General features: G+C 72.1%; 49 protein-coding genes (2 of these 49 only partly in view). 27 read left to right on the top strand and 22 right to left on the bottom strand.

What is annotated here, in order from left to right:
• On the top strand, positions 1–116 hold the 3' portion of the coding sequence (gene fabF / locus ACH4UK_RS03100) for a beta-ketoacyl-ACP synthase II (RefSeq protein ID WP_398354339.1). The gene continues 1,147 nt to the left of window position 1, outside the view; 116 of the gene's 1,263 nt are visible here — the last part of the coding sequence; its start codon lies off the left edge, out of view; its stop codon occupies positions 114–116.
• A 152-nt stretch (positions 117–268) separates the two neighbouring features.
• Here the strand turns inward: fabF and ACH4UK_RS03105 are convergent, their stop codons facing one another.
• Entirely contained in the window at positions 269–763 is a 495-nt protein-coding gene (locus ACH4UK_RS03105) for a DUF3145 domain-containing protein (RefSeq protein WP_398354340.1), read from the bottom strand.
• A 400-nt stretch (positions 764–1,163) separates the two neighbouring features.
• Here ACH4UK_RS03105 and ACH4UK_RS03110 point away from each other — a divergent pair, with 400 nt between their 5' ends.
• Both ACH4UK_RS03110 and ACH4UK_RS03115 read left to right on the top strand, forming a co-directional pair.
• The gene (locus ACH4UK_RS03110; protein ID WP_398354341.1) at positions 1,164–2,066 is read left to right on the top strand and encodes an SGNH/GDSL hydrolase family protein; all 903 of its coding nucleotides are present in this window, start codon (positions 1,164–1,166) and stop codon (positions 2,064–2,066) included.
• Between the two features lie 11 nt (positions 2,067–2,077).
• Positions 2,078–3,085 (top strand): aldose epimerase family protein, encoded by a 1,008-nt coding sequence (locus ACH4UK_RS03115; protein ID WP_398354342.1) that lies wholly within the window; start codon positions 2,078–2,080, stop codon positions 3,083–3,085.
• 22 nt (positions 3,086–3,107) lie between these two features.
• Here the strand turns inward: ACH4UK_RS03115 and ACH4UK_RS03120 are convergent, their stop codons facing one another.
• The 4 genes from ACH4UK_RS03120 to ACH4UK_RS03135 form a co-directional block, all read right to left on the bottom strand.
• The gene (locus ACH4UK_RS03120; protein WP_398354343.1) at positions 3,108–3,716 is read right to left on the bottom strand and encodes a LysE family transporter; all 609 of its coding nucleotides are present in this window, start codon (positions 3,714–3,716) and stop codon (positions 3,108–3,110) included.
• Positions 3,713–4,522 (bottom strand): EI24 domain-containing protein, encoded by an 810-nt coding sequence (locus tag ACH4UK_RS03125; RefSeq protein WP_398354344.1) that lies wholly within the window; start codon positions 4,520–4,522, stop codon positions 3,713–3,715. Before ACH4UK_RS03125 ends, ACH4UK_RS03120 begins: the two co-directional genes overlap by 4 nt.
• 82 nt (positions 4,523–4,604) lie before the next feature.
• Positions 4,605–5,033: an organic hydroperoxide resistance protein gene (locus ACH4UK_RS03130; RefSeq protein ID WP_073801584.1), complete on the bottom strand. Its 429-nt coding sequence runs from the start codon at positions 5,031–5,033 to the stop codon at positions 4,605–4,607.
• Between the two features lie 100 nt (positions 5,034–5,133).
• Positions 5,134–6,153: an NADP-dependent oxidoreductase gene (locus ACH4UK_RS03135; RefSeq protein ID WP_398354345.1), complete on the bottom strand. Its 1,020-nt coding sequence runs from the start codon at positions 6,151–6,153 to the stop codon at positions 5,134–5,136.
• A gap of 131 nt (positions 6,154–6,284) precedes the next feature.
• Between ACH4UK_RS03135 and ACH4UK_RS03140 the strand changes: the two genes are divergently transcribed.
• Positions 6,285–6,713: a MarR family winged helix-turn-helix transcriptional regulator gene (locus ACH4UK_RS03140; RefSeq protein ID WP_398354346.1), complete on the top strand. Its 429-nt coding sequence runs from the start codon at positions 6,285–6,287 to the stop codon at positions 6,711–6,713.
• Positions 6,714–6,732: 19 nt separating this feature from the next.
• Here ACH4UK_RS03140 and ACH4UK_RS03145 read toward each other — a convergent pair whose 3' ends face one another.
• On the bottom strand, positions 6,733–7,524 hold the full coding sequence (locus ACH4UK_RS03145; RefSeq protein WP_398354347.1) for a hypothetical protein: 792 nt from the start codon (positions 7,522–7,524) through the stop codon (positions 6,733–6,735).
• 147 nt (positions 7,525–7,671) lie between these two features.
• Between ACH4UK_RS03145 and ACH4UK_RS03150 the strand changes: the two genes are divergently transcribed.
• The 3 genes from ACH4UK_RS03150 (at position 7,672) to ACH4UK_RS03160 (ending at position 11,051) form a co-directional block, all read left to right on the top strand.
• Positions 7,672–8,238, top strand: a complete 567-nt coding sequence (locus ACH4UK_RS03150) for a hypothetical protein (RefSeq protein WP_398354348.1) — start codon at positions 7,672–7,674, stop codon at positions 8,236–8,238.
• Positions 8,239–8,380: 142 nt separating this feature from the next.
• Positions 8,381–9,418 carry a rod shape-determining protein gene (locus ACH4UK_RS03155; RefSeq protein WP_398354349.1) on the top strand — a complete coding sequence of 346 codons (1,038 nt, stop codon included), beginning with the start codon at positions 8,381–8,383 and terminating at the stop codon, positions 9,416–9,418.
• 40 nt (positions 9,419–9,458) lie between these two features.
• Positions 9,459–11,051, top strand: a complete 1,593-nt coding sequence (locus ACH4UK_RS03160; protein ID WP_398354350.1) for a GAF domain-containing protein — start codon at positions 9,459–9,461, stop codon at positions 11,049–11,051.
• A gap of 16 nt (positions 11,052–11,067) precedes the next feature.
• Here the strand turns inward: ACH4UK_RS03160 and ACH4UK_RS03165 are convergent, their stop codons facing one another.
• A complete protein-coding gene (locus ACH4UK_RS03165) occupies positions 11,068–11,499 on the bottom strand; it encodes an Lrp/AsnC family transcriptional regulator (protein ID WP_398354351.1) in 432 nt (143 codons plus the stop codon).
• 107 nt (positions 11,500–11,606) lie between these two features.
• Here ACH4UK_RS03165 and ACH4UK_RS03170 point away from each other — a divergent pair, with 107 nt between their 5' ends.
• The gene (locus ACH4UK_RS03170) at positions 11,607–12,830 is read left to right on the top strand and encodes a nitrate/nitrite transporter (protein WP_398354352.1); all 1,224 of its coding nucleotides are present in this window, start codon (positions 11,607–11,609) and stop codon (positions 12,828–12,830) included.
• A gap of 70 nt (positions 12,831–12,900) precedes the next feature.
• Here ACH4UK_RS03170 and ACH4UK_RS03175 read toward each other — a convergent pair whose 3' ends face one another.
• Together ACH4UK_RS03175 and ACH4UK_RS03180 are read right to left on the bottom strand one after the other, a co-directional pair.
• On the bottom strand, positions 12,901–15,066 hold the full coding sequence (locus tag ACH4UK_RS03175; RefSeq protein WP_398354353.1) for a ThuA domain-containing protein: 2,166 nt from the start codon (positions 15,064–15,066) through the stop codon (positions 12,901–12,903).
• Positions 15,063–17,552, bottom strand: coding sequence for a PQQ-dependent sugar dehydrogenase (locus ACH4UK_RS03180; RefSeq protein WP_398354354.1), 2,490 nt, complete (start codon positions 17,550–17,552; stop codon positions 15,063–15,065). The genes ACH4UK_RS03175 and ACH4UK_RS03180 overlap by 4 nt, the downstream gene beginning before the upstream one ends.
• A gap of 316 nt (positions 17,553–17,868) precedes the next feature.
• On the opposite strand from ACH4UK_RS03180, the gene ACH4UK_RS03185 reads away from it, so the two are divergent.
• From ACH4UK_RS03185 to ACH4UK_RS03205, 5 genes are all read left to right on the top strand, one after another.
• Positions 17,869–19,374, top strand: a complete 1,506-nt coding sequence (locus ACH4UK_RS03185) for an acyl-CoA synthetase (RefSeq protein WP_398354355.1) — start codon at positions 17,869–17,871, stop codon at positions 19,372–19,374.
• Positions 19,364–20,893: a carboxyl transferase domain-containing protein gene (locus ACH4UK_RS03190; protein ID WP_398354356.1), complete on the top strand. Its 1,530-nt coding sequence runs from the start codon at positions 19,364–19,366 to the stop codon at positions 20,891–20,893. The genes ACH4UK_RS03185 and ACH4UK_RS03190 overlap by 11 nt, the downstream gene beginning before the upstream one ends.
• A 283-nt stretch (positions 20,894–21,176) precedes the next feature.
• Positions 21,177–21,671: a hypothetical protein gene (locus ACH4UK_RS03195; RefSeq protein WP_398354357.1), complete on the top strand. Its 495-nt coding sequence runs from the start codon at positions 21,177–21,179 to the stop codon at positions 21,669–21,671.
• A gap of 37 nt (positions 21,672–21,708) precedes the next feature.
• Positions 21,709–24,009, top strand: a complete 2,301-nt coding sequence (locus tag ACH4UK_RS03200) for a hypothetical protein (protein WP_398354358.1) — start codon at positions 21,709–21,711, stop codon at positions 24,007–24,009.
• A gap of 63 nt (positions 24,010–24,072) precedes the next feature.
• On the top strand, positions 24,073–24,633 hold the full coding sequence (locus tag ACH4UK_RS03205) for a hypothetical protein (RefSeq protein ID WP_398354359.1): 561 nt from the start codon (positions 24,073–24,075) through the stop codon (positions 24,631–24,633).
• Positions 24,634–24,637: 4 nt separating this feature from the next.
• On the opposite strand, the gene ACH4UK_RS03210 is transcribed toward ACH4UK_RS03205, so the two are convergent.
• Positions 24,638–25,258 carry a TetR/AcrR family transcriptional regulator gene (locus ACH4UK_RS03210; RefSeq protein WP_398354360.1) on the bottom strand — a complete coding sequence of 207 codons (621 nt, stop codon included), beginning with the start codon at positions 25,256–25,258 and terminating at the stop codon, positions 24,638–24,640.
• Positions 25,259–25,358: 100 nt separating this feature from the next.
• On the opposite strand from ACH4UK_RS03210, the gene ACH4UK_RS03215 reads away from it, so the two are divergent.
• Positions 25,359–26,099 carry an SDR family NAD(P)-dependent oxidoreductase gene (locus ACH4UK_RS03215; protein WP_398354361.1) on the top strand — a complete coding sequence of 247 codons (741 nt, stop codon included), beginning with the start codon at positions 25,359–25,361 and terminating at the stop codon, positions 26,097–26,099.
• Between the two features lie 10 nt (positions 26,100–26,109).
• Here the strand turns inward: ACH4UK_RS03215 and ACH4UK_RS03220 are convergent, their stop codons facing one another.
• Positions 26,110–27,387, bottom strand: a complete 1,278-nt coding sequence (locus ACH4UK_RS03220; RefSeq protein WP_398354362.1) for an MFS transporter — start codon at positions 27,385–27,387, stop codon at positions 26,110–26,112.
• Positions 27,388–27,684: 297 nt separating this feature from the next.
• Here ACH4UK_RS03220 and ACH4UK_RS03225 point away from each other — a divergent pair, with 297 nt between their 5' ends.
• The 4 genes from ACH4UK_RS03225 (at position 27,685) to ACH4UK_RS03240 (ending at position 31,124) form a co-directional block, all read left to right on the top strand.
• Entirely contained in the window at positions 27,685–27,978 is a 294-nt protein-coding gene (locus ACH4UK_RS03225; protein ID WP_398354363.1) for a PqqD family protein, read from the top strand.
• A gap of 186 nt (positions 27,979–28,164) precedes the next feature.
• Entirely contained in the window at positions 28,165–28,941 is a 777-nt protein-coding gene (locus ACH4UK_RS03230; protein WP_398354364.1) for an IclR family transcriptional regulator, read from the top strand.
• An 807-nt stretch (positions 28,942–29,748) separates the two neighbouring features.
• The gene (locus ACH4UK_RS03235) at positions 29,749–30,330 is read left to right on the top strand and encodes a transposase (RefSeq protein ID WP_398354365.1); all 582 of its coding nucleotides are present in this window, start codon (positions 29,749–29,751) and stop codon (positions 30,328–30,330) included.
• Positions 30,327–31,124 carry a hypothetical protein gene (locus tag ACH4UK_RS03240; RefSeq protein ID WP_398354366.1) on the top strand — a complete coding sequence of 266 codons (798 nt, stop codon included), beginning with the start codon at positions 30,327–30,329 and terminating at the stop codon, positions 31,122–31,124. The genes ACH4UK_RS03235 and ACH4UK_RS03240 overlap by 4 nt, the downstream gene beginning before the upstream one ends.
• A gap of 49 nt (positions 31,125–31,173) precedes the next feature.
• Here the strand turns inward: ACH4UK_RS03240 and ACH4UK_RS03245 are convergent, their stop codons facing one another.
• From ACH4UK_RS03245 to ACH4UK_RS03280, 8 genes are all read right to left on the bottom strand, one after another.
• Positions 31,174–32,439 (bottom strand): MFS transporter, encoded by a 1,266-nt coding sequence (locus ACH4UK_RS03245; RefSeq protein ID WP_398354367.1) that lies wholly within the window; start codon positions 32,437–32,439, stop codon positions 31,174–31,176.
• Positions 32,436–33,734, bottom strand: a complete 1,299-nt coding sequence (locus ACH4UK_RS03250) for an acetyl-CoA carboxylase biotin carboxylase subunit family protein (RefSeq protein ID WP_398354368.1) — start codon at positions 33,732–33,734, stop codon at positions 32,436–32,438. Before ACH4UK_RS03250 ends, ACH4UK_RS03245 begins: the two co-directional genes overlap by 4 nt.
• Before the next feature lie 138 nt (positions 33,735–33,872).
• Entirely contained in the window at positions 33,873–35,342 is a 1,470-nt protein-coding gene (gene ahcY / locus ACH4UK_RS03255; RefSeq protein ID WP_398354369.1) for an adenosylhomocysteinase, read from the bottom strand.
• Positions 35,343–35,465: 123 nt separating this feature from the next.
• Positions 35,466–36,134, bottom strand: a complete 669-nt coding sequence (locus ACH4UK_RS03260) for an RraA family protein (RefSeq protein WP_398354370.1) — start codon at positions 36,132–36,134, stop codon at positions 35,466–35,468.
• Positions 36,135–36,211: 77 nt separating this feature from the next.
• Entirely contained in the window at positions 36,212–37,435 is a 1,224-nt protein-coding gene (locus ACH4UK_RS03265) for a PLP-dependent aminotransferase family protein (RefSeq protein ID WP_398354371.1), read from the bottom strand.
• Positions 37,425–38,069: a flavin reductase family protein gene (locus ACH4UK_RS03270; RefSeq protein ID WP_398354372.1), complete on the bottom strand. Its 645-nt coding sequence runs from the start codon at positions 38,067–38,069 to the stop codon at positions 37,425–37,427. The genes ACH4UK_RS03265 and ACH4UK_RS03270 overlap by 11 nt, the downstream gene beginning before the upstream one ends.
• Positions 38,070–38,074: 5 nt before the next feature.
• Positions 38,075–39,646 (bottom strand): 4-hydroxyphenylacetate 3-hydroxylase family protein, encoded by a 1,572-nt coding sequence (locus tag ACH4UK_RS03275; protein ID WP_398354373.1) that lies wholly within the window; start codon positions 39,644–39,646, stop codon positions 38,075–38,077.
• Between the two features lie 100 nt (positions 39,647–39,746).
• Positions 39,747–41,312 (bottom strand): FAD/NAD(P)-binding protein, encoded by a 1,566-nt coding sequence (locus tag ACH4UK_RS03280; RefSeq protein WP_398354374.1) that lies wholly within the window; start codon positions 41,310–41,312, stop codon positions 39,747–39,749.
• A gap of 522 nt (positions 41,313–41,834) precedes the next feature.
• On the opposite strand from ACH4UK_RS03280, the gene ACH4UK_RS03285 reads away from it, so the two are divergent.
• The 7 genes from ACH4UK_RS03285 to ACH4UK_RS03315 all read left to right on the top strand — a co-directional run bounded on the left by ACH4UK_RS03285 (position 41,835) and on the right by ACH4UK_RS03315 (position 48,908).
• Positions 41,835–43,310 (top strand): aldehyde dehydrogenase, encoded by a 1,476-nt coding sequence (locus tag ACH4UK_RS03285; protein ID WP_398354375.1) that lies wholly within the window; start codon positions 41,835–41,837, stop codon positions 43,308–43,310.
• A 173-nt stretch (positions 43,311–43,483) separates the two neighbouring features.
• On the top strand, positions 43,484–44,287 hold the full coding sequence (locus ACH4UK_RS03290; protein WP_398354376.1) for a 2-keto-4-pentenoate hydratase: 804 nt from the start codon (positions 43,484–43,486) through the stop codon (positions 44,285–44,287).
• Positions 44,288–44,361: 74 nt separating this feature from the next.
• Positions 44,362–45,162, top strand: coding sequence for a 2-keto-4-pentenoate hydratase (locus tag ACH4UK_RS03295; RefSeq protein ID WP_398354377.1), 801 nt, complete (start codon positions 44,362–44,364; stop codon positions 45,160–45,162).
• Position 45,163: 1 nt separating this feature from the next.
• Positions 45,164–45,400 carry a 2-hydroxymuconate tautomerase gene (locus ACH4UK_RS03300; protein WP_398354378.1) on the top strand — a complete coding sequence of 79 codons (237 nt, stop codon included), beginning with the start codon at positions 45,164–45,166 and terminating at the stop codon, positions 45,398–45,400.
• Between the two features lie 14 nt (positions 45,401–45,414).
• The gene (locus ACH4UK_RS03305) at positions 45,415–46,398 is read left to right on the top strand and encodes a VOC family protein (RefSeq protein ID WP_398354379.1); all 984 of its coding nucleotides are present in this window, start codon (positions 45,415–45,417) and stop codon (positions 46,396–46,398) included.
• A gap of 129 nt (positions 46,399–46,527) precedes the next feature.
• Positions 46,528–47,790: an Nramp family divalent metal transporter gene (locus ACH4UK_RS03310; RefSeq protein ID WP_398354380.1), complete on the top strand. Its 1,263-nt coding sequence runs from the start codon at positions 46,528–46,530 to the stop codon at positions 47,788–47,790.
• A gap of 74 nt (positions 47,791–47,864) precedes the next feature.
• Positions 47,865–48,908: a substrate-binding domain-containing protein gene (locus ACH4UK_RS03315; RefSeq protein ID WP_398354381.1), complete on the top strand. Its 1,044-nt coding sequence runs from the start codon at positions 47,865–47,867 to the stop codon at positions 48,906–48,908.
• Here ACH4UK_RS03315 and ACH4UK_RS03320 read toward each other — a convergent pair.
• From ACH4UK_RS03320 to ACH4UK_RS03330, 3 genes are read right to left on the bottom strand one after another with little or no spacing between them, the layout of a single operon-like run.
• Positions 48,892–49,602 (bottom strand): sulfite exporter TauE/SafE family protein, encoded by a 711-nt coding sequence (locus tag ACH4UK_RS03320; protein ID WP_398354382.1) that lies wholly within the window; start codon positions 49,600–49,602, stop codon positions 48,892–48,894. The two genes, ACH4UK_RS03315 and ACH4UK_RS03320, sit on opposite strands and share 17 nt — an antisense overlap.
• The gene (locus ACH4UK_RS03325) at positions 49,599–51,017 is read right to left on the bottom strand and encodes an amidohydrolase family protein (RefSeq protein ID WP_398354383.1); all 1,419 of its coding nucleotides are present in this window, start codon (positions 51,015–51,017) and stop codon (positions 49,599–49,601) included. Before ACH4UK_RS03325 ends, ACH4UK_RS03320 begins: the two co-directional genes overlap by 4 nt.
• On the bottom strand, positions 51,014–52,465 hold the full coding sequence (locus ACH4UK_RS03330; protein ID WP_398354384.1) for a uracil-xanthine permease family protein: 1,452 nt from the start codon (positions 52,463–52,465) through the stop codon (positions 51,014–51,016). Before ACH4UK_RS03330 ends, ACH4UK_RS03325 begins: the two co-directional genes overlap by 4 nt.
• Positions 52,466–53,053: 588 nt before the next feature.
• Between ACH4UK_RS03330 and ACH4UK_RS03335 the strand changes: the two genes are divergently transcribed.
• Positions 53,054–54,517: a xanthine dehydrogenase small subunit gene (locus ACH4UK_RS03335; RefSeq protein WP_398354385.1), complete on the top strand. Its 1,464-nt coding sequence runs from the start codon at positions 53,054–53,056 to the stop codon at positions 54,515–54,517.
• Positions 54,514–56,402, top strand: partial view of a xanthine dehydrogenase molybdopterin binding subunit gene (gene xdhB / locus ACH4UK_RS03340; RefSeq protein WP_398354386.1) — the 5' portion only. It continues 526 nt past the right edge of the window; 1,889 of the gene's 2,415 nt are visible here — the first part of the coding sequence; the start codon lies at positions 54,514–54,516; its stop codon lies off the right edge, out of view. Before ACH4UK_RS03335 ends, xdhB begins: the two co-directional genes overlap by 4 nt.

Raw genomic sequence — 56,402 nt, forward strand, 5'->3', positions numbered from 1 at the left:
ACGCGGACATCGTGCGGGGGGAGCCGCGGGTGCTGCCCACGGGGCCGATCTCGGCCATCAACAACTCGTTCGGATTCGGCGGGCACAACGTGGTGCTGGCGTTCCGGTCCGTGTGACGCCTCGCACAGTGAAGCCCGCTTCCCGGGGTCCGGGAGGCGGGCTTCGTCGTTCTTTCGGGGCTCTGCCCCGGACCCCGCTCCTCAATCGCCGGAGGGGCTTGGATTGTTCGCCGATCACCGCTGGGTGAGGGGCGCCGGAGGGGCTTGAATTACACCACCTGGTGCAGCCAGCGAACGGGCGCGCCCTCGCCCGCGTGGCGGAAGGACTCCAGCTCGTCGTCCCACGGCTTGCCCAGGAGCGAGGCGATCTCGCTCTCCAGGTCGCTCTCGCCGCGCACCGAGCGGGCCAGCGCGGCCCGCAGCCGGTCCTCGGGGATCAGGATGTCACCGTGCATGCCGGTGACGGCGTGGAAGATGCCGAGTCCGGGGGTGGAGCTGTAGCGCTCGCCCTCGGCGGTGGGGCACGGCTCGGCGGTCACCTCGAAGCGCAGCAGATCCCAGCCGCGCAGGGCGGAGGCGAGCTGCGAGGCGGTGCCGGCGCGGCCCTTCCAGGAGAATTCGGACCGCCAGGTGCCGGGGGCGGCCGGCTGTCTGATCCAGTCCAGCTGGACCCGCACACCGAGGACGCCCGCCACTGCCCACTCGACATGTGGGCACAGCGCGCGCGGTGCGGAGTGAACGTACAGGACTCCACGTGTCGTCACCGGAACCTCCCGTGTGGGACGAGGTACGCCTTCCCCAGCGGCCTCGCGCCCGTACCGCCTCTTTCCGGCCGGTTCCCGAGGTTGTCATCAGTAAACAGCATCGGGAGTTAATCTCCTGAAAAGGGACAGTATGTGACGTGACGTAATGTACCGGAGCCACCCGTGTGTACGCGGGCGGGCGGGACGCCACTGGTTCGACGGGGAAAAGCTATCGTGCGCCGGGGCCGTCCGTGTGACGTACCGTCGGTCTCAGGCCTCTGATTCGCCGGCTTTCACCCGGCAGGGCGCGCAGAGCCCCGACCTGGGGATCATGGGCTTGCCGGGGGGCTGGTCCAGAGGCATAGGCCAGGGGTTGACCGGAGGGGATCCACGAATGCCGGAGCGTGTGACACGCCCACGAATGCGTACCGCTGCCGCCGCGTTGGCGGCGCTCTCCCTCATCGGCGTGGCCGCGTTGGCCGGATGCGGCGGTGGCGGCGCGGAGGGCGGCGTGTCGCGGAACGCGCCGGCCGCCACGCGCGGTGCGTCGCCGTCCCCCTCCCCCACCCCGGACTGGAACCCCCGGCCCGGGTCGGTCGCGGCCGTCGGGGACTCGATCACCCGGGGGTTCGACGCGTGCTCGGTGCTGGCCGACTGTCCCGAGGTGTCGTGGGCGACCGGCACGGACGACGCGGTGCGCAGTCTCGCGGTCCGGCTGCTCGGCCCCTCGAAGGCGGCGGACCGCAGCTGGAACCACGCGGTGTCGGGGGCCCGGATGGTGCAACTGCCGGAGCAGATGGCGCTGGCCGCGAAGGAGCGGCCGGAGCTGGTGACGGTGATGATGGGCGCGAACGACGCGTGCCGGGACTCGGTGCGGCTGATGACGCCGGTGGCGGACTTCCGGGCCTCGTTCGAGGCGTCGATGCGGCAGCTGCGGGCCGGGGCGCCGAAGGCGCAGGTGTACGTCTCCAGCGTGCCGGACCTGAAACGGCTCTGGTCGACGGGGCGGGTGAACGAGCTGGGCAAGACGATCTGGCGGCTCGGGATCTGCAAGTCGATGCTGGCAGACGCGGATGATCTGGGCCCGACGGCGGTGGCCCGGCGGGACGCGGTGCAGGACCGGGTGGTGGCGTACAACGAGGTGCTGCGGGACGTGTGCGCGAAGGACCGGCGCTGCCGGTACGACGGCGGGGCGGTGTTCGACTTCCGCTTCACCGGCACCCAGCTCAGCCAGTGGGACTGGTTCCACCCGAGCCGCGACGGCCAGGCCCGGCTGGCGGAGATCGCCTACCGCAACGTCACGGCGGCCGCCCCTCCCGCGTAGGGTCGGTGACCATGACCACCAGCACGGACACGGCGATCCGCACGGAAGACTTCGGCGCTCTCGCGGACGGGTCGCCCGTCCGCCGGTGGACGCTGGAGCGGGACGGGGTCCGGGTGCGGGTCCTGGACTACGGCGCGATCGTGCAGTCGGTGGAGGCGCCGGGCCGGGACGGATCCCGGGCCCCGGTGGCGCTCGGGCTCCCGGAGGTCGCGGGCTACGAGAAGTTTCCCGCCCCCTACTTCGGCGCGGTGGTCGGGCGGTACGCGAACCGGATCGGGGGCGCGTCGTTCGTCCTGGACGGGCGCACGCACCGGCTCACGCCCAACGAGGGCGGCAACCATCTGCACGGCGGGGCGAGGGGCTTCGACAAGCGGATGTGGGATGCGGTGGCGGTGCCGGGCGGGGTGCGGCTGTCCCTGGTCTCGGCGGACGGGGACGAGGGGTATCCGGGGCGGCTCGACTTCTCGGTGACGTACACCCTGGCGCCGGGCGGGGCGCTGCGGCTCGACTACCGGGCGGTGACCGATGCGCCGACCGTGCTGAACCCGACCAGCCACCTGTACTGGAACCTGGCGGGCGCCGGCAGCGGGAGCGCGCTCGGCCAGCAGCTGCGGATCGCGGCGCGCGAGGTGACTTCGGTGGACGCGGCGTCGGTGCCGACCGGTGAGCGGCTGCCGGTGGCCGGGACCCGGTTCGACTTCCGGGGGATGCGGGCGGTGGGCGCGGGGTACGACCAGAACTTCGTGCTGGAGGAGGGGACGGACGCGGCGGACGCCGTCGCAGCCGAGCTGTACGACGCGGCGTCCGGGCGGCTGCTGACCGTGCGGACGACCGAGCCGGGGCTTCAGCTGTACACGGCCGACCACTTCGACGGGCGGCCGTTCGGCCCGTGCGCGGGGATCGCGCTGGAGACCCAGCACTTCCCGGACTCGCCGAACCGGCCGGAGTTCCCGTCCACGGTGCTTCGGCCGGGCGAGGAGTTCGCCTCGCGCACCGAGTACGCGTTCTCGGCGCGCTGAGGGGATCGCTGCGGGGCTCCGCTCAGCGGGCCAGACCCAGGGTGACGCCCAGACCGACCAGGACCGAGCCGATCGAGCGGTTCAGCGCCTTCTGGCGGCGCAGCATCGCGCCGCGCAGCCGGGAGTGCGAGAAGAACAGCGCGACCAGGGCGAACCAGCCGAGGTGGGCGGCGGACATGAACAGGCCGTAGCCCGCCTGCTGCCACAGGGCGGTGCCGGGCCCGACGACCTGGGTGAAGGTCGCGACGACGAACAGCGTCGTCTTCGGGTTGAGGGCGTTGGTCAGAAAGCCGCTGCGCAGCGCCCCGAACGGGGAGAGCCCCGGCCGGTCCGTCAGGTCGACGTCGAGGTCGGCGCGGGCCAGGAAGGTGCGCACCCCGATGTAGATCAGATAGGCGGCGCCCGCCAGCTTGACCGCGGTGAACAGGGCGGTGGAGGAGGCGATGAGCAGCCCGACGCCGAGCATCGTGTACGTGACGTGGACCAGGACGCCCGCCGCGACGCCGGTGGCCGCGAGGACGCCGGTGGTGCGCCCGTACAGATAGCTGTTGCGGACGACCATCGCGAAGTCGGCGCCCGGCGAGACGACCGCGAGGACGGTGATGGCGGCGACCGCCAGCAGTTCGGTCACGCGGACCACGCACGGGGGGCCGGTGCGTCACCGCTGTCGGCGCCGCCGGGCCCGGGGTCGGGCGCCCCGTCCGGGTCCACCAGGTCGCGGGCGAGCAGCGTGGCCCCGGCGACGGCCCCCGGCATCAGGAACACCGCGACGACCGGGATCAGGAAGGCCAGGGTCAGCGGGACGCCGAAGCCGAGCACCAACATCCGGCGGCCGCGCAGCAGGCCGAGCCGGTCCTTGAGGACCATGCCCCGGCGCTGGAGCGCGACGGCGGTCAGTTCCTCGGCCAGGAAGTAGCCGGAGACGCAGAAGCCGATCGCGGGGATCACGGTCTGGCCGACGACCGGGATGAAACCGCAGGCGAAGAGGATGATCCCGTACAGGGCGACGCGCAGCAGGATGCGCACGGAGTCGCGGGCGGAGATCCACAGTTCCCGCCAGAGCGGCAGTCCGGACTCGGGGACCTCGCCGCCCTCGCTGCGGTCGACCTCCTCGGAGAGCGACTCGTAGAAGGGCTGGCCGACCAGGAGGGTGACGGCGGTGAAGGTGATGACCGCGAGGAACAGGCCGAAGACGAAGACGAACGCGGTCAGACCGGTGCGCAGCAGCCCCTGCCAGGGCGAGGACCAGTCGTCCGCGAACGGGGTCGCCCAGCCGACGAAGTCGTCGGCTCCGTAACCGAGTCCGATCAGCGCACCGGCGTAGACGACGAGGGTGACGAGTCCGGGCAGCAGCCCGAATCCGAACCATCGTCCGTGTTGGGCAACCCAGCGTTGCCCCTTCATCAAGTAGCCGAAACCCGCCCCGAGATCACTCATGGGCGTCAGCGTACTGGCGTGCGGAAAGCGGTGAGGACCGCGCCCCGGTGCCGGGGTGCGGTCCTCATGCTGCGCGCTGCGGTCAGGCGACCGAGAGCTCGACGCTGATGTTGCCGCGGGTGGCGTTCGAGTACGGGCAGACCTGGTGGGCCTTCTCGATGAGCGCCTGTGCGGTGGCGGCGTCGACGTTCGGGATGGAGGCGCTGATCGCGACCTCCAGGCCGAAGCCGCCGGCCTCGGTCTTGCCGATGGAGACCGAGGCGGTCACGGTCGAGCCGGAGATGTCGGCCTTCTCCTGGCGGGCGACGACGCCCAGCGCGCCCTGGAAGCAGGCGCTGTAGCCGGCCGCGAAGAGCTGCTCGGGGTTGGTGCCCGCGCCGCTGCCGCCCATGGCCTTCGGCGGGTTGACGACGACGTCGAGCTGACCGTCGTCGGAGGAGACCCGTCCGTCGCGGCCGTTCTCGGCGGTGGCGACGGCGGTGTAGGCGACGTCGATCTTCTGGATGGTCATGGTGTGAGGATTCCTCCTGTTGGTGCGCCGCGACTCGCGCCCACGATCGCGACGGCCTGTGGATGAGCCTAACGTGTGACCGGGACCGGCCGGGGGCGGGTCAGACCAGGGAAACGATCATCTTCCCGGTGTTCTCACCGCGCAGCAGCCCGACGAACGCGTCATAGCCGTGCTCGATGCCCTCGACGGTCGTCTCCCGGTACTTCAGCTCGCCCGAGGCCAGCCAGCCGGCGACCTCCTGGACGAACTGCGGCTGGAGGGCCTTGTGGTCGCCGACGAGCACGCCCTGGAGCCGCAGCCGCTTGCCGATGATCAGCGCCATGTTGTTCGGGCCGGGGGTCGGCTCGGTCGCGTTGTACTGGGCGATCATGCCGCAGATGGTGGCGCGGCCGTGCACGTTGAGCGAGGAGAGCGCGGCTTCGAGGTGCTCGCCGCCGACGTTGTCGAAGTAGACGTCGATGCCGTCGGGGGCGGCTTCCTTGAGCTGGTCGCGGACCGGCCCGTTCTTGTAGTTGAACGCGGCGTCGAAGCCGTACTCCTCGGTGAGGAGCTTGACCTTCTCGTCGGAGCCCGCGGAGCCGATGACCCGGGAGGCGCCCTTGAGCTTCGCCATCTGGCCGACCTGGCTGCCGACGGCCCCGGCCGCGCCGGAGACGAAGACCGCGTCGCCCTCCTTGAAGGAGGCGACGTCGAAGAGGCCCGCGTAGGCGGTGAGTCCGGTCATGCCGAGCACGCCGAGATAGGCGGAGAGCGGGGCGAGGTCGGGGTCGACCTTGACCGCGAGCTTCGCGGACAGGTCGGCGATCTCGCGCCAGCCGAGGCCGTGCAGGACGTGGTCGCCGACGGCGAACCCCTCGGCGTTCGACGCGATGACCTCGCCGACCGCGCCGCCGTCCATGGGGCGGTCGAGCTTGAACGGCGGGGTGTAGGACTTCACGTCGTTCATCCGGCCGCGCATGTACGGGTCGACCGAGAAGTACTTGTTGCGGACGAGGATGCGGCCTTCGCCCGGAGCGGCGACCTCGGCCTCACGCAGCGCGAAGTCCTCGGCCTCGGGCCAGCCGTGCGGGCGGGCGACCAGGTGCCATTCGCGGCTGGACGTGGGAAGTGCTGCAGACATGGGCTCGGGTTCTCCTCAATGTCCTACGGGAACTGAGCTTCCGCGCCGTGCGGCGCGAAAAGCTTCATGACATGAAACAACCATGCGCCTGAATATTTCATGATGTCAAGTAAATCGGTACGCTGTGACCCATGGCCACTCGCACAGACCCCCTGACCCTCGAGGTCGTCGAGCTCATCGGCACCGTCGTGGCGCGCTACCACGAGGAGTACGACCGGGCCGCCGCCGAGCACTCCCTCACCGGGGCGCAGGCACGGGTGCTCGGGCTGCTCTCGCTGGAGCCCCTGCCGATGCGCAAGATCGCCCTCAGGCTCAAGTGCGAGCCGTCGAACGTGACCGGGATCATCGACCGGCTGGAGACCCGGGAACTGGTCGAGCGCAGGCCCGATCCGGCCGACCGGCGGGTGAAGCTGGCCGCCGCGACAGAGAAGGGCCGACGCACGGCCCGCGAGCTGCGGGACGCGCTGGACTTCGCCCGGGAGCCGCTGGCCGGTCTCTCCGACGCCGAGCGCGCGGTCCTGCGGGACCTGCTGCGCCGGATGCTCGGCGAGGCGGCCTAAGGGCTGTCCGAGCAGCCGGCTAGGTGCACCACCACAGGAAGCGGGTGCAGGTCGGGGACGGGGTCGGGGTGGGCGTCGGCTCGGCCGGGGGCGGCGGGGCGGGCGCGGTCGTCGGGTCCGCCGGATCGCCCGGACCCGGCGGATCGTCCGGCGGGTCGTCGGGAGCGTCGGACGGGCTCGGCCCGTCGGGGGCCGGGGAGGCGGTGGGCTCGTCCGTGGCGGAGGCTTCGGGGCTCGGCGACTCCGCGGGGCTCTCCTCGCGCGCGTCCGCCGGTGAGGCGTCCGTGCCGGGGCCCGTGGTCGCCCCGGCCCGGGAGCCGACCGGGCCGGGGTCGCGGGGTGCGTCGGCGGACGACTCCTGCGGCGCGACCTCGGCCGGGTCGCCCGGCGCATCGCTGACGAAGTCGGCGGCGGTGTCGTCCCGTCCGGGCTCCAGGGCCAGTTCCGCCAGGCTCAGCGCGCCCGCCGCGAGGAGCAGCCCGAGGGCGGCGAGCAGCACGGTCCGGCCGCGTCGGCGATGGCCGCCGCGGGTCCGTCGCCGCGACGCCGGACGCGCGGCGCGGCGCCGGTCGCGCGGGGCGTCGGACGAGGGCTCGCGCCGGGTCTCCCGTCGGCCGTCGGAGCGGCCGCCGCGCGCGCGGCGGCCGTGGGCGGCGGGAGCGGCCGGGGCGGCCGTCCCGTCCGGCGCGTCCGGTTCGGGCCCGGCGGACGCGGGGATGGCGTAGGGGCCCAGCGCCTCGACGGGAGTTCCGCACCCGGCGCAGGCCAGAGCTCCGTTGAGATGCCGTCGGCACGGGTGGCAGTAATCCATGACGCCCGCAGGTTAGGCGTGCACAGAACAACCAGGGAAGCCGCGCAGGTGAGGATCCTGTGAGGAAGGCCCCCCGAACTCCGGTGGGTCCGAGCCCGGCTGCGCGGCCGGCGTCCGATCCGCCCGACACCCGGGAGGATGGGCGGCATGACCGCTCCCGCCCCCTTCGGCCCCCTTCAGTTCCAGCTCGTCCTGCTGCGCCGGATGGCCGATCACCAGCCGGGTCTGGTCGAGGAGGCGCGGCACGAACTGAGCGCCTCCCTGGCCGACCTGCGGGAGGCCAACCGCCGCTGGCAGGCCATGGTGCGCGCTCCCCGGGGGCGGGGATCGCTGCGGCGCTACCGCTCGGTGCTCGGCGAACCGGAGCTGACCCTGTCGCGCCGGGTCGGGGACCTGGAGTGCGAGGCGCTGCTGTGGCCGGTGCCCCTCTGGCCGGACCTGCGGTTCGAGGTGATGACCGGGCCCGGCGGGGCCGTGTGGAACGAGTGGCTGGTCCGGGCTCCCGGTGCGGCCGGGCCCCGGCTGACCACGCCGGACGCGCTGCTCCCGTGGTCGTGCACGGTGGACGAGGCGGCCCGCGCCTTTCCCCCGGCCCGGCCGATGGAGGGCAGCGCCCCGACCCGGTGGGCGCTGGCCGTCACCGACCCGGCGTCCGGCCGGGAGCGCGTCGCGGAGTTCACCTGGGGGCTGTTCCAGCGGCTGCTGCCGCTCTGACGCAGGACGTAACTGAGGAGCCGTCAGCTCCGGCCCCCCTTACGGCGCATCTCAGCGCGCGCGACGGCCCGGGGAGCGCGACCATGCAAGGAGAGCCGGCTGCCGCCGGCGTCCCCCATCCGCGCTCTCGGGAGAACTCGCCGTGACCGTCAGCCTTGAGCAGTTGCAGCGTTGCCATGTCGCCGTCGACCTCGGGGCCGCGAGGACCCGGGTGTACGTCAAGGGGCTCGGGCTCGTCGTCGACGAACCGAGCGTCGCCGCCGTCAACACCCGTACCGGCTCCCTCATCGCCGTCGGCGCGCTCGCCGAGCAGATGACCGGCCGCACCCCCGAGTACATCCGGGTGGCCCGTCCGGTGTCCGGCGGCACCGTCGTCGACATCGAGATGGCCCAGCGGATGCTGCGCCATCTGCTGGGCGACAAGCTCCGCCGCCAGCTGCGGCGCAAGCCCCGGCTGCGCGCCGCCGCCTGCACCCCGCACGACGCCGACCCGCTGGCCCAGCGTGCGACGGTGGAGACCCTGGTCGGGCTCGGCGCCCGCCGGGTCGAGCTGGTGGACACCCTGATCGCGGCGGCCGTGGGCTGCGGGCTGCCGGTCGAGCAGCCCACCGCCACCATGATCATGGTGTGCGGGGCCGCCACCACCCAGATCGCGGTGCTCTCGCTCGGCTCGATCGTGACGGCCGTCCGGATCCCGGTGGGCGGCAACGCGATCGACGAGGCGATCATCCAGCATCTGCGCCAGCACCACGAGCTGCTGCTCCCGAGCCAGTCCGTGCGCCCGCTCCAGCTGGCGCTGCACGGCAACGGCCTCCAGCTCACCGGCCCCGCGCTCACCGAGATCCACGGCCGCGACGTGGCGACCGGGCTGGCCCGCTCGGTGCAGGTCGACACCGCCGCCGTGCGGCAGGCCATCCACACCCCGCTCACCGCGGTGCTGGACGGCGTGGGCAGGGTGCTCCGCGACTGCCCGCCCGATCTGGTGGCCGACCTCGCGGACCGCGGAATCATGATGGTGGGCGGCAGCGCGCTGCTGCCGGGCCTCGACCAGATGCTGCGCGACGCGACGGGGATGCCGGTGCACATCGCGGAGCGCCCCGACGTCTGCTCGGTGCTCGGCCTGGGCGCGATGCTGGACGGCAAGATCCAGCCGATGGTCCTCAACCCGCTGGCGGGGTGAGCCCGTCGGCACGGACCGGGCGGTGCGAGGGACGCGGCCGATGAAGGGGCCCCTGGAGCCAGGCCCGGCCGCCGTCGGACGGCTGCCGATGCTCCTGGAAGCGGTCCTCAGCGTCGGCAGCGACCTGGAGCTGGGCGCCACCCTCCAGCAGATCGTGGACACCGCCACCGCCCTCACCGGGGCCCAGCACGGCGCACTCGGCGTGCTGGAGCCGGACCGGGACCGGATCGGCGAGCTGTACACCGCCGGGATGACGGAGGCGGAGCGCCGGCATCTCGACCTCTTCCCGGACGAGCCGTCCGGCACGCTGGGCGCCCTGATCGAGAATCCCCTCCCGCTCCGCTCCGAGGACCTGGACGCGGCCGCGCGGACCGCCGGACCCGGACCGGGCCGCGCGTCGGTGCGGAGCTTCCTCCGGGCCCCGATCCGGGTGCACACCGAGGTCTTCGGCCACCTCTGGCTCGGCGGGAAGCGGCCGGGGCCGTTCAGCGACACGGACATGGCCCTGCTGCGGGTCCTCGCCGCCCAGGCGGGCATCGCGATCGGCAACGCCCGGCTGTACGAGAGCGCCCGGCAGCGCGAGCGCTGGATCGAGGGGGCGGCAGCCGTCACCACGGCCCTGCTGACCGGCACCGACGCGGCGGACGCGCTGATGACGGTGGCCGAGCGGGCCCGGGTCCTGGCGGGCGCGTCGGCCGGGGTGATCCTCCAGCCGACGGAGGAGGGCGGGATGGAGATCGTCACCGCCTCCACGCTGGACGATCCGGCGGGCATCGTCGGCACGGTGATCGAGCCCGGTTCCGCCGTCCTGGTGCAGTTGCTCGGCGGCGAACCGGTCTTCATCGACGACTCGGCCACCGATCCCCGGATGACCACCGGCGTACGCTCCCGATTCGGGCCGAGCATGATGCTGCCGCTGCAGAGCGGCGGGCGGCTCATCGGGACCCTCGCCCTGCCCCGGCGACGCGGCGAGCCGCCCTACACGGACATGGACCGGCTGCTGGCGACCCAGTTCGCCTCGCAGGCGGCGCTGGCCCTGGTGCTGGCGGACGCGCAGGCCGACCGGGAGCAGCTCGCGGTGTACGAGGACCGCGACCGGATCGCCCGTGACCTGCACGATCTGGTGGTCCAGCGGCTCTTCGCCACCGAGATGATGCTGGAGTCGACCCGTCGGCGGTCCGCGTCGGCCCAGGGGCCCGGGGGCGGCACGGACGCGGAGGCCGGCGATCTGCTGGGCCGGGCCGTGGACGAGCTGGACTCCACCATCCAGGAGGTGCGCACCGCGATCTTCGCCCTCCAGCAGCCTCCGGCCGAGGCCCCGAGCACCTTCCGGGGCCGGGTGCTGCGGGAGACCGGGGGCGCGGCCGCCCTGCTGGGCTTCCCGCCGTCGGTGCAGTTCACCGGGGCGGTGGACGCGCTGGTGGGCGAGGAGACGGGCCGGGAGCTGCTGGCCGCCCTCCGCGGGGCGCTGGCCGCCGCGCACCGCAGGCCCGGGGTCTCGGCCATCGAGGTGGAGGTGGACGCCACGGTCCGGCTGCCGGACGGGCGGAGCGGGGTGCGGTTGGCGGTCGCGGACGACGGGCGCGGCGAGGACGGCCCGGCGACGACGGTGACCTGGCAGGCCCCGATCTGACCGGGGCCCGGCGGGGTCAGTGCTTCGGGGCCGCCCGCAGCGCGATCCGGGTGTTGGAGTGGGCGATGCCCGCCTCCCGTTTCAGCCGGCGCAGCAGGGTGTCCAGGGCCGCCGGGTCGGCGGCGGTGGCCCGGACGAGGTAGTCGTGGCCGCCGGTCACGTGGACCACCTCCGTGATCCCCGGCAGCATCAGCACCGAGCGTTCGAACTCCTCGTTCGTCGTGTCCAGGCGCAGCGACACATCGATGAAGACGACCAGGCCCGAACGGGTGTCGGCGGCCGGGTCGACGATGACGGTGAAGCCCCGGATGACCCCGTCGCGGCGCATCCGGCGGACCCGGTCGCCCGCCGCGTTGGCGCTGAGCCCCACGCGTACGCCCAGATCCCGGTACGAGATCCGGGCGTCCTCCTGAAGAATTCCGAGGATTTCCCTGTCCAGCCGATCCATACCGCGATTGTCCCAGCTCCAGCCGATATCGGCTGAAGGAAGCCGCTGTCCCCCGGTCGGAGCAGTCCGGCGGGCCCCGCGGTGTCCCGCCCCCTTGACTGGCTTCCGTGGACACCTCTGTCAAGCAGTCCCCCGAGCCGCCCGCCGCGGCGGCCGACGCACCGTCCCCGGCCGCGTACCGCAATCTCGTGATGGCGACGGTCGGCTTCGCGCTGACCTTCTGGGCGTGGAACCTGATCGCGCCGATGTCCGGGGACTACCAGGACCGGCTGGGGCTCAGCTCCTTCCAGCAGTCCTTCCTGGTGGCCGTGCCGGTGCTCGTCGGGTCGCTCGGCCGGATCCCGGTGGGGGCGCTGACGGACAAGTACGGCGCAAAGCTGATGTTCCCGCTGGTCTCCGCGCTGACGATCGTGCCGGTACTGCTGCTGATCCCGGCGAAGAACTCCTACGGGGCGATGCTCGCGGTCGGTTTTCTGCTGGGGCTCGGCGGGACGACGTTCGCGATCGGCGTCCCCCTGGTCAACTCGTGGTTCCCGCCCTCCAAACGGGGCTTCGCGCTGGGCGTCTTCGGGATGGGCATGGGCGGGGTGGCCCTGTCGGGCTTCTTCACCCCGCGCATCGCGAAGCACGGCGACAACCTGCCGTTCCTCGTGGTCGCGGGCGCGCTGCTGGTGTTCGCGCTGCTCTCCGCCGTCCTGGTCAGCGACCATCCCGGCCGGAAGATCCCCACGGACAGCTTGGCGCACCGGCTCGGCGAGGCCGGGAAGCTGCGGGTGACCTGGGAGCTGTCGGCGCTGTACGCGATCGGCTTCGGCGGCATCGTGGCGTTCGGCGTCTATCTGCCGACGTATCTGAAGACCTGGTACGAGATGTCACCGACCGAGGCGGGCACCAAGGCGGCCGGGTTCGCCCTGGTCACGGTCGTCTTCCGGCCGATCGGCGGCTGGCTCTCGGACCGGATCCATCCGGCGCTGGTGACCTCGGCGGCCCTGCTGCTGGCCGCGCTGATGGCGATCGTGCAGGCCTTCGAGCCGCCGCTGAACCCGGGCGGCACGATCGCGCTGCTGGCCATGGCGGCGGGGCTCGGCACCGCGAGCGGCAGTGTGTTCGCCCTGGTCTCGCAGGTGACGCCGCAGCCGAAGGTGGGCAGTGTGACGGGCATCGTCGGCGCGATGGGCGGGCTCGGCGGTTTCGTGCCGCCGCTGGTGATGGGCGCGATCTACAGCGCCAAGGACTCCTACGCGATCGGCTTCATGCTGCTGTCCGACCTGGCGCTGGCAGGGTGTGTGTACGCGTACGGGCGGATGCGGAGCATCCAGCGCTCCGACTGACCTCGCCGAGCGGGTGAAACGGCCGCGTTCCCGCCGGAACGCGGCCGTTTCCCGTGCGGTCCCGGTGGGGCTAGCCGCGCCGGCCGAGCTGCTGCTCGAACCGGTCCGCCCAGTACGCGGTCCGGTCGAGGTAGGCCGTCTCGGCGGCTTCCCCGGTCTTTCCGTAGGCCCCCTCGAAGGTCTCGTAACCGTGGCCCGGAGGCGGGTTGGAGGAGGCCGGTTCGATGGAGCTGCCCTCGTGCCACTCGTTGAACGAGGTGACGGAGACCCAGGAGGGGTCGCCGCCGATGGCCGGGTCGAGGGCGTTGTTCCACTCCAGGTCGTAGGAGGCGCCGTCCGCACGGCCCAGGGTGGGGGTGGTGTTGCCGGGGACGGCCCGGTCGTCGAGGTAGCCGGGGGCCACCGAGGGGGCCCAGACCAGGCCGTTGGCCTTGGCGTAGTCCCCCGCCTGCTTCCAGCCCGGGGCGGTGGCCCCGGCGATGCCGTCGTAGGTGTAGATCCCGCCGAAGTGGTCGACCTTGGTGGTGTCGGTGGTCTGGGCGAGCACGATGGCGGTGTCCTCGACGGCGTCCAGCGCCGACCAGTCCTGGATCCTCAGGCTCTCGAAGATGTAATAGGCGTTGCGGTCGCCGTGGGCCGCGTCCCGGTAGAACGCGGGGTGGTCGCCGAACTTCCCTTCCAGATAGGCGATGTCGTCGACGACGGAGGCGGCGGTGCGGCCCCCGTACGGCTCGATGTGCCAGGCGACCTCGATGCCGTGGCGGGCGGCGGCGTCCATGACGTCACCGGCCAGGGAGTCCTCGTAACCGCCCTGTCCCCACCAGCTGTAGACGATGACGCCGGCGCCGGACCGCTCGACCCACTCCATGTGCTGGTCGACGGCTCCGGCGATGTCCCCGGAGTCGTACGGGCCGAGCTTCGGATAGAGGTCGGCGCCGATGGATTCGGGCGGGGTGTGGCCGCCCTGCTGCCAGTGCCGCCAGCTTCCCGAGCCCTCGGGGGTGCCGTACCAGGGGTAGTAGAAGAGGTGCACGTTGGAGGAGCCGCCGGCCTCGGCGGCCGGGGCGCGGGTCAGGGCGAGGCGGTCGACGTCGAAGAGCGCGCCCGCTCCCCCGGTGAACCGCAGGAACAGCGGACCCGTCCCGGCGCTCAGAGCGGTGGTGACCTCGGTGAAGGTCTCCCAGCCGCCGGTCGGGGCGACGTCCACGGAACCGAGGAGCGGCCCGGTGGCGGAGCCGGAGCGGACCTCGATGGTGCCGCCCGCGCCGGCCGAGGAGACGGTGGCGGTGAAGGCGGTGGCCCCGGCGGTGTCGAGGCCGGAGTAGCCCGCCCAGTCGCCGTCGTCGATGTATCCGAGGGTGGCTCCGCCGCTGGCCGCCGCGTGCGGGGCGGCCTCGACGCCCAAGGAGGAGGTGTACGCCTCGGCCTCCGCGCTGTCACCGCCCGGGTCCGGGCCCGGGTCGCCGGTGCCGCAGTCGGCCTCGACGGCTCCGGCCGCGTACTGGATGCCGCCGAGGAGGAGCCGGCGGAAGTCCGGGTCGGCGAAGGACTCGATGGTGTGGCCGAGTCCGGTGTAGAAGGAGCGGCCCTCCTGCTGCGGGTGGCACCAGGTGATGGGGTGGTCGCCGTCCATCTCGCCGCCGCTGTAGCTGCTCTCGTCCAGGGACTGCAGGACGTGGACGCTGTCGCGGGGGTTGGAGCGGTAGTTGTACCACTCGTCGGTCCGCGTCCAGGTGTCGTCCAGGTGCGCGGTCGCCGGGTGGACGTGGTCCTCGGTGGTGAGGCGGGCCTCCTGGGTCGCCGGATGGCTCTGGAACCAGGCGCCGACCAGGTCCTCGTACTCCGGCCAGTCGTATTCGGTGTCGGCCGCCGCGTGCACGCCGACGAACCCGCCGCCGCCGTCCACGTACCCCTTCAGGGCGTTCTGCTGGGTGTCGTTCAGGACGTCGCCGGTGGTGGAGAGGAAGACGACGGCCTCGTAGTCGGCGAGGTTCGCCGGGGTGAAGGCGGTCGCGTCCTCGGTGGCGGTGACGGTGAACTCATGGGCCGCGCCGAGTTGCTGGATGGCGGTGATGCCCGCCGGAATGGAGTCGTGGCGGAATCCGGCGGTCTTGGAGAAGACCAGGACCTGGTAGGGGTCGGCGGCTGCCGCGCTCTGGACGCCGGGGCTCAGGAAGGCCGCCCCGAGAGCGAGGGCCACGGCGCACGCCAGCCGGCGGGTACGGGATCGTCTCATCGGTCACTCACCTGGGTTCCCTGGGTCCGGAAGGTGAAGGCGTCGAGGTCGAAGAGGCTGCCCTGACCCGTCGGGCCCTTGAAGACGAAGAACAGCTCGGTGGATCCGGCGGGGGCGTTGGTCACGTCCGCCGTGAGGTCCACGTAGTTCTCCCAGCCGCCGGTCGGGGCGACGGTGAGCGTGGACAGGAGCGTGCCGGTCGCGGAGCCGGCCCGCACCTCCAGGGTGCCACCCGCGCCGCCGGAGGCGACCCGGGCCGTGATGGAGGTGGCGTTGGACAGGACGTAGGGCTCGAAGGAGACCCAGTCGCCGTCGTCCGTGTAGCCGACGCTCGCGCCGCCCTCGGCGGAGCCGTGCGGGGCGACCTCGATGCCGTTCTGGGCGGCGAAGTGCTCGCCCTGGCGGTGGCGGGGCTGGAGGATCGAGTCGCTGTGCGTGGTGAGCCCGCCCGCGTCGGTGTACTCGGCGTCGAAGACCCCGTAGATGTTGGCGGCGCTGTCGTGCTCGCCGTCGACGGGTACGTCGATGGTCCCGGAGCAGCCGTTCTTCGAGGTGATCTGGTGGCGGTGGCTGTCATGGCCGAGAAGGTAGGTGACCTTGACCTTGGAGCAGTCGATCGTGCCGTCCTCGGGGTCGCTGACGGTCACGGTGAAGGGGACGGAGTCGCCGAAGGAGAACAGCGAGCCGTCCGCGGGGGTGTTCAGCGTCACCGTGGGTGCGCTGTTGCCCGCCGTCACGACCAGGCTCGCGGTGCCGGTGAGCCCTTCGGGGTCGGTGACGGTCAGGGTCGGGTTGAAGGTCCCGGCCGTGGTGTAGGTGTGGCTGGGGTCGGCGTCGGTGGAGGTGGCCCCGTCGCCGAAGTCCCAGGCGTAGGAGAGGTTTCCGCCCTCGGGGTCGGCGCTGCCGGCCGAGGAGAAGGAGACCGCGAGCGGAGTGGGCCCGGAGGTCTTGTCGGCGGCGGCCTTGGCGACCGGGGAGCGGTTGCTGCCCGCGAGGTACTCGACGCGGTACAGGGCCTGGTTGTTCGCGCCGGTGCCGTAGTCCAGGACGTACAGCGCGCCGTCGGGTCCGAAGGCGGAGTCCATCACCTGGGTGCCGGTCCACGGGAAGGTGTCGATGGTCCCGGGTGATCCGTCGGCCTTCACCTCGACCGGCTTGATCCACTTGCGGCCGTACTCGGTGGCGAAGAAGCGGCCGTCGAGGGAGGCGGGGAACTTCACGGCGGAGTCGAGGCCGGCGTCGAAGTTGTATACGGGTCCGGCCATCGGGGACTCGGAGCCGCCGCCGAACTCCGGCGGGGAGCCGGCGTCACCGGCGTACCGGATCCAGGCGGGCTGGGCCGGGGGCAGGGTGGCGAGGCCGGTGTTGCGGAAGGAGTTGTTGGCCGGGCCCGAGGCGCAGTCGTACTTCGCCCCGGCGGGGCCGGAGGGGAAGGCGTACTCGCCGTAGGTCTCGGTGGCCGTGTTGCTGCCGGTGCAGTACGGCCAGCCGAAGTTGCCGGGCTGGGTGACGCGGTTGAACTCGACCTGACCGCTGGGGCCCCGGCCGGGGTCGGTGGTTCCGGCGTCGGGGCCGTAGTCGCCGATGAAGACGGCTCCGGACTTCTTGTCGACGGACATCCGGAACGGGTTGCGGAAGCCCATCGCGTAGATCTCGGGGCGGGTTCCGGCGGTGCCGGGGGCGAAGAGGTTGCCCGCCGGCACGGTGTAGCCGCCGTCCGCCGTGGGCTTGATCCGCAGCAGCTTGCCGCGCAGGTCGTTGGTGTTGCCGGAGGACCGCTGGGCGTCGAACTGCGGGTTGCGGTCGGTGCGTTCGTCGATCGGGGCGTAGCCGGCCGACTCGAACGGGTTGGTGTCGTCACCGGTGGTCAGATAGAGGTTCCCGGCGGCGTCGAAGTCGATGTCCCCGCCGACGTGGCAGCACTGACCCCGGTCGCTGGCGACCTCGAGGACGACCTTCTCGCTGGCGGTGTCGAGGGTGCCGTCGGCCTTGAGGACGAAGCGGGAGAGGTTCAGGTGTCCCTTCCACGCCTCGAAGTCGGCCGCGGAGCCGGTGGTGGGGGCATCGCCGGGCGGGGTGTTCAGGAGCGGTGAGTAGTAGAGGTAGACAAAGCGGTTCGTCGAGAATCCCGGGTCGACGGCGACGCCCTGGAGGCCTTCCTCGTCGTGCGTGTAGACGTCGAGCTTTCCCGCTGTCTTCGTGGCTCCGGCGGCGTCGGTCAGCCGGACCGTGCCGTCCCGGGCGGTGTGCAGCACGGACCGGTCCGGGAGCACGGCGAGCGACATGGCCTCGCCCAGTTCGGCGGCGCCGAGGGCTAGTTGGACCTGCTGGTAGTCGGCGGCCGGGATGTCGGCCGCGACGCGCGGGGCGCGGGCCTCGGGGTCGGCGGCGAGGGCCGGGCCGGCGGCGGGAACGGCGAGCGTGGCCGCGAGGAGGGCGGCGAGAGCGGTGGCGTATCTGGACCACCGTGGGGGTGCGGGTGACATGGTTGTTCCTTCCTGACGGTACGTGGGGTCTGTCAGGCAAGGCGCTGTCGCGCTTTGCGACGTACGGGTCCCGGGGTGCGGGGCGTACGGCGTGCGGTGTGCAGGCGTGCGAGGACTGCGCCGGTGCACGGGCGCAGGCAGCTTTTTTCTTCGAGAGAGCGCTCCAACTCCCCCAACGGGGAGGCATTTTGCATGCTGGCAACGCAAAATTAATTTGTCAAGGTCGTGTCAAAATTGCGGTTCGGTGCTCCGTGCAGCGATGTCGCGGGGCCCCTGGTCCCGCCGCCGCCCGGGGGAAAGCCCTAGGCTTCCCGGCGTGACCCTCCTTCTTCCCGCGCTCCAGTCCCCCACCGGCCCGGCGGCCTCCCGGGAGGCCGTCCGCTTCGGTGACCTCTCCCTGACCTACGGCCGGCTGGCCGGGGCCTCAGCCGCGCTCGCCGCCCGCATCGCGGACGCGGGCCGGGTCGCCGTCTGGGCCACCCCGACGCCGGAGACGGTGATCGCGGTGGTGGCCGCGCTGCGGGCCCAGGTCCCCGCCGTGCCGCTCAACCCCCGTACGGGAGAACGCGAGTTGGCGCACATCCTGGCCGACAGCGAGCCCACGGCCGTGCTGGCAGGCCCGGACGACGAGCTGCCGCCCGCGCTGGCGAGGCTGCGGCGGGTGCCGGTCGACGCGCGGGCGGCGGTGGAGCCGAGCGGGTACGCGGCGGACCCGAGCGGGTACGCGGCGGAGGAGGCGGACGGGGCGGACCCCGAGGCCCCCGCCCTGATCGTCTACACCTCCGGCACCACCGGGCCGCCGAAGGGGGCCGTCCTGCCCCGGCGGGCCATCGCCGCCTCGCTGGACGCGCTGGAGGACGCCTGGGGGTGGACCGGCGACGACGTCCTGGTCCACGCGCTGCCGCTGTTCCACGTCCACGGGCTGATCCTGGGCGTCCTCGGCCCGCTGCGCCGGGGCGGCTCCGTGCGCCACCTGGGGAGGTTCTCGCCCGATGGCGTGGCCCGTGAACTGGCCACCGGCGGCACCATGCTGTTCGGCGTGCCGACGATGTACCACCGACTGGCCGAGGTGCTGGACACCCCGGCGGGCACCGCCGAACGGGACTCCCTGGCCGGGGCGCTGGCGGGGGCCCGGCTGCTGGTCTCCGGGTCGGCGGCGCTGCCCGTGCACGATCACCGGCGCATCGCGGCGGCGACCGGGCGGCGGGTCATCGAGCGGTACGGGATGACGGAGACCCTGATGAACACGGGGATCCGGGCGGACGGCGCCCCGCGCCCCGGCACGGTGGGCCCGCCGCTCGCCGGGGTGGAGCTGCGGCTGGCGGAGGAGGACGGCACGGTGCTCGACGAGCCCGGGGCGATCGGCGAGATCCAGGTCCGGGGCCCGAACCTGTTCACCGGCTACCTCAACCGGCCCGACGCCACCGCGGCCGCGCACACGGCGGACGGCTGGTTCCGTACCGGGGACGTCGGCACGGTGGACGAGGACGGGTACGTGACGATCGTCGGGCGCAAGGCCACCGACCTGATCAAGAGCGGCGGCTACAAGATCGGCGCGGGCGAGATCGAGAACGTCCTCCTCGCCCACCCCGGCGTCCGGGAGGCGGCGGTGACCGGGGCGGCAGACCCCGACCTCGGCGAACGGGTCGTGGCCTGGGTGGTCGCGGCGGACCCCGCCGCCCCGCCCGCCGCCGATGAGCTGGCCGACCATGTGGCGGCCCAGCTGGCCCCGCACAAGCGCCCGCGCACCGTGCACTACCTGGACGCCCTGCCCCGCAACGACCTGGGCAAGATCATGAAGAGGTCGCTCCATGCCCGCTGACGGCGCCGCCCGGATGACGGCCCGGGAGACGATCGCGCTGCTCACCGGCGCGGCCGGCTTCACCGAGCACCGCCCGCCGCAGCGCCCCCTGCCCCCGGACGGTCCGCTCGGCTGGGCCGGTTACGACGCCGCGCGCGAGCGGGCCGCGACACGGACCGGCGAGGAGGAGTCCGTGCTGTACGGCACCGGGGTCGTCCAGGACCGCGCGTGCGTGCTGCTCTCCTTCGAATTCGGCTTTCTGGGCGGCTCGTTGGGCCGGTCGACGGGAGACCGGCTGGAGGCCGCGTACGAGCTGGCCAGGACCCGGCGGCTGCCGCTGCTCGCCCTCGTCGCCACCGGCGGCAGCCGGATGCAGGAGGGGATGGTCGCCCTCACCCAGCTCCAGCGGGTGGCCGCCGCCTCGACCCGGCTGCGCGCGGCCGGGCTCCCGCAGATCGCCGTGGTCCGCGACCCGACGACCGGCGGGGGCTGGGCCACGGTGGGAGCGGGCGCCGATGTGGTGCTGGCCCTGCCGGGCGCGCAGGTCGGCTTCGCCGGGTCCCGGGTGCGGCCGCCGGACGCGGATCCGTACGCGTACAGCGCCGAGGGCCAGTTCGCGGCGGGCCAGGTGGACGCGGTCGTACCGGCCGACGAGCTGGCCACCACGGTGACGCACTGGCTGCGCGCGCTCGGCGCGCCCCGGGGACCCCGGGCCGACGCCGCCGAGGAGCTGACCGGAACGGGGGCGGCCGAGGAGCTGACCGGAACCGGCCCGGCCGCCGCGTCCGGCACCGGCCCGCACGCGGCACCCGGCGCACCACCGGCATCCGACCCGCACGCGGCACCCGGCGCACCACCGGCCTCCGGCACCGGTCCGCACGCGGAGCTCCCCGCCGCCCCGGTGCCCCGTGCGCTGTCGGCGGCCCGGCTTCCGGAGACCGGGCGGCAGGCGGTGGCGCAGGCCCGCGATCCGCGGCGGCCGCGCGCGGAGGCGTACCTGGCCGACTACTTCGCCGTACGGCTCCCCCTGCACGGGGACCGGTGCGGCGGCACGGACCCGGGCCTGCTGTGCGGCTTCGGGCTGCGCGCCGACGGGCAGCCCGTCGCGTACGTCGCCCAGTGCGGGACGCCGACCCGCCCGGCCGGATTCCGCGCGGCGGCCCGGACCGTCCGGCTCGCGGACCGGCTCGGCGTCCCCGTCCTCACCCTCGTCGACACCCCGGGCGCGGCCAATGACGCCGAGGCGGAGCGGGCGGGCGCGGGCGCGGCCATCGCGGACACCTTCGCGGCCATCGCGGCGGCCCGGGTGCCGGTCACGACCCTGGTGATCGGCGAGGGCGGCTCGGGCGGGGCGCTGGCTCTCGCGGCTCCGGGCAACACGCATGTCACGGTGGACAGCTACTTCTCCGTCATCGCCCCGGAACTGGCCGCCGCGATCCTCAAGCGGCCGCCGTCGGAGACCGGCGCCACCGCCGACCAGTTGCGGCTGCGCCCGCAGGACCTCCTGGAGCTCGGGTTCGCCCGCTCGATCGTGAGCTGAGCGGGCCCGCCGGGGCCGTACCGGCGGGCCCGCCGGGAGCGTACCGGCGGGCCCGCCGGGAGCGTACCGGCGGGCCCCGCAGAGGGCGAAAGAAGACCAATCAGTTGATCCCGGGACATCGGACAGCACCGCTCCCGAAGTCTCCACGAGATGGCCACAGCCACCGTTCAAGGATCGGGATCCGCCCCGCGTGAACACCTGGTCGACTTGCTAGCTTGGCACGGGACAAGGGCGCCCGCCGGGCGCGACGGGACGCAGCGGGTGCACGGGGGAAGGGTTTTCCATGGCATGGGACGAGTGGGAACAGCTGAAGGCGGACGCCGTCCAGCAGCAGTCCACCGGGATGCAGTTGAACCAGCTCGACCCCGGGGGCGGCGGCTCCACGGCCCTGCCCGGACAGACCGGCGACCTCAAGGTGAGCAACGGCGATCTGGTGAAGATCGGCAGCCAGGCACACGGCCTCTACGACGAGCTGTGGGGCAAGGCCCGGGTAGCCGTTCCCAGCAGTGACAAAGCGGCCGGCGACCTGAGCGGCCAGGGCTTCGCGTTGGGCGGCGGACTCAAGCACGTATCGAAGCGGTGGGACGAGCAGCTGAAGTCGCTCATGGACGCCTGCGCCCATATCGCCAACCACATGCAGGTCACCAAGAAGGTGCACGCCGGCGACGACCACTACATCCAGCGGCAGATGAGCAGCATCGACGCCCTGGATGCCGGATTCGACGAGCGGGTCGGCGAGCCGGGGAAGAAGAACCCGGCGTACGAGCAGAAGAAGTAGCGGCGCGACCAAGACGTACAGGGAGAAACGACCACTCATGGATCTTGACGCGCTGCGCTTCGGCAACTTCGCGACGCTCGACGAAGCCGTCTCCGACTGGGGCCTGCTCGTACGCAACCTCGCCCAACTGAAGAAGCAGGCCGAGGACGGGTTGCGCAAGGCCGCCAACTCGGCCGACTGGGCCGGCCTGAACGCCCAGGTCACCAAGGAGTTCGTCGGCAAGACCGCCGGTGAGTTCGCCGACGCCCACACCCAGGCCAACACCATGCACAAGATCCTCTCCGACACCCGCGACGAGCTCCGGCAGCACAAGAAGGACGTCGAGGAGGCCATCAGCCGCGGAGCCCGGAAGAATCTGACCGTCGTCGACAACGGCGGCGGCGGTTTCACCGTCACGATGAACATCCACCCGGATCGAGCGGCGAAGGGCACCTCCGTCCCGGAGCACGACCAGAGCGATGTCACCGCGCTGCGCGACGAAGTGCAGGGGATTCTCAAGAAGGCCACGGAGAGCGACACCTCGGCGAGCAAGGTGCTGACCGCACTGGCCGATCAGAGCAAGATGGGCTTCTCGGACGCCTCCTACAAGGACCGTGACTCCGCGGTCGAGGCCGTCGAGGCCGCCGAGAGCCTCGCCAAGATCGCGGCGAAGAATCCCGAGGACCTCACGCCCGCCGACTTCGACAAGATCAACAACGGTCTGGACAAGTACAAGGACGACCCGCTGTTCGCCGAGCGGTTCGCCACACAGCTCGGGCCCAAGAAGACCCTCGAATTCTGGCAGGGCATCAACGACCCGGCCATGAACCCGCACGTGGGCCGCGAACGGCTCGACAAGCTCGACGACCTCCAGCGCAATCTCGGCCTCACGCTCGCCACCGCCACCCAGAGCGACTCCGCCGACATGACGAGCTGGAAGGGCAACATGATCAAGCTGGGCGAACAGCCCATCGGCCGGGACGGCGGCGGCCCCATGGGCTTCCAGGTCATGAGCAACCTGATGCGGACCGGCGACTACGACGACCAGTTCCTCAAGAGCTACGGCACCAAGCTCATGGAGACGGAACGCAAGCTCACCGGCAACGGCGAGCACGAGAACATGGCGTGGCAGCACCGGGGCCCGGACCCGTGGCTCAACCGGATCGGCGAGGACAGCGGCGACGACCCGCTGACCGGCTACCTCAAGGGGCTGTCCAACAGCCCGGACGCGGCGACCGACTTCTTCAACCAGGAGTACGTATCCAAGGAGGACTCCCCCTTCGAGCGCGATACGGACGGCAACGGCAAGAACGGCAAGATCCCGCTCTCCAACTTCGAGTACCTCTTCGAGGAGCGGGAGTGGCCGCAGGAGACCAACCTCAAGGGCGACGACGACAACACCGGCCGCAACACCCTCGCCCTCGCCCTGGAGGCCGCCACGACCGGGCACCCGGCGGGCGAGCTGCCGACGGTGGACACTCCGGCCCACAACGAGGGGCAGACCAAGCTCTTCGAGTCGATCGTGGCCTCCGTCGCGGACGACAACGAACGGCTCACCAAGCACAACTACATGACCGACAGCATCGGGCAGATCACCTCGGAGTACCTGCCGGACATCAACCGGGCCATGACGAACGACTCGGACGGGGAAACGGACAGCCTGTTCCCCGTCGCCGGCAGCTCCGCCACGCTCAGCCACCGTGAAGTGAACGCCCTGCTGCTGACCGTGGGACAGAACGCCGAGGGGTACGCGGCCGTGGAGGTGGCCAACAAGCAGTACATGGCGAACCTCATGGACTACCACATGAACCCGGATCTGCCGGCGGACAAGGTCTATTCGAAGGACACCGAGTTCGCCGTCCATGAGATCGCCCACGGCTCGGGCGAGGTGTCCGGCACCTTGGCCATCGGTCGCCAGGAAGCGGTCGCCGGCGACGCCGAGGAAGCCGACAAGAAGTACGAGCAGTCCGTGGCGCAGTGGAAGAACGCCATCTCGGGGGGCATCGGTACCGGTATCGGCGTCGGCACGTCGTTCGTCGCCAGCCCGGTCGGCGGCGCGGTGGCCGGCGGTTTGGCGGAGACGGCGAGCAGCATGGTGCTCGAATCCTTCTTCAAGGACGCCGAGGGGAAGGCCAAGGACGACGCCGGCCCTGTCATGGGCGAAATCTGGGAGAACGGCGTCGAGAAGAACTCGGAATACATCGAGCAAGCCGTGGAGGCAGCGGCGAAGGCACACGGCCGTGACGACCTGATGGACAACAGCATCGACGAGAAGGCGCGCAGGGCCACCCAGGACGGGTTCATGGCCGCAGGTACGAGCACCGAGCAGTTGAATCCTCACTTGAAGACGGACATCTGACCGCATACCCGGGGAGGGCGCCTACCGCGTCTTCCCCGCCCCCACATCGAAAGGCTTCTCGCGTTGTCTGCCCATGGATCTCTTCGGCGTCGCCGGTTCATCGGCAGGGTCGTCTCCCTGTCGGCCACCGTCGCCCTCGCCGCCACCCTGTCGGCGTGCTCCGGCGACGAACCGCCCAAGAAGGCGTACACCGTGCCCACGTCCCTGTGTGGGATCACCGTGGACCCCGCACTGGTCAAGGCAGTTCTGCCCGGCGGCGACTCCCTCACCTCGGCCACCCAGAAGCCGAACGGCGGAACGATCCGCTGCAACCTGTCCGTGGACGGCAAGCTGGTCCTCAGCCTCGCCCAGGCCTGGTGGAGTGAGGGGCACACCACGGCCGCGGTCTCGCAGGCGTACCCCGGCACGGACGACGGGACGGTGTCCGAGGACGAACGCTTCATTTACACCGGGGAAGCCGGCGTCGGCAAGACCGTCCCTGCCTGCAAGGCGTCGGAGCATCCGGAACAGGACCTCTACACAACGGTCGAGACCCGCGACTCCGGCATCGACGACCCGGACGCCATCGAGAAGCTTCTCGTCGCCTACACCAAGGCGGTCGAAGGAACAGCCGCCTGCGGGTGACCCCTCACCGCTGTCCGGCCGACTGCCGCACCAGGGAGTCCCACAGGGCCACCGCGTGGTCCACCGTGGAGCGGAGCCGCTCCACGGGCACGCCGTCCCGGGCCTCTGTCGACAGCCCGTGCAGGACGGTCGCGTAGAAGGCGGCGATCGCGCGGACGTCCGTCCCCGGCGCCAGCTCGCCCTCCCGCACGGCCCCCTCCAGCCGCTTCTCCAGCTCCGCGACCGAGGTCCGCCGCCACTGGGCCAGGTGCTCGGCGACGTGTCTGTTCTGGTGCGAACAGTTCGTGGCCGACAGCACGATCATGCAGCCGCTCGGGGTCTCCGGGTCGGTGAACATGTCGATGTTGCCGCGCAGCATGGCCTCCACCGCGGCCCGCGCCGTAGGCGCCTCGCGCAGCGCGCGGTGGGTCGCCGAGCCCGCGGTGCGGTCGTAGAGCGCGACGGCCTCGCGGAACAACTGCTCTTTCGAGCCGAAGGTGTTGTACAGGCTGGCGGAGTTGATGCCCATGGCGGCGGTCAGGTCCGTGAGCTTCGTGCCCTCGTAGCCGAGCTCCCAGAACGTCACCATCGCGCGCCGCAGTGCCGCGGCCCGGTCGAACGCGCGCGGTCGGCCTCTTTCGGCCATATCTGCCTCCTCGATGGTGGGTTGAGCCCCGGCCATCCTGCCTGTCGAGTAATTTTAGATCGTTCGACTCAGATATCGACCCCAGTGTGAATGGAGCGAGATGCCTCAGCTTGCGGGCAAGGCGGCCCTGGTGACCGGGGGGAGCCGCGGCATCGGTGCGGCGATCGCCCTCCGACTGGCCGAGGAGGGTGCGGACGTCGCCCTGACGTATGTGAGCGCCGCCGACCGGGCCCAGGAGGTCGTGGCGTCGATCGAGGCGCTCGGGCGCAGGGGCATGGCCATCCGGGCCGACAGCGCGGACCCGGCGGCCGTCGTCGGATCCGTCGAGCGGGCCGCGGCGGAGCTGGGCCGGCTCGACATCCTGGTGAACAACGCCGGGGTCTTCCCCTACGGCCCGATCGAGGGCGTGACGCTGGAGGAGATCGACCGCACGCTGGCCGTCCATGTACGCGCCGTCTTCCTGGCCGCCCAGGCCGCCGTCCCCCATCTGGGACACGGCGGCCGCATCATCAGCATCGGCAGCTGCTGGGCCAACCGCGTGCCGGTGCCGGACGTGACGCTGTACGCGATGAGCAAGTCGGCGCTGATCGGCTTCACCAAGGGGCTGGCCCACGACGTGGCGCCCCGGGGGATCACCGCGAACATCGTGGACCCCGGGCCCACCGTCACCGACATGAACCCGGACGGCACCGACGAGGCCGAGGAAGAGCGTCTGAGGACCGCGGCGAAGGTCCTGGGCGCGGGGGCCGACACCGCGCAGGCCGTGGCCTTCCTCGCCGGTCCCGACGCCCAGTGGATCACCGGCACCTCGCTGGCGGTCGACGGCGGCTATACCGCCTGACGGACCGGGTCTACGGCTGTGGGTCGCGGGCGTCGTACCGGGCGAAGCCGCGCCATCTCGCTGCGAGCAGGGCGACCGCGACGACACACGCGATGCCGCCGCCGGTGACGGCGACGGCGGGCGAGGCCAGATCGGCGACGGAGCCTGCCAGGAAGTCCCCGAGACGCGGGCCGCCCGCCACGACGACGATGAAGACGCCCTGGAGCCGGCCGCGCATCTCGTCGGGCACGGCCGCCTGGAGCATGGTGTTGCGGAAGACCATGGAGATGGTGTCCGCGCATCCGGCGAGCGCCAGGAACAGCAGCCCGAGCCAGAGGTTGCGGGTGAGCCCGAAGACGGCGACGGCGGCGCCCCAGCAGCCGACGGCCAGCAGGATGACGAGGCCCTGCCGCCGGATCCGGCCGAGCCAGCCGGAGAACACCCCGCCGAGCAGCGCGCCGAGGGCCGGGGCGGCGACGAGGAGTCCGGTGGTCCGCGCGTCACCCCCGTACCAGAGGACGGCGACGACCGGGAAGAGGGCCCGGGGGTGGGCGAGGACCATCGCGCACAGGTCGGTGAAGAAGGTCATCCGCAGGTTCGGCCGGGACCCGAGGAACCGCAGCCCGTCCAGCACCGAGGCCCGCTTGCGCGCCTCCCCCCGGCGTTCCCCCTCCTGCCGGTCGGGCAGCATCGGGGGCAGCCGCCACATGGCGTACAGGGAGGCGGTGAAGCAGACCGCGTCCACCGAGTACGCGGCACGGTAGCCCCACCAGCCGACGATCAGGCCGCCCAGCATCGGCCCGACGAGCATGCCCGTCGTGCTGGTCAGGGAGTTCAGCGCGTTGGCGGCGGGCAACTGCTCGGCCGGCAGCAGCCGGGCGATCATCGAGGAGCGGGCCGGTGCGTTGAGGGCGAAACAGACGGCCTGGAGCGCGACGACCGCGTACAGCAGCCCGACCCGCTCGACGCCCGCGACGGCCGCCGCCACCAGGACGACGGACAGGAGAAACGACCCGGCGGCGCTGAACAGGCCGAGCTTGCGCCGGTCGAGGGTGTCGGCGACAGCCCCGCCGTAGAGGCCGAAGACGACGAGCGGGACGAGCGAGCAGAACCCGATGAGCCCCACGGAGAACGCGGACCCGGTGATGTCGTAGACCTGGAGCGAGACCGCAAGGGCCGTCATGCCCTGGCCGGCCCAGGAGACCGTGTTCCCGAACCAGAGCCGTCGGTAGTCGGGCGAGAGCCGCAGCGGGGTGAGGTCGGCCAGTATGCGGGGGCGGTCTGCGGGCGGTTCGGTCTTTTCGGTCACAGAGGATGGTAGGCGCACCGCCGACGACTGGGGCGGGGCCGCCCGGCGACGGGGCGGAGTCGCCCGGCGACCCCCCGTGGTGATGGATGTGTCTCATGTCGCCGCGCCCCTGCGGGGCCGCCTGTCGCCCCCTCGGCCGCGCACTCCCCCGCCTCACCTGCACCAGTGCCGAACCGTCCGCATTTGTTGAGGAGTTGACTGTCTCAGGTGGGCCTTGACGGTCCGGACGGCTGCCGGTTGCATTCCTATTCCAGACATCAGGATTCACCTGACCGCGTTCACGCGATGGGGGAGACCATGGGGGAGAACGAGATCGTGCTGACACCGGCCAGCGTCCTGCAACGTCGAGTGGAGGCCCGCGCGCGCAGGTACCGGGGCAGGATGTACGTCGCCGTGCGGGAGCACGCCCTGGAGCTGGACGAGGTCGCGCAGGCCATCGTCCGGCGGATCGACGGTACGTCGACGCTGCGGGGCATCGCGGCCGTCGTGGCCGCGGAGTACGGCGTTCCGGCCGACGACGCGACCGGCGGCACCGTGGAGTTCGCCACCCAACTCCTCGCGCACGGCGTGGTGGAGGTCGTCCCCGGCTGACGGCCGCGGAGGGCCGGCACTCCCTCCCCCACGGTGAACCGCCCGTTTCGGAACGGCCGCTTCCGCCACCCACCTCGGCGGCCCGATTCCGTACGCGTAGGGCAACATGGCCATGCCATAAGGCGGTTGAACATTGACGCCCTACAGAAGAACAGTGTTCGCTCATACTGAACAGAGGTGGGTCATATGGTCGAGTCGGTCAAGCGCGCCGTGCGCATCATCAGAGAACTGACAGGGGCCTCACCCCGGTTGGGGGTCACCGAACTCGCCGACCGGATCGGCGTGTCCAAGTCGGCCGTGCACGGCCTGCTGCGCACCCTGGCGTCGGACGGGCTGGTGGTGCAGGAGCAGGAGTCGGGGAAATACCGACTGGGGCCCGCGCTGGTCACCTTCGGCAACGCCTACCTGGACACCCACGAGCTGCGCACCCGCGCCCTCACCTGGTCCAACCTGCTGGCCACCCGGACCGACGAAGCGGTCTGGGTCGGGGTGCTGGTCCATGACGACGTACTGGTGATCCACCATGTGTCCCGCCCCGGGAACACGGTGCAGCCGCTGGAGACCGGCGCCACCCTGCCCTGGAGCGCCACCGCGCTGGGGAAGGCGATCGTGGCCTTCTCGCCGCCCGAGCTGCAGACCCGCCTGCTCAGCCGTCCCCCGACGATCCTGACCGGCCGCCCGGTGGCCGGACCCGAGGCGCTGGAAGCCCAGTTGGCGCAGGCCAGGGAGGTGGGCTACGCCGTGACGCAACAAGAGGCGGCACTCGGGGACGCGGGCATCGCGGCCCCCATCTTCGACCGCACCGGGTGTGCCGCGGGGGCCATCGGGCTGGTCGGCCCCGTCGAGCGGCTGTTAGACGAGGGACATCGGCAGGGGTGTTCGATCGCGACCCGGGAGACGGCGCGAAGCCTCTCCCGCGAGCTGGGCGCGCACCGGTTGGGCACCCGCGCCGCCTCACTCTGAACCGCCCCGTCGCGCCGGGCTCCGGTCGGCACGTCCAGGCTGCCGCCACCCTCCATCACCGCTTCCCCCGTCACGGTCGAGTGCGTCGGTCCCGCGGGGTCGCGGGCCTGCCGGAACCGGTTCCGACCAGGGCCGGCGGAGCTGGTCCAGACCGACACTACCCACCTCCACAGCGGCCAAATCCCCGGGCGACCGGGCAGCCCGAAACCCTCGGATCGGTCGGGTTCCGGGCGAGGAGCGGGGTGCGTCCGTCGGCGTCGGAAGTTGCTTGACACGCCATTTGGACCCCGCCTAGCTTTCGAGCAGATGTTCAGTATCGAAGAACGCTGTTTCTCTTCGATGCTTCGACAGGGGAGTTCGGCCGCTCGTCCCGGGCGGCCGCTGGTGGAGGGGGGCCACATTGAGGAAGCCGAACAGTCGCGCCGGGAAACCGCATGCCGTCCCCGACGCAACCTCACCCGGCGACTTATCCGTCTTACCGGGTAAAGCCGCCGCGCTGCCACCGGGACGCGGGAGGCGGCCGCCCGCCCGCGCCCGGACGGCGGCAGACACCGGTGGACGCCCCCGCGTGGCGGTGGCGGAGCCGACGGACGAACGCGGGCCGACAACCAAGGCAACGGGAGGACAGGTGGACTCCGCACCGACGCAGACATGCCTGCGCGCAGCGGCAGCGCTCATCGACCGAGAGCAGGACCGACCCACTCGACCAGGCCTGGCCGACGGCGCCCGTGGCCACCATGACGACACGCGGCGCGGCCTCCCGGCCGCGCCCGTCCGCCACCCGATCATGATCGCCCTGGAGGGGAAGTGACCCAGCAGACCCGCTCGTTACCCCCGCTACGGCGCGGGAACGGCCCCGCCCCGGACACCCTGACGCCCGGCTCCCGCACCGCCGTCCCGGGCACGGGCCGGTTCTCCTGGCTGGCCCCGATGGTCCTGTGGCCGCTGGCCCGCCGCCATCTGCCTCGCCCCGCGGTGCGCCCGCAGGGCGGAGGAAGCCAACGCGCCGACGACGAGGCGACCTTCGCCGCCATCCTGTTCGTTCTTGCCAGCGGCGTGCCCTGGCGGGCCCTGCCGCGGGCGTTCACGGTCTCCTGGCAGAACGCCCACCGCCGGTTCTCCCAATGGAGCGAGGCCGGGCTGTGGGACCAGATCCGGGAGACGGCCCGCCGGCAGCCGGACCCGGGGCAGGCGAGACAGCTGCGCCAGTGGGCGGAAGCCGTCTCCGCGCTGGCCGAGGAGCGGTTGAACCGGCCCGCGGCACCGCCCCCGGGCCCGAGGGCCACGGCCCCGCGGCCTGCCGCGGGGCTACAGCCGGGTCTGCGGGTGCATGAGCCGGACGACTTCACCGTCAGGCTGTTCGGGGCCGACCGAGACGCGGCGTGGTGACCACGACCGCGGGTGCGGACCTGACCGGTTGCCTGGAGGAGATGGAACGCCGGGGGCTGATACCGGCCGACTGCCTCGCGGTGTGCTGCGTCGGGCCCGCCGCACGCGGGTGGGCCGACGAGGGCGGCGGATACGACTTCCACGTGATCTCCTCCACCCCGTGGAACACGGAGGGAGCCCGCACGCTGCCCGTGGCGCTGGACCCGGCCGGCGTGCCGTCGATCACCCTGACCGTGGCGGGGCGCCGCTGGGAGCTCACGTACTGGCTCGAGAGCCAGGTCCGGCAGGTGCTGGCCAAGGTCACCCGGGAGCAGTTCGAGGGGGGCGGGGCGGCGGTCGGGGTGCTGACCGACGCCGAGGAGTTGTTCCTGGAGCGGATGAGCGCGTGCCTGGCGCTCAGCGGCACCGAGTGGGCGAAGCAGGCCAAGCGCCAGGTCGAGAACTCCGCGTTCCGGGCCTTCGTGACGACCCGTTCGCTCGCGGCGGCCGACTCAGCCATCGCGGACGCCGTCCGGCAGCTCGCCGCCCGGGACCTCGACAGCGCGGTCCTCGCCGCCCGCTCGGCCCTGGGGCACACGGTGGACGCGCTGCTCGAGAGCAAGGGCGACTTCGGTTCCCGGGTACCGCGGTGGCGGGCCCGGCGGCTGCGCGAGACCCGGCCCGGAGCACTGCCGTTCGGCGAGTACTGGGCCATGGAGACGCTGCGGGCCTTCGACCCCGAGCGGCCGGAGGCCTGGGTGGCGTCGGTGCTGCAACGCTGTCGCGACCTGGCCTTCGAAGTGGAGATCTCCTGACGGTGCGCGCCGGGCGCGGTCGGGTCCGCCGAGGCGGACCCGACCGCGCTCAGCGCACCGCCTCCGCGGACTCCGGCTCGCGGTCCACCGGTGCGTCCTCCGGCGGCCCGTACGGCTGCTGGTCGTCGGGGCACCAGGTGGCGTTGGACAGGCGCGCGACGAGCATCAGCACACTGGCCCCGGCCAGGGCCGCCCCGACGGCCAGCCAGGGCGCTCCGGGCGACCGTGCGGCCGACAGGAGCCCGCCGATCTGCGGCGCCGTCATGAAGCCGACGTTGACACCCGCCGAGTACAGGCTGACGTTGCGGTTGATCACCGTCGGAGCCGACAGATGGGTGACGTAGCTGAGCAGAGCCGGGAAGACGATCATCTCCCCCGCCGTCCAGAACAGCGTGATCAGCGCCAGCATCGGCCCGCTGGACGTGAGCCCGGTCAGGGCGAACCCGGCCGCGGCCAGCACGTAGCCGATCAGCAGCGACCGCAGATGGGACATGTGGACCATGGCCTTGTTGAGCGGTACCTCGAACAGCACGATCGCCGCCGCGTTGACGACGAAGACCACGCTGACCCAGTAGGCGGGCAGGCCGATGCCCTCGATGATGTACGTGCTCAGCAGGATCGGCGGCAGCGCGTAGGCGATGTGCACGGGCAGCGCCAGCACGAACAGGGTCCAGAACCGCGACTCGTCGCGCGGTGCGGGCGAGAGCAGCCGCCCCGGTCCGGTCTTCCCCATCGTGGTGGCCGACCGGGTGGAGTGCCGCAGCAGCACGCCGGCCGCCGCGAGGACGCACACCGCGTTGACGTAGAACAGCGCCTGCGGCGCCACGGTGAACAGCAGCCCCCCGATGGCGGGGCCCACTCCCATGCCCAGGTTGATCGCCAGCCGGTTGCAGGAGAAGGCGATCTTCCGCTGGTCGGGCGAGGAGCCCGCCACCACCTGCGCGTAGGAGGCCGGGGTGTAGATCTCGAAGGCCATGCCCCACAGCAGGGTGACGACGAGCAGGGCGGGCACCGCGGACAGCGCGGGCACGACGGCCAGCAGCAGGGCGTACCCGACACAGCCCCCGAGCATCACGGTGACCGGTCGCAGTCTGCCCAGCAGCACACCGGCGCCCACGTCGGCGAGGAGCGCCCCGAGCCCGAAGGCCCCGACCACCAGCCCCACCTGTCCGGCGCTGTACCGGTCCTCCCCCAGCAGATAGGCGCCGAGGAAGGGGAAGGCCATCGTCCCCGCGCGGAACAGCAGGGTGGAGACGAACAGAGCACGCAGGTCGCTGTTGAGGCCCGCGACCGTACGGAACGTACCGCGGATCATGTCCGGTCGCGCTCCGCCTCGACGGTGAAGATCTGCTCGGTGCGCTGCCGCGCCAGCTCGTCCACCTTGCCCCGGAAGGCCTTCTGGTCGGTCTGGCCCCGCTCGAAGCACTCCAGGACGCCGTCGCGCGCGAGGTACGAGGTGAGCGGCCGGGAGACGTCGCCGACCTTGGCCGTGAGGTAGAGGCCCACTTCCTCGGGGGTCAGCTCGTCGACCTGCTTGACCTCGGTGATGGTGCCGGGCGGCGCCTTGAGGAAGGCCGTGGCCCCCATGCCGGTGGGCGGCGCGGTGAGGGCGGGCAGCTCCTCCAGGGTGTCCGTGTACGAGGCGAAGTGCAGGTCGTAGGGGCTGAAGCCGTAGACGCGGTCGATCAGGTCCATGATGCCGTCGCCGCCGGGCCGCGCCGCGACCTCCACGACGCTCAGCCGCTCGCCGTCGACCAGGACCTCCACATGGGCGAGGCCGTGGTCGATGTCCAGCGCGGCGCAGGCCTCCAGCGCCACCCGGCGCAGTTCCTCGTTGTCCGAGTCGGCGCTCGGCACCAGCTGGCCGCGCTCGCTGAAGTAGGGCGCGCCCGCCTTGGACTTGTCGGTGACCGCGACGACGGTCCGCATGCCCCGGTGGTTGGCGACCTCGACGGAGACCTCGTGGGTGGAGGTGACGAACTCCTCGGCCTGGAAGCGGCCGTCGTCGAATCCGTACACGGGGGCGATCTCCAGCAGGGAGTCGCGGCAGTAGACGAACGCCTCGTCCAGCTCCTCGGGGGCGTTGACCCGCACGGTGCCGACGTTGCCGGCGAAGTCGCGCGGCTTGAGCACCAGGGGGAAGTTCAACTGGGCGGCGGCGGCGCGCAGTTCCTCCAGGGTGCTGAAGAGGCGGTGGCGGGCGCAGGGCACCCCGGCCTCTTCGAAGGCCTGCTTCATCGTGTGCTTGTCGCGCACCCGGGTCAGGCAGTCGTCGGACAGCCGGGGAAGGTCGTAGTGGCGGGCGATGGCCACGGACACGTGCACGGTCATCTCGATGATGGGCACCACCGCCCCGGGCCGCAGACCGGTCTCGCGCTCGAATTCCCGGACTGCTTCCAGGGCCTGCCGCTCGTCGTAGTAGTCGGCGCGCAGCACGTGGTCGAAGAACCGGTTGGCGCTCAGCGCGGCCGGTGTCTCGCTCATGCCGACCACGGGGCCGGGGTAGGTGCGCAGAGCCGAGACGATGCCGCGTTCCCGCAGCAGGATGTCGGAGCCGAGCAGCAGCAGGTAGCGATCGCCGTTGGCATGGGCGCGCGCAAGATCGAACACGAGAGTTCCCCCATCTTTCGGAAATGGGCCGCGCGCGCTGTCGGCACGCGGCCGCTGCGGTGGCCGGACACGGCCCGCCGCAGCGGGCGCCGCCGCCGGACGTGCCGACGGCGGTGCCCGGCCTGACCGGCGGACCGGTCAGTAGCGGTAGTGGTCCGGCTTGAACGGACCCTCCACGTCGACGCCGATGTAGTCGGCCTGCACCTTGGTGAGCGGAGTCAGGTGGGCGTCCAGGGCCGGCAGGTGCAGCCGCGCCACCTTCTCGTCCAGGTGCTTGGGCAGGGTGTAGACGTCGGTGTCGTAGTTCTGCTCCGGGTCGAAGAGCGAGATCTGCGCCAGGGTCTGGTTGGCGAACGAGCAGGACATCACGAAGCTCGGGTGACCGGTGGCGTTGCCCAGGTTGAGCAGGCGGCCCTCGCTGAGCACGATGATCGAGTGGCCGTCGGAGAAGGCCCACTCGTGCACCTGCGGCTTGATCTCCATCCGCTCGATGCCCGGCACCTGTGCCAGTCCGGCCATGTCGATCTCGTTGTCGAAGTGGCCCACGTTGCCGACGACGGCGTTGTGCTTCATCCGGGCCATGTGCTCGGCCATGATGATGTCGCGGTTGCCGGTGGTGGTGATGAAGATGTCGCCGGTCTCGACCACCTGGTCGAGGGTGACGACCTTCAGGCCGTCCATGGCCGCCTGGAGCGCGCAGATCGGGTCGGCCTCGGTGACCACCACGCGCGCGCCCTGGCCGCGCAGGGACGCCACGGCGCCCTTGCCGACGTCGCCGTAGCCGCAGATCACCGCGAGCTTGCCGGCGATCATCACGTCGATGGCGCGGTTGATGCCGTCGACCAGCGAGTGGCGGATGCCGTAGCGGTTGTCGAACTTGCTCTTGGTCACCGCGTCGTTGACGTTGATGCCGGTGAACAGGAGCTTGTTGTCCCGGCCGAGCCGGTAGAGGCGGTTGACGCCGTTGGTGGTCTCCTCGGTGACGCCGACGATGGACTTCGCCATCTCGGTGTACTTGCCCGGGTTGTCCACGAGCGAGCGGCGGAGCACGTCGAGGATGATCCGGTGCTCCTCCGGGTCGTCGTCGAGCGGCTCCGGGACCGCGCCGGCGGACTCGTACTCGGTGCCCAGGTGGACCAGCAAAGTGGCGTCGCCGCCGTCGTCCACGATGGAGTGCGGGCCGGATCCGTCGGGCCAGGTCATCAGCTGCTCCAGGCACCACCAGTACTCCTCGAGGGATTCGCCCTTCCAGGCGAACACCGCGCTGCCCTGGGGGTTGTCCACCGTGCCCTCGCGCCCCACGACGACGGCCGCGGCCGCCTGGTCCTGGGTCGAGAAGATGTTGCAGCTGGCCCAGCGGACGTCGGCGCCGAGCGCGGCGAGGGTCTCGATGAGAACAGCGGTCTGGACAGTCATGTGCAGCGAGCCGGCGACGCGCTTTCCGGCCAGCGGCTGCTGGGGACCGAACTCCTGCCGCAGCGACATCAGTCCGGGCATCTCGTGCTCGGCCAGCCGGATCTCCTTGCGGCCGAGCTCGGAGAGGGAGAGATCCGCGACCTTGAATCCCCCGACCGACCCCGCACTGTCCGCGGTCAACGCAACAGCCATGCTGTCATTCTCCCTGTCTAGAAATGCCGATGACGTGACGTCAGCTTGCCTCGGGGCCAACTCTCTCATGTGGCCTCGGAACGAGCATGCCATTCCCGACTGCGAAGCCGACGCGTCAGCCGGTTACAGGTGGCCGAATCTCGCCAGCAGTTCCGGCAGCGTCGCCCCGGCGTTCATCAAATCGCGCACGGTCCGCTCCTTCTCGAGCAACTGCTGTGTCGATGAGGCGACTTCCGCCGCCGCGTCGGGCGGTACGACGGCCACTCCGTTCTCGTCGGCGACCACGATGTCGCCGGGGCGCACGGTCACTCCGTCGATCGACACCGGTACGTTGACCTGAACGACCCCTTCCAGTTCGTCGGGCGGGCAGCGGCGGGGCATGGCGGTGCGATACCAGACGGGAAAGTCGAGGTCGCGTATCTCGTCGACGTCCCGGACCGCGCCGTCGACCACCGCTCCGGCAATGCCCGCGAGTTGGGAAAGCGTGGTCATCAGACCGCCCCACATCGCCATCCGGGTTATCCCGTGGCAGGCCAGCACGACGACGTCGCCGGGGCGGGCCAGGCCGAGCACCGGCAGGATGTCGACCAGCTCGTTCTCCGGCAGGTCGATGGTCAGCGCGGGGCCGACGATCTTGTGGGTGGGCGTCACGGTGCGCAGTCCGCCGATGGCGCCGATCCGGTCGCCGGCGTCGGCGGCCAGACAGCTCGGGCTGTACTCGGGGAGCAGCAGCCGGCGCAGGGCGTCCACTTCCGTCGAGGGCCGGACCGATTCGTTGAACACGGTTGACATGCGGGTTGTCCTTCGTCCGGCCCCGAGGGGCGGTGGGAGGGCGGAGGGTACGGGGGGTGGCTCGGCGGGCGGTGCGCTCAGCGCGCGGTCGAGCCGATCGCCTCGGCGAGGACCCCGGCCAGGTTGCGCACGCCTTCGGCGATCTGCTCGTCGGGCACCCGGCTGAACGCGAGGCGCAGGCTGTTGCCGCCGCGCTCGTCGGCGTAGAAGGCACGTCCGGGTACGTAGCTGACCTTGGCGGCCAGCGCCCGTTCCTGGAGCGCCATGGTGTCCACCTGCCCGGGGAGGGTCAGCCAGCTGAAGAAACCGCCGTGCGGCCGGGTGTAAGAGACCCCCTCGGGCAGGTGGGCGGCGAGGGCGTCCGTCATGACGTCGCGGCGTCGCCGGTAGAACTCCCGGGAGGCGGCGATCCCGCGGTCGAACCCGCCGGAGCGGCCGTAGTCCTCGAGCGTCAGCTGTCCGAGGGCGCCGGTGCACTGGTCGGTGTTCTGCTTGGCCCGCGCCAGTTGGGCGACGAGACGGTCCGGGCCGACGACCCAGCCCAGCCGGATGCCCGGGGTGAAGGTCTTGGCGAAGGTGCCGACCTGGGCCACCACGTCGGGAGCCAGCGCCCACAGGCTGGGGTGGCGCTCGCCGTCGAAGCCGAGTTCCCGGTAGGCGACGTCCTCGACGATGAGGAATCCGTAGCGACGGGCCAGCTCGATGAGGGTGGTCCGCCTCTCCGGCGACAGGCTCAGCCCGGTGGGGTTCTGGTGGTCCGGGATGACGTAGACGAGCTTGGGCACCGGCTCCGTGCCGCGGCGCAGCAGCTCCGCCAGGGCGTCGGTGTCCAGCCCCTCGTCGTCCACCGGCACCGTGTCCACCCCGGCCAGCTGCCGCTGGAAGCCGACCAGGGCCCCGAAGAAGGTGGGCCCCTCGACGACGACGCGGTCGCCGGGGTCGAGCAGGCTGCGGGTGATGAGGCCGAGCCCCTCCATACCGCCGCTGGTGATCAGCAGTTCGTCCTCGGCGGGCGGCCGGCCCTCGGCGCGGCCCAGCCAGCCGGAGAACCAGTCGCGCAGTCCGGGCAGTCCGGCGGTCGGGCCGTACTGGAGCGCGGCGGGCTGCGCCAGGACGCGGGCGTGGCTCTCCGCCAGCGCGCGGGCGGGGAAGGTGTCCGGGTGCGGGAAGCCGCCCGACAGGGCGATGGCGTCCGTCGCACCGGACTGGTTGAGGATGGCGGTGATCTGGTCGCCGGTGTCGCTCGCGACATGGCGGGCGAACAGCCGGTCCCAGATCTGGGCCGCGGGGTCAGCGGGCATGTGCGGGCCTCTCTTCTCGGTCCGTGCCGAGGTCTCGGTGAGCTGCGGGCGGGTTCGCGCCCGGATGCGCGCCCGGGTTCGCGGCCGTTGTTCCGGGCAGGGCGCGCAGGTCGCGCCGGTAGTGGACGAGGGGGCCGCCGGAGCCGATCCACAGGCCCTCGACCTCGCCGACGAACAGGGTGTGGTCACCGGCCCGGTGGGCCTGGCGCACCCGGCAGACCAGGTGGACGAGGGCCCCTGTGACCAGCGGCAGGCCGTCCCGCCATTCCAGGCCGACCACCTCCGGGGACTGCTCGGCGCCGGCGAAGTGCCGGGCGGCCGCCTCCTGCTCGGCTCCCAGGATGGAGACGCCGTAGCGCCCGGACGCGTCGATGCGCCGGTGGGTGCGGGCCCCGTTGGCGATCGAGACCAGGACGAGCGGGGGTTCCAGCGAGACCGAGGTGAAGGCGTTGGCGGTCATGCCGTGTGCCTGCGGGCGACCCTCCGAACCGTCCGGTCCCTCCGTGGCGGTGGTCACCACCGTGACCCCGCTGGCGAAGTGGCCCAGGGCGCCGCGCAGCCGGTCCGGTGTGACGGCGAGCAGTTCGGGGCCGTCGGTCAACGTGGCGGCCGTCCCGCCCGGTGCGCCCCGCATCCCGGTCAACGGCCCGGGACGAAGGCGAGTTCGTCCGGGTTGAACATGTCGTCGCGCCGCCAGCCGTCGAGGTCGTACTCGTCCATGCACTCGTCGACGAAGCCCTTCAGGGCATCGGCGTCACCGTTGTCCCGGTACGCCCACAGGGTCTGGAACCGGACCGCCTCGTGGTCGCCGCCGTAGTTGCGCTCGTACAGCTCGTGGCGGCCGCCGAACTCGGTGCCCACCGCGTCCCAGAGCAGCTTCAGCAGCTTGACCCGGTCGATCGCCGGCACGCCGGCGGAGCCGCGCAGGTACTGGTCGAGGTACGGGCGGATCTCCGGGTTCTTCCAGTCGGAGGAGTGCGAGTTGAGGTAGATCAGACCGCTGCCCAGGGTCTGCTGGATGATCTCCTTGATACGCGGGTAGCCGACGCCCATGAAGGTGCGGTACGCCATCCCGTAGCGCACGTTGGGCTGCACCGCGCCGCCGACCCACGGCACCGGGTCCTTGGCCATCGCGTCGGACAGCCCCCAGAACAGGTCGCGCCAGTTCAGGATCTCCCCGACCTGCGCCTGTACGCCGCGGAAGCTCGAGGTGCCGGTCATCTCGACCGCCTTCAGGACGCACCCGGCGATGAAGTCCAGTTTCACGGCGAGCCGGGCGCAGCCGTGGAAGGTGAACCGGTCGACGAAACCGGAGCCGTTGGCGAAGGAGTTGGCCGCCTCCGCGTCGTACATGAAGACGTTCTCCCACGGGATGAGGACCTTGTCCATCACCATGATCGCGTCGTTCTCGTCCAGCCGGCTGGACAGCGGGTAGTCGAACGGGCTGCCCATGACCTGGGCGGCCTGCTCGTAGGAGGTGCGGCACAGCAGCTTCAGGCCCGGGGTGTCCATCGGGACGCTGAAGACGACGCCGAAGCGCTTGTCCTGGAGCGGCAGGCCGTAGTGGGCGACGAAGTTGGCGTTGGTGAGCACGGAGCCGGTGGCGACCACCTTCGCGCCGGAGACGATCAGACCGGCATCGGTCTCCCGCTCCACGTGCACGCACACGTCCGCGGTCTGGTCGGCCGGCTTGTCCCGGTCGATCGGCGGGTGCACGATCGCGTGGTTGAAGAACAGCACCCGCTCCTGGGCGCGCTTGTACCAGGCGAGCGCGTTGTCCCGGAAGGGGCCGTAGAAGTCGGCGTTGGCGCCCAGCGTCCCGAGGAAGGACGCCTTGTAATCGGGGGTGCGGCCCATCCAGCCGAAGACCAGGCGCTGCCACTGCACGATGGCGTCACGGCTGGTGATCAGGTCCTGCGCGTTGTGCGGGGTCTTGAAGAACGGGTGGGTGAAGCCGCCGTTGCCGGTGTCGGTGGGGACCCGGAGCACCCCCTCCGCCTCCGGGGCGTGCATGGCGTCGTAGAGGCGCGCGATGGAGCGCGCGCTGTTACGGAAGGCGGGGTGGGTGGTGACGTCCTTGACGCGTTCGCCGTGGATGTAGATCTCCCGGCCGTCGCGCAGCGAGTCGAGGTACTCGTCGCCGGTCATCGGGCGCACGTCGTTGGGTCGGTGGGCGGCTGGTGTCGGCGGGGTGATGGGCGCGGCGGTCATGTCTCCTCCAGCGGAGCGTCCGGGTCGTGGGTCGAGAGGGCAGGCGCGGCGGGCCGGGCGGCGCGCCGGTGGGCGCGGGCAGGTGTCCCGGCCCCCGCGGTCAGGCGCTGAGCACGGCGTCCTCCGTGGCGGGCAGCGGCGGCCCTCCGCCGTCGCGGATCGCCTGGACGATGTCGTGGGCGCGGTCGACGATGGAGGGGAGCCCGAAGGTGAAGAAGAGGCTGCCCGCGGCCAGGTCGCCGAGCGCGTAGAGGCCGGGGTGGGCGGTGCCGCCGACCAGGAGCCGGCTGGTGGCCCGCTCGGTGCTGACACCGCCTCGCGGGTGGAGTTCGGCCAGTCCCCCGGCGACCAGCGAGGTGATCAGCGCCTGGGCGCGGGCCGGCAGTCCGCCGGGCCCCGGGCTCACCGCGTTGATCAGGCGGTCGGCGCGCAGCGGCGCCACCCCGTCGCCGGTGCGCAGGGCGAAGCCGCCGCCGGGGCGCGGCTCGACGGCCCGGACGTCGGAGACGATGCGCAGCTGCCCCTTGTCGACCATGCCGAGCAGGGCGGTCGCGGTGGTCGCCGGCATCGGGCAGCACAGGCTCATCATCGAGCGGTAGTGGTCGCGGAGCAGCAGCTTCCGGTCGGCCTCCGGGAGCAACGGCCAGACGTCGGGCCCGGTCGCGGGCACCGCCTGCTGAAGGATGCGCAGTCCCCGGTCGTCGTCGTCCACCTCGGACAGGTGCCGGCGCAGCCGCTGTACGGGGTCCTCCGCGTCCGGCGCCGCGGTGATCTCCCGCGCCACCGCGGCGAAGTCCTCGCCCGCGTCCGCGAACTCGGCGCGCATCAGGTCGACCACCTGTCGCAGCGTCACCGACTCACCGCGCCGGGCCGCGCCCCGGAACCGCTCGGGGGTGAAGTGCCGCAGGGTGTGCGGCCGTGCCGTCTGCCGGACCCGGGGCAGGACTCCGCTGCGCGAGGCCAGCAGGACCTGGCCGCGGTGCCCGTGGGCGAGCAGGGACAGGGCGATGTCCACGCCGGTCAGCCCGGCCCCGATGATGCCGATGTCGGCGTCGGCGTCGAGCTCCCCGAGGGTACGGGTCAGCGGGTAGGCCTCGGCGAGGTAGCCGTCCAGGCCGGCCAGCCGGTACGGGTCGCCGGGCCGCCCGCGGCCCACGCAGAGCACGGTGTGGTCGACGGTGAGGCTCTCGCCGTCACCGTGGACCAGCCGGACCCGGCCGTCGGCGACGGGCACGGCGGCGGTGACCTGGTCGGTGACGATGTCGACCCGCCAGCCCGCCGTGCGCAGCCGGGCGACGGCGTCGCGCGCCGACTGCTCCAGGTAGGCCCCGTAGGTGGCGCGCGGCACGAAGCGGATCCCGTTGATCGGGTCCACGAAGTCGGGTTCGGCCATGCCGAGCACCGCGTCCCGGGTGGCCAGCCAGCCGGGGAAGTGCCCCTGGTCGCCGAAGCGCACGGACATCCCCTGGGGGGCGATGTTCACCCGTACCGTGTCGAGGTCCGGCTGGTAGGGCCGGCCGCGCCACAGGTGGGGCGAGGGTTCGAAGACCGTGACCTCCCCGGGTTCCAGCCGGGCTTCGGCGAGTTCGTCCAGCAGACAGACGGCGGCCGCCCCTCCCCCGATCACGCCTATGGCGACATTCCGGCTCAGCTGTCTTGAGCCCATGGTTAACACGTCCCCCTCAGACCACTGGTGAGCACCGGGGCCGGTCGACTCCCCGTCGAACCGACCGACCACCGAAGAGAAAAGCAGCTGCGAAAAGCAGAAACGAAAAGAATGGGGCGCCGCCTGATGTGCGGCGGAGCAGGTAAAGGCGGGTAAAGGCGGCGCGCGGCCAGGAACGGCAGACGCGTCCGACCTCGAAATGAATCGCCCCGCAGGAGACGAGCGGCCCCCGAGCCCGGCGGCCGAACGCCCCGTGTCTTTCCGGCCGCCCCGTTCTGTCGAAAGCGACGCTACCCAGCTCGCGATTTGCCGGTCAACTATTCAGGGCCACACGATACAAACCCAAAAAGTGAGTCAACAGAATCTGCTCTCCTTGACTCTCCGGATGGGCGGATCGCAGGATGAAGCCGCACCGGACGCATTTCGGGGAGCTGTTTTCTCCGCACCTGAATCGCACCGCCGGCGCGTCGGCACGGCAATCACCACGACCACCGGGAATCCGGTATCCAGGGGGTACTTCGCATGTCCTTCGGCGCCACGGCCACGGAAAAGCGGACGGTTCACCATCTGATCGGCGGCCGCTCCGTCGCCTCCGAGGACGGGCGCACCTTCGAGACCCGCGACCCGCACGACGATGCGCTGCTGGGCACCGTCGCCCGGGGCGGGGCGCGGGACGCCGAGCGGGCCATCTCGGCGGCGCGCGCGGCCTTCGACGAAGGTCCCTGGCCCCGGATGACGCCGACCGAGCGGCGGGCGATCCTGCACAGCGTCGCGGACGCGGTCGACGCCCACCGGGAGGAACTGGCCCTGCTGGAGTCCCACGACAGCGGGAAGACCCTCCGCCACGCGCTGCACGGCGAGATGCCCCGGGTCGCCCAGAACCTGCGGTTCTTCGCCGACTACGCGGCCCTCGCCACCGAGGACGCCTACCCCAACGGGCCGGTGCTCGGCTACTCGTTGCACGTCCCGGCCGGCGTGGTCTCCGCGATCAGTCCGTGGAACGCGCCGCTCATGCTGGCCACGTGGAAGGTGGCCCCGGCGCTGGCCTTCGGCAACACCGTCGTCCTGAAGCCGGCCCCGCAGACGCCGCTGACCGCGGCCCGGTTCGGGGAGCTGGCGCTGGCGGCGGGGTTGCCGGAGGGGGTCCTCAACGTCGTGCACGGATACGGCGGCGACGAGGTCGCCGGGCCGCTGACCGGCGACCCGCGCGTGGACCGGATCACCTTCACCGGCTCCAGCGCGACGGGGGCGGCGGTGATGGCGGCCGCCGCGGCCCATCTGACGCCGGTCTCCGCCGAGCTGGGCGGCAAGTCGGCCAACATCGTCTTCGCCGACGCGGATCTCGACGTCGCGGTCCAGGAATCCCTGAAGGCCATCTTCGGCGGGAGCGGCCAGGTGTGCTTCGCCGGGTCGCGGCTGCTCGTCCAGCGGTCGATCCTGCCCGAGTTCCTGGAGCGGTTCACCGCCGAGGCCGAGAAGCTCGTCGTCGGCGACCCGCGCCAGGAGAACACGTTCATGGGCCCGCTCATCGAGCGCCGGCACCTGGAGAAGGTGCACGGTTACGTCGAGTTGGCCCAGCGGGAGGGCGGCACGGTCGTCACCGGCGGCGGGCCGCCGACCGACAGCGCGCTGGCCGGCGGGCACTACTACCGGCCCACCGTGATCACCGGGCTCAGCAACGACTCGCGGACCGCGCAGGAGGAGATCTTCGGCCCGGTGGAGACGGTCATTCCGTTCGACACCGAGGAGGAGGCGCTGCGGATCGCGAACACCACCCGGTACGGGCTGGCGGGCATCCTCTTCACCCGGGACCTGGACCGCGCGCACCGGATGGCCGCCCGCTGGAAGGCCGGCACCGTGTGGGTGAACTGCTACTTCGAGCGCGATCTGCGCATGCCCTTCGGGGGCGAGGGGGCCAGCGGGGTCGGCCGGGAGGGCGGCATGTTCTCCCGCGAGTTCTTCACCGAACCCCGGGCCGTGGTCCTGCGCATCCGCTGACCGGCCGGGCCCGCCGGAACCGAGCAGCCGGAACCGGACGGCGCCACCGCCTGCTGCCCGCTGCCCCGTTGCCCCGCCGCCCGACGGCGGCGCCGGTGAGGGCGGCGGGCGCCCGTTCGGCCCACCACTCCATCGCGGACCACCGCGCGAAGACCGAGAGGCACTGATCCGCCATGACCGACGTCCATGACGCCGACGCGCTGCGTGAGACCGCCGCACGACTGCACGGCGCCCACCGCACCGGAAAGCCGGTCGGCTCCCCCAGCCGTGAGGGTGCGGTGACCACCCTCGCCGATGCCTACCGGGTCCAGGCGGAGGTGCTGCGCCTGCACACCGCCCCCGGTCGGCGGATCACCGGCCTGAAGGCGGGCCTGACCTCCGTGACCGCGAGGCGGGCGGTGGAGGGGGCGACGGAGCCGGTGCTCGGCCGGCTGACCGACGGCATGTTCCGGACCGGCCGTCTCCTGCTGGATTCCGGCGAGTTGATCCGTCCGCGGGCCGAGCCCGCGCTGCTGTTCGTGCTGGGCGCCCCGCTGGAGGGTCCCCGGGTGAGCGCCGTGGACGCGCTGCGGGCGGTGGAGTTCGTCCTGCCCGCGCTGGAGATCACCGACTCCCGGGTCGAGGACGGCCCGGCCACGGTGCTGGACCTGGCCGCCGACAACGCCGGCTGCCATGCCGTCGTCCTCGGCACGGAACCCGTACGGCCGGCCGACACCGATCTGCGGCTGACCGGCCATGTGCTGTACCGGGACGGGGCGATCGTCGCGACCGGCGCCACCGGCATGGCGCTCGGCTCCCCGGTGGCGGCGCTGGCCTGGGCGGCCAACGCCCGTGAGAACGAGGGCGAGTTCCCCCTCACGGCGGGCAGCAGCGTCCTGGTCTCCGGCTTCGCCACGCCCACCGACCTGCTGCCCGGCTCGACGGTGACGGCGTCCCTGGCCGGTCTGGGCACGGCGACCGTCACCCGCTCCCGCTGACCCGCCGCCCCGGGCCTCGTCCCGTAGAGCTCCATCCCCTTGAAGCCCATCCCCCAGAAGGAGGCGGCCTTCCCATGGCCGAGGCACTGGAAGTACGACCCGGTGACACCCGACGGGCCGCCGCGGTCCTGCTGGAGGCGGAGCGCTCCGTCACCGCACGCGGTCCGATCACCGAGCAGTGGCCCACGCTCGATCTGCCCGGCGCCTACACGGTGCAGTACGAGGCGCTGCAACAGCGCCTGGCCCGCGGCGAGAAGCTGATCGGCGTCAAACTCGGGCTCACCTCGCGGGCCAAGCAGATCCGGATGGGCATCGACTCACCGTCCCTGGCCTGGCTGACGGACGCCATGGTGCTGCCCGCCGGGGAGCCGCTGCCGCGCGAGCGGCTGATCCACCCCCGGGCCGAGCCGGAGATCGTCTTCGTGATGGGCGAGCGGCTGGCCGGGCCCGGGGTCACGGCGGCGACCGCCCTGCGGGCCGTGGAGCGGGTGCACGCCGGCCTCGAGATCATCGACAGCCGCTTCCAGGACTTCTCCTTCACGCTCGCCGACGCGGTCGCCGACAACAGTTCCTCCGCGCTCTTCGTGCTGGGGCCGGTCAGCCGTTCCCCGGAGGGGCTGGACCTGGCACACGAGGCGGTCCTGCTGGAGGTGGACGGCGAGGCGGTCGACTCGGCGACCGGCGCCGCCGTGCAGGGGCATCCGGCCGAGGCGCTGGCCCTCGCGGCGAACGCTCTGGGGGAACGCGGACTCGCCCTGGAGCCGGGCCAGATCGTCCTCACCGGCGGTATGACCGACGCCGTCCACGTACGGCCCGGAGCCAGTGTCCGCGCGAGCTTCTCCACCCTCGGCGCCATCTCCGTATCAGGAGGCTGACATGCCCTTCATCGACGTCACGCTCGGCACCGGCCGCTCCCCCGAGCAGGTCCGTGCCCTGATCCACGAACTCACCGAAGCGGCGCACCGGGCCGTGGGCGCCCCGCTCGCGAACATCCGCGTCATCATCCGCGAGGTCGAACCCCAGCACTGGGCGGCGGGCGACGTGACCACGGCGGAACGCACCGAACGCAACTCCCGGCAGAGCGCGGGCGGCACACCGCCCGCACCGGCGTAGGAAGGCAGTGGCACATGAGCGAGGAACAGTACCGGCACGAGATCGCGCATCTGGCGCGGGTCGAGCTGCACACCCCCGACCCCGACGGCACCCTGTGGTTCTTCAAGGACCTGCTCGGCATGTACGAGACCCAGCGCGAGGGCCAGTCGGTCTATCTGCGCGGCTACGAGGACCCGTACCAGTGGAGCCTGAAGATCACCGAGGGCCCGGTGGCCCGGATGGACCACGCGGCGCTGCGGACGACGTCCCCGGAGGCCCTGGAGCGCCGGGTGCGGTCGTTGCAGTCCGGCACCGGTGAGGGCGCCTGGTCGGAGGACGAGTACGGATACGGCAAGACGTACGACTTCACCACGCCCGACGGTCACCACATGAGCCTGCTGTGGGAGGCGGAGAAGTACCGGGCGCCGGAGGATCTGCGCAGCAAGATCCTCAGCCGTCCGTCCAAGAAGCCGCTGCAGGGTCTGCCGATCAAGCGTCTGGACCATCTCAACCTGCTGGCCAGCGACGTCACGCCGATGAAGGACTCCTTCGAGCAGCACCTGCGGCTGCGTACCAACGAGCGCGTGGTGGACGGTGATGTGGAGGCCGGGGTCTGGATGAGCAGTAGCCAGCTCAGCCACGACGTCGCCGTCATGCGCGACGCGCGCGGCGCCCGGGGCCGCCTGCACCACGTCGCCTTCTACTACGGGGTGCAGCAGCACACGGTGGACGCGGCGGAGATGTTCCGGGACTACGACATCACCATCGAGGCCGGACCCGACCGGCACGGGATCACCCAGAGTTCCTTCCTGTACGTCTTCGAGCCCGGCGGCAACCGGATCGAGCTCTTCGGCGACCCCGGCATCCTGCTCCTGGAGCCGGACTTCGAGACCCGTACGTGGACGATGGACCAGATCGACACGGGGACGGCCATCGGCGGGACCAACCTGCCGCAGGAGACGTACTTCAGCTACGGCACTCCGCCGCTCGACCCGGAGACCGCGGAGGACGCGGACTGACCCCGCTCCCGGTGCGCGGAGCGCCGCACCTGGCGTCCGCTCCGCGCACCGGGCCCGCACGCCCGCCCGGCACGGTGGGGCCCCCGGGGCCCCACCGACACCACCACCACCGGCCCGAAGGAACCCAGCATGGCCTCGCCCGCTCCCCCGAAGGCCCCGGAGATCGCCACGGCCCCGACCGAGGTCCGACGGGTGCGCCGCGCCTTCTACGGTCCGGCGTTCGTCGCCGCGGTGGCCTATGTGGACCCGGGCAACTTCGCCACCAACTTCCAGGCGGGGGCAAACTTCGGCTATCTGCTCGTCTGGGTCCTGGTGATGGCGAACGTCGTCGCCGTGTTCATCCAGTACCTGTCGGCGAAGACCGGTCTGGCGACCGGGCAGGACCTGCCGACGCTGTGCGGACGCCGGCTGCCGCGTCCGCTGGCCGCCGGGCTGTGGATCCAGGCCGAACTGGTCGTCATGGCTACCGACCTGGCCGAGTTCGTCGGCGCGGCGATCGGTCTGCACCTGCTGTTCGGTGTGCCGCTGTTCCCGGCGGGGGTGGCCACCGCCGTCATCAGCTTCGCGCTCCTGGCCCTGCAGAGCCGCGGCTACCGGCCCTTCGAACTCGCCACCACCTTCCTGCTGGCGGTGATCGGGTTCGGCTTCCTCTACCAACTGGTGGCGGTCGGCGGACCGGACAGCGCTCAGGTGGCGGACGGGCTGATCCCGCGGCTCGCCGGCACCGAGTCCCTCACCCTGGCCGTCGGCATCATCGGCGCGACCGTGATGCCCCACGTCATCTACCTGCACTCGGCGGTCACCGCCCAGCGCGCCCGGCCGGTGGGCGAGCGCGCGATGCGGGCGGCGCTGAGCGCCCTGCGCACGGACTGCGTCGGCGGCCTGGGGCTGGCGGGGCTGATCAACCTGGCGATGCTCTGCGTCGCGGCGGTCCTCTTCCACGGCGCCGGCCAGGGCTTCGACGGGACACTGGCGGGCGCGCACGAGAACCTCGGCCGGCTGGTGGGCGGTACGGCCGCACTGGCCTTCGCGGTGGCGCTGCTCGCCTCGGGCCTGTCCTCCTCGGGCGTGGGCACCTACGCCGGGCAGGTGGTCATGGACGGCTTCATCCGCCGCCGGATCCCGCTGGTGCTGCGCCGGGGCCTGACCATGCTGCCCGCGCTGGTGGTCCTGGGCCTCGGGGTCCCTCCGGACGACGCGCTGATCGCCTCCCAGGTGGTCCTCTCCTTCGGCATCCCCTTCGCGCTCGCCCCCCTGGTGTACTTCACCAGCCGCCCGGCCCTGATGGGTTCGCTGGTCAACCGGCGGATCACCACCTGGGCGGGGGTCGTGATCTGTGTGGTGCTGTCCGCCCTGAACCTGTATCTCCTGGTCCAGCTGCTCTTCGGCTGAGCCGAGACCTCGCCGGGGAGGCCGGTGGGCGAAGATGGGGTGCCCCGTCCTCAGCCCGCAAGGAGTGCCCGTCGATGCGAACCTCCGGTCCCGGCTCGCGGCCACCGACGATCGCCGATGTCGCGCGGCTCGCCGAGGTGTCGCGTACGACGGTCTCGCACGCCCTCAACGGGATCGGCAAGGTCGATCCGCGGACCAGGGAGCGCATCAAGCAGGTCGCCGCCGAGCTCGGTTACCGGCCCAACCTGCGGGCCCAGCGGCTGCGCCGGGGGGAGGCGAAGGCCATCGCGCTCGCCTCCTCGATGCCGTTCGCGGTGGCCGGTGGGCCCTCGCGGCTCGGGTTCTACATGGAGATCGCCGCCGCCGCCGCGGAGAGCGCTCTGCTGCACGGCTACGCGCTGGTGCTCGTACCGCCCGTGCAGTCGGAGTCCGCCCTGTACTCCGTCGACATCGACGGCGCCATCGTCGTCGAGCCGGACGTGAACGACGCGGCCGCGGCGCAGTTGCGGGAGCGGGGCCTGCCCTATGTGTCACTGGGCCGGCCGGTGTCGCCGGACGACACGTCGCCGTATGTCGATCTGCGCGGCGGGCAGGTCGCCGAGTTGCTGTTCGCGCATCTGCACGAGCAGGGCGCCAGGCGGCCCGCGCTGATCGTCGGCTCCGGATCACGCCACTCGTCGGTCGACGCGCTCGCCGCGTTCGAGCGGGTCGCCGAGCGGTACGGCTGGGAGCCCGTCGTGGCGAGCGCCCCGGAGGCGGGCGGCGAGCAGGCCGGGTACGCAAGCTGTGCCGCCCTGCTTGCCGAGCACCCCGGGACCGACGCGGTCTGCGCGCTGGTGGACGCGTTCGCGGTGGGCGCGGTGCGGGCGATCCGGGACAGCGGGCGGTCCGTACCGGCCGACGTCATGGTCGTCACCCGGTACGACGGGCTGCGTGCGCGCACCTGCGAGCCGCCGCTGACCGCCGTGGAGCTTCATCTGGACCGGGCGGCGGCCGCCGCGGTGGAGCTGCTGCTCGGCCGGCTGCGCGGCGAGGACGCCGCCGCCACGGTGGCGACGGCGCCCGAACCGCGGGTCGTTCCGCGTGCCTCGTCGCTACGGGTCACAGCCCGAGCATGAGCACCAGACCGGAGACCAGGGCGAAGACGAGTACGCACAGCCGCATCCTGCGCGCGTCCAGCCGGTGGTGCACCAGCCGGCTCAGCCACGCGCCCACGGCGATCACCGGCAGCAGCGCCACCGCGAGACCCAGGTGTCCGGGCTCGCCCTCCCCCGTCGCGAACAGCAGCCCCAGCGAGGCCACTTCCCCGACGAGGAAGCAGGCGGCGACGGTCGAGCGCAGTTCCGCGGGCGGCCGGTGCTGGTAGACGAGCGCGAGCGGGGGGCCGCCGACGCCCGTCGCGGTCTCCGTCAGTCCGGTCACCACGCCCGCTCCGAGGTAGGCCGCCCGGCCGGGGGTGAAGGCGGGGGCGACCAGGCTGACCACCGCGGCCAGCACGGTGGCGACGCCGACGAACAGGCCGATGCTGCGGTCCGGGATCAGCCAGAGCAGCGCGAGCCCGGCGGGCGTGGCGGCCAGCCGGGCCCCGGTGATCCAGCCCGCGCCGCGCAGGTCGATCGAGGCGCGTTCACGCCAGGCGACGTACAGGTTGAGCGGGACCATGGCCGCCAGGACGAACACCGGGAGCAGACCGGGGTCGAGCATCCCGGCCACGGGCGCGACGATCAGGGCGAAGCCGAGACCGCTGCTGCCCTGGACGAACGCGGCGACCGCCACGGTGACGGCGAGGACCGCGAGTGCTTCCGTACTCACCGTGCGGTGCTCCTCTGCCGTGCCGCGGCGGACGTGGGGTGCGCCCGCGTGATGGGGGCCTTCTCGACGGCGGCTCGGGCCAGTTCGGCCGCCTGCCGTACGAGGGCGGGGCCGTCCCAGCCGGTGGGCAGGCCGTGCCACAGCCGCAGGTCTCCGGCGACGAACACGGCGGTGATCTGGTCGCGGTTGCCTCGGCGTACCAGCTCCCACGGTACGTCCCAGGAGAGCGCGAGCTCGGGGTTGGTGAGGTCGACGAGGAGGAAATCGGCGGCCAGCCCCTCGGCGATCGTGCCGGTGCGCGCACCGAGGCCGACGGCGTCGGCGCCGCCCGCGGTGGCGTGGTCGAGCCAGGTCCAGCCGGCGCCGCACGACGAGTCCCCGATGGCCAGCCCGGAGGCGATCCGCTGGGCGAACTCGGCCGCGTCCGCGAGCCGGAACCCGTCGCCGCGGGTGCCGTCCGTGCCGAGTCCGAAGCGGATGCCGCGCTCGGCCATGGCGGTGGCCGGGGCGACGGCGTTGCCCTTCCAGGCGCTGGCCACCGGGTTGTAGCTGACGGCGGTCCCGGTGTCGGCGAGCAGGGTCAGTTCGCGGGGGGTGAGCAAGGTGGCGTGGGCGGCGAGCAGTTGAGGGCCGAGCGCACCGATTCTGTGCAGGTGTTCGAGCGGCCGCAGTCCGTGCCGGACGAGGGAGCGTTCGACACCGGCCAGGTGCTCGTTGACGTGGATCTGCACGACCGCGCCGGCTTCCGCGGCCAGACGTGCGGTGCGGTGCAGGGTCCGGGAGGTGGCCGCTTCGGGGATCGAGACGGCGAGGGAGGCGTGGATCAGCGGATCGCCGTCGTACCGGGCGAGGTGCTTCTCGGCGTTCTCGAGGACGGCGGCGGTGCTCGCGGAGTCCTCGGCGGCGGTCGCGGCGTCGTCGGCGACGTCGTTGCACACGAGCCCCAGTACGCAGCGGATTCCGGCGTCACGAGCGGCCGACGCGACGACGTCGACGTCCACATCGGCACGCGTACCGGCGTCGGTGACGGTGGTGAAGCCGCCGCGCAGGGCCTCGAACGCCGCCAGTTTGGCCGCGGCATAGGCCGATTCCTCGTCCAGCGCCCCTTCCAGCGGCACCCAGACCCTGCGGAAGATCTCCGATGGCTCACCGTAGGCGAGCGCGGAGCCGAAGCTCTGGGTCAGATGGTGGTGGGCGTCGACGAAGCCGGGCATCAGAAGGTGGCCGGGCAGCGTGACGGCGTCGAGCCGCGGATACGTGCGCGCCAGTTCCCCGGCGGGTCCGACGGCGCGGAAGGAGCCGTCGGCGACGACGACCGCGTGGCCCTCGACGGTCCCTTCCGGCAGCAGCACGGCATCGGGTACGAGGAGGAGCGGGCCGGAGGAGTCCAGGAGGTCGCGGGTGAGCCGGGTCATCGGTCGCTTTCCGTGCGTGAGGTGGTCAGCCGGGCGGCGACGCGCGGCCTGAGGTGGTGGAAGAGGACGTTGAGGACGGCGGCGACGAACGCGCCGACGGCGACGCCGCTTTCGAGGAGGATGCGGACGTTCGGCGGGAAGCCCGCGTACACGCCGGGGATGAGGATCGGCAGCAGGCCGAGCGCCAGGGCGACGGCGCAGATGAACGTGGAGGTGTGCTGGTCGAGGTCGGACCGGCCGAGCATCTGCACGCCGAGCACGGTGATCACAGCGAAGACGACCATCGCCGTGCCGCCGACCACGGCGGACGGGACGACGCTGATCGCGCGGGTCACCGGCGCGAGGAACCCGATGACGATGAGGACCACGCCGGCGGCGGCGGTGACGTAGCGGCTGCGGACGCCGGTGACCCGGACGATCCCGATATTCTCGCCGCTGGTCACCATCAGCGGCAGCCCGAAGAACCCGCCGAAGAAGGAGGTCAGCGCGTCACCGCGGACGGTCTTGGGGACGTCGGTGCGCGTGTCGATCTCCTTACCGACGGCCTCGGCGTTGATGACCGTCTGGCCGGTGGCCTCCGCCATGGAGGCGAGGCTGTAGAGCATCAGCGGCAGCGCGGCGATCAGGCTGAACTGGGGTGAGCCGAACGGCATCAGTTCCGGCACGCTGACCAGACCGCCTTCGGCGGCGCGCGCGAGGTCGATACGGCCGAGGAGTCCGGCCAGCACCGTGCCGGCGACCAGTCCGAGCATGACGGCGAGTTGCCGCAGGATGCCGGTGAAGAGCAGATAGAAGACGACCGTGAAGCCGATCGTCGCCATGCCGAGCGCGAGGTCGGTCGGGTCCGCGAACCCCGGTTCGCCGGGCCGGCCGGTGACGAGGACCGCGCCGACCTTCACCAGGTTGATCCCGACGATGACGATCATGGTGCCGATGACCAGGGCCGGGAAGAACCTGAGCAGCCGCGAGAAGACCGGCAGGACGACGAAGCAGAAGGCCGCGGTGAGGATGACCGCGCCGCTGGCGGTGCGCAGACCGTGCTGCTCGGCGATGGCGACGAACAGGATGAGCGGCGCGCCGCCGGGCAGCATCACGAACGGCAGCCGGGGACCGAACTTCCACGGCCCCAGCGACTGGATCAGCGAGCCGATGCCGGAGAGCACGAAGGCCGCGGAGAGCAGGTTGACGGTCAGGCCGGCGTCGAGCCGGAGGGTGGCGCTCATCAGGAAGATCGCCGAGATGGGGGTGGCGGCCATGACGAGGACGTGCTGGATCCCGAAGAGGACGATCCGCCCCAGGGGGCGCGACTCGTCGACGGGGTGCACAGGGGGGTGCGGGGCGTCCCGCACCGCTGACTGCGGGGCGTCGTGCGTGACCGGCTCCGACGTGGGCGGCTCCGGCGTGGGCGGTGGTTCGGCTCCGGGTGCGGGCTGGCGGTGACTGGACACGTCGGTGCTCCCATTCGGCGTGAGGAACGCTCGGACATCAGCCGCGATCCGGCCCCGGAACGGAGGGCCAAATCGATTTGGCCAAATCGATTTGGCCGTCAGTATGGGGAGGCCCCGCGATCGTCGTCAAGAGCGGTGACCGGGGCGCGCGGCAGACGGTGGAGCCGCGGCGGTCAGGGAAGCCGCGCCTGCGGGCCGCGGGGCCGGGCGGCCCCTTGACCTCCATGACGGCAGCAACTACTTTGCCGTGAAACGCTGGCCCCCGGCCCGCGATCCGGCCCCCGGCCCTCGAAAGGAGGCGACCCGCTGATGTTCACCTACTCCGACCTCGGTCGCCTCGCCGAGTGCGCCGCCTGGGTCACCGGGCGTATCGCGCACGGCTGCTGAGCGCACCCCTGCCCCGGTGCCCTTCCGTGGCGCATCCCGGCTGCCCCGCTTTCGCTTTCCCGTCACCCTTTTCTCGGCGCCTCACCGGCGTGCGCCGTCCCGCGCCCGCGCCTGCCCCGTGGTGCGTCTGATCCCAGAGAGCTGTCAGACATTGACGAAGACGATGAACCAACCGGCCGCACGACCGACCGGAGGCCTGTCGTGACGGCACCACGCATCACGGTCAACGGGGCCGAAGCACCGCTCTCACCGGCCGCGCCCCACACCACGGTGCTGGACTTCCTGCGCGAGCGCGGCCTCACCGGCACCAAGGAGGGCTGCGCAGAGGGTGAGTGCGGGGCCTGCGCGGTCCTGGTCGCCCGCCCCGGGACGGACGAGCCCACCGACTGGGTGGCGGTCAACGCCTGCCTGCTCCCGGCAGCGGCGCTCGACGGACAGGAGGTGGTCACCTCCGAGGGGCTCGCCACCGTCGGCGCGGCCGGCCCGCCGGGCGCGCTGCACCCGGTGCAGCAGGAGATGGCGGTCCGCGGCGGCTCCCAATGCGGTTACTGCACACCGGGGTTCGTCTGCAGCATGGCCGCCGAGTACTACCGGCCCGACCGCTGCGCCCACCCGGCCCCGGCCGAGGACGCCGACCCCGAGCACGGGCCGAACGGCTTCGATCTGCACGCGCTGAGCGGAAACCTGTGCCGCTGCACCGGCTACCGTCCGATTCGCGATGCCGCGTTCGCCGTCGGCGCGCCCACCGACGAGGACCCGCTCGCACAGCGTCGTGCGCAGTCCCCGCCCGTGCCGGTCGCCACCGAGTACGTCCGGGACGGAGCCGCGTTCCTGCGGCACAACACCCTGGGCGAGACCTTGCGGCTGCTGCGCGAGCGGCCCGACGCGGTGGTGGTGGCCGGCTCCACCGACTGGGGCGTTGAGGTGAACATCCGCGCCCGCCGGGCCGATTGCGTGATCGCCGTCGACCGGCTGCCCGAACTGCGGGAGCTGCGCGTCGGATCCGACGCCATCGAGATCGGCGCGGCGCTCACCCTCACCGAGATCGAACGCCGCCTCGACGGCCGACTCCCGCTGCTGGCGGAGCTGTTCCCGCAGTTCGCCTCGCGGCTCATCCGCAACGGCGCCACGCTGGGCGGAAATCTGGGGACCGGCTCCCCCATCGGCGACAGCCCGCCGGTGCTGCTCGCCCTGGAGGCGTCGGTGGTGCTCGCCGACGCCGACGGAGAACGGCAGGTTCCGCTCGCGGAGTACTTCACCGGCTACCGACAGAGCGTGCGCCGGCCCGGCGAGCTGATCCGCGCGGTACGCGTCCCGCTGCCGCTGTCGCCGGTCGTGGGCTTCCACAAGATCGCCAAGCGGCGCTTCGACGACATCTCCAGCGTGGCGGTCGCCTTCGCACTCGACGTCGAGGACGGGATCGTCCGCAGGGCCCGCATCGGTCTGGGCGGTGTGGCCGCCACCCCGATCCGGGCCCGCGCCACCGAGGAGTCCCTGGAGGGCAGGCCGTGGGCAGCGGAGACCGTCGGCGCAGCCGCCCGGGTCCTGCGGACGGAGGGCACGCCGATGAATGACCAGCGGGCCAGCGCCGCCTACCGCTCCGCGATGCTGGGCCAGAGCCTGTTGAAGCTGTACGCGCAGACCACCGAGGCGGTTTCGTCATGAGCCAGCTGTCCCAGCGCCCCGAGAAGCCGGCCGTCGGCGTGTCGATGCCGCACGAGAGTGCCGCCCAGCACGTCACCGGCGCCGCCCTCTACACCGATGACCTGGTCCATCGCACCAAGGACGTGCTGCACGCCTACCCGGTCCAGGTCATGAAGGCCCACGGCAGGATCAGCCGGCTGCACACCGGGCCCGCGCTCGCCGTGCCCGGTGTGGTCCGCGTACTGACCGCCGCCGACGTGCCCGGTGTCAACGACGCCGGTATGAAGCACGACGAACCGCTGTTCCCCGACACGGTGATGTTCCACGGCCACGCGGTCGCCTGGGTGCTCGGCGAGAGCCTGGAGGCGGCCCGGCTCGGGGCGGCGGCCGTCGAGGTCGATCTCGACGAACTGCCCTCCCTGATCGGTCTGTCGGAGGCGATCACGGCCGAAAGCTTCCACGGCGCCCGGCCCCTGATGCTCAGCGGCGACGTCGACGCCGGCTTCGCCGACTCCGCGCACGTGTTCTCGGGTACGTTCCAGTTCTCCGATCAGGAACACTTCTATCTGGAGACGCACGCGGCGCTGGCCCTGGTCGACGAGAGCGGGCAGCTGTTCGTCCAGAGCAGTACCCAACACCCCTCCGAGACACAGGAGATCGTCGCGCATGTGCTCGGCCTGCACAGTCACGAGGTGACGGTGCAGTGTCTGCGGATGGGCGGCGGCTTCGGCGGCAAGGAGATGCAGCCGCACGGCTTCGCGGCCGTCGCCGCGCTCGGCGCCCGGCTGACCGGCCGGCCGGTCCGGGTCCGGCTCAACCGCACCCAGGACCTGACCATGTCCGGCAAGCGCCACGGGTTCCACGCGGAGTGGAAGATCGGCTTCGACGCCGAAGGCCGTATCCAGGCCCTGGACGCCACCCTGACCGCGGACGGCGGCTGGAGCCTGGACCTGTCCGAGCCGGTGGTGGCCCGTGCGCTGTGCCACATCGACAACACCTACTGGATCCCCAACACCCGGGTCGCGGGCCGCATCGCCAAGACCAACAAGGTCTCCAACACCGCCTTCCGGGGCTTCGGCGGACCGCAGGGCATGCTGGTGATCGAGGACATCATGGGCCGGTGCGCGCCGCTGCTCGGCCTGGACCCGATGGAGCTGCGGGAGCGCAACTTCTACCGGCCGGGGCAGGGCCTGACGACGCCGTACGGACAGTTGGTCACGCACCCCGAACGGATCTCCACCGTCTGGCAGCAGGTGTCCGACGACGGCCGCCTCGCCGACCGGAAGCGGGAGATCGCGGCGTTCAACGCCACGCATCCGAACACCAAGCGGGGACTCGCGGTCACCGGGGTCAAGTTCGGCATCTCGTTCAACCTCACCGCCTTCAACCAGGGCGGCGCGCTCGTTCTCGTCTACAAGGACGGCTCGGTCCTGATCAACCACGGTGGCACCGAGATGGGCCAGGGCCTGCACACCAAGATGCTGCAGGTGGCCGCGACGACGCTCGGCATCCCGCTGCACAAGGTGCGGCTGGCCCCGACCCGTACCGACAAGGTGCCCAACACCTCCGCCACCGCGGCCAGCGCGGGGGCGGACCTCAACGGCGCGGCGGTGAAGAACGCCTGCGAGCAGATCCGCGAGCGGCTGCTCCAGGTGGCCGGTGGCCGGCTGGGGACGAACGCCTCCGACGTGCGCATCGTCGAGGGCGTCGCGCGCGCCCTCGGCAGCGAGACGGAGCTGGCCTGGGACGACCTGGTGCGCACCGCGTACCTCCAGCGCGTGCAGTTGTCGGCCTCGGGCTTCTACCGGACCGAGGGGCTGCACTGGGACGCGAAGGCGTTCCAGGGCTCACCGTTCAAGTACTTCTCCTACGGTGCCGCCGCGGCCGAGGTGGAGGTGGACGGCTT

This window comes from Streptomyces sp. NPDC020884 (assembly GCF_044333935.1).
Taxonomy (GTDB): Bacteria; Actinomycetota; Actinomycetes; order Streptomycetales; family Streptomycetaceae; genus Streptomyces.

What these genes read in the sequence shown, in the direction of transcription:
- ACH4UK_RS03110 (WP_398354341.1), top strand. Translation starts at nt 1,164, where the DNA reads ATGCGTACCGCTGCCGCCGCGTTGGCGGCGCTCTCCCTCATCGGCGTG.
- ACH4UK_RS03115 (WP_398354342.1), top strand. Translation starts at nt 2,078, where the DNA reads ATGACCACCAGCACGGACACGGCGATCCGCACGGAAGACTTCGGCGCT.
- ACH4UK_RS03125 (WP_398354344.1), bottom strand. Translation starts at nt 4,522, where the DNA reads ATGAGTGATCTCGGGGCGGGTTTCGGCTACTTGATGAAGGGGCAACGC.
- ACH4UK_RS03130 (WP_073801584.1), bottom strand. Translation starts at nt 5,033, where the DNA reads ATGACCATCCAGAAGATCGACGTCGCCTACACCGCCGTCGCCACCGCC.
- ACH4UK_RS03135 (WP_398354345.1), bottom strand. Translation starts at nt 6,153, where the DNA reads ATGTCTGCAGCACTTCCCACGTCCAGCCGCGAATGGCACCTGGTCGCC.
- ACH4UK_RS03140 (WP_398354346.1), top strand. Translation starts at nt 6,285, where the DNA reads ATGGCCACTCGCACAGACCCCCTGACCCTCGAGGTCGTCGAGCTCATC.
- ACH4UK_RS03145 (WP_398354347.1), bottom strand. Translation starts at nt 7,524, where the DNA reads ATGGATTACTGCCACCCGTGCCGACGGCATCTCAACGGAGCTCTGGCC.
- ACH4UK_RS03150 (WP_398354348.1), top strand. Translation starts at nt 7,672, where the DNA reads ATGACCGCTCCCGCCCCCTTCGGCCCCCTTCAGTTCCAGCTCGTCCTG.
- ACH4UK_RS03160 (WP_398354350.1), top strand. Translation starts at nt 9,459, where the DNA reads ATGAAGGGGCCCCTGGAGCCAGGCCCGGCCGCCGTCGGACGGCTGCCG.
- ACH4UK_RS03165 (WP_398354351.1), bottom strand. Translation starts at nt 11,499, where the DNA reads ATGGATCGGCTGGACAGGGAAATCCTCGGAATTCTTCAGGAGGACGCC.
- ACH4UK_RS03175 (WP_398354353.1), bottom strand. Translation starts at nt 15,066, where the DNA reads ATGAGACGATCCCGTACCCGCCGGCTGGCGTGCGCCGTGGCCCTCGCT.
- ACH4UK_RS03180 (WP_398354354.1), bottom strand. Translation starts at nt 17,552, where the DNA reads ATGTCACCCGCACCCCCACGGTGGTCCAGATACGCCACCGCTCTCGCC.
- ACH4UK_RS03190 (WP_398354356.1), top strand. Translation starts at nt 19,364, where the DNA reads ATGCCCGCTGACGGCGCCGCCCGGATGACGGCCCGGGAGACGATCGCG.
- ACH4UK_RS03195 (WP_398354357.1), top strand. Translation starts at nt 21,177, where the DNA reads ATGGCATGGGACGAGTGGGAACAGCTGAAGGCGGACGCCGTCCAGCAG.
- ACH4UK_RS03200 (WP_398354358.1), top strand. Translation starts at nt 21,709, where the DNA reads ATGGATCTTGACGCGCTGCGCTTCGGCAACTTCGCGACGCTCGACGAA.
- ACH4UK_RS03210 (WP_398354360.1), bottom strand. Translation starts at nt 25,258, where the DNA reads ATGGCCGAAAGAGGCCGACCGCGCGCGTTCGACCGGGCCGCGGCACTG.
- ACH4UK_RS03215 (WP_398354361.1), top strand. Translation starts at nt 25,359, where the DNA reads ATGCCTCAGCTTGCGGGCAAGGCGGCCCTGGTGACCGGGGGGAGCCGC.
- ACH4UK_RS03225 (WP_398354363.1), top strand. Translation starts at nt 27,685, where the DNA reads ATGGGGGAGAACGAGATCGTGCTGACACCGGCCAGCGTCCTGCAACGT.
- ACH4UK_RS03230 (WP_398354364.1), top strand. Translation starts at nt 28,165, where the DNA reads ATGGTCGAGTCGGTCAAGCGCGCCGTGCGCATCATCAGAGAACTGACA.
- ACH4UK_RS03245 (WP_398354367.1), bottom strand. Translation starts at nt 32,439, where the DNA reads ATGATCCGCGGTACGTTCCGTACGGTCGCGGGCCTCAACAGCGACCTG.
- ahcY (WP_398354369.1), bottom strand. Translation starts at nt 35,342, where the DNA reads ATGGCTGTTGCGTTGACCGCGGACAGTGCGGGGTCGGTCGGGGGATTC.
- ACH4UK_RS03260 (WP_398354370.1), bottom strand. Translation starts at nt 36,134, where the DNA reads ATGTCAACCGTGTTCAACGAATCGGTCCGGCCCTCGACGGAAGTGGAC.
- ACH4UK_RS03265 (WP_398354371.1), bottom strand. Translation starts at nt 37,435, where the DNA reads ATGCCCGCTGACCCCGCGGCCCAGATCTGGGACCGGCTGTTCGCCCGC.
- ACH4UK_RS03270 (WP_398354372.1), bottom strand. Translation starts at nt 38,069, where the DNA reads ATGCGGGGCGCACCGGGCGGGACGGCCGCCACGTTGACCGACGGCCCC.
- ACH4UK_RS03275 (WP_398354373.1), bottom strand. Translation starts at nt 39,646, where the DNA reads ATGACCGCCGCGCCCATCACCCCGCCGACACCAGCCGCCCACCGACCC.
- ACH4UK_RS03280 (WP_398354374.1), bottom strand. Translation starts at nt 41,312, where the DNA reads ATGGGCTCAAGACAGCTGAGCCGGAATGTCGCCATAGGCGTGATCGGG.
- ACH4UK_RS03285 (WP_398354375.1), top strand. Translation starts at nt 41,835, where the DNA reads ATGTCCTTCGGCGCCACGGCCACGGAAAAGCGGACGGTTCACCATCTG.
- ACH4UK_RS03290 (WP_398354376.1), top strand. Translation starts at nt 43,484, where the DNA reads ATGACCGACGTCCATGACGCCGACGCGCTGCGTGAGACCGCCGCACGA.
- ACH4UK_RS03295 (WP_398354377.1), top strand. Translation starts at nt 44,362, where the DNA reads ATGGCCGAGGCACTGGAAGTACGACCCGGTGACACCCGACGGGCCGCC.
- ACH4UK_RS03300 (WP_398354378.1), top strand. Translation starts at nt 45,164, where the DNA reads ATGCCCTTCATCGACGTCACGCTCGGCACCGGCCGCTCCCCCGAGCAG.
- ACH4UK_RS03305 (WP_398354379.1), top strand. Translation starts at nt 45,415, where the DNA reads ATGAGCGAGGAACAGTACCGGCACGAGATCGCGCATCTGGCGCGGGTC.
- ACH4UK_RS03310 (WP_398354380.1), top strand. Translation starts at nt 46,528, where the DNA reads ATGGCCTCGCCCGCTCCCCCGAAGGCCCCGGAGATCGCCACGGCCCCG.
- ACH4UK_RS03315 (WP_398354381.1), top strand. Translation starts at nt 47,865, where the DNA reads ATGCGAACCTCCGGTCCCGGCTCGCGGCCACCGACGATCGCCGATGTC.
- ACH4UK_RS03325 (WP_398354383.1), bottom strand. Translation starts at nt 51,017, where the DNA reads ATGACCCGGCTCACCCGCGACCTCCTGGACTCCTCCGGCCCGCTCCTC.